We start from the raw sequence: 57145 nt of genomic DNA, 5'->3' as shown, positions 1-57145 counted from the left end.
TCAGTCGGCATGGCAATCGAGAAAGCAAAGCTCATCGATTTTTGCAGCTGAGCATCTGGCGTATACACAACAGTATTGTTGATGCCGGAAGCACGCCCCGGGCGCCACAACAGATCATCTTTACCTAGCTTGCCCGTTGCTTTAAACAGCGTTAGCGCAATCACATCACTCTGTTCACCTGGCAAAACTTGGAACTCTTTCAGGCCGCGACCATTAATCACCACCGCTTTACCTGCTTGCTCAATCGCAATCGCACCATCTGTGGTTTCAATATCAACCGGACACTCACGGAAGCGCGCTTGCCAGCCTTCAACACTCGGGGCAATTGGACGCGTCATCACAGCGAATGGCTGAGTGGCCACTGATTCCTGGCTTTGTACATCGGAGTTAATCAGTACACGAACGCGGTGGTCACACGCCTGATTTACAGTGTCAATGGCCACTTTTAGCTGCTCGTCGTTGGCATCTAGTGTCAGTGTAATTTCAAAACTGGCTTGAATCAGCTCATTGCCTTCTTGACGCGACTCTAAATCTGAAGGCACTGGCATTGTTGCCAGCAGCGTCATTGTCTGCTCAGTCTCACCTACTTGGCTAGATAACCAAGTAAACTCATTGAGGAAACGTGGCGCGTCCCCTTCTAAAGGTGAGAAATCGTAAGAGTCACCATCATCTGCTTGCTCTTCAAAGCGCAATAGTTGCTCGATCATGCGACCTGTCACCTTGTTGGCTAAGCTAAGTTCACCATCTTTCAGCGAGACAGTTAACGCTGAGTTTTCAATCATTTGAACGTCACTGTTCTGTGTAAGCATGGCTGAGTCTGACTCAACCACTTGGAAAACTTGGTAACCCATAGCAGCTAGGTTGGACACCTTCACGTTCAGCTCAAATCGGTAGTAAGGCGGCACAGCGACTTCTTTCTCACCATCTTTGGTCACTTCAATGACCTTGCCACCATCTAAGGTTTCGCGCGCTAGAATTTCGGTCGCAAGCAGAATTTTACCATCAGACAGAGCAATAGACGGATGCTTAGAGAAAGCGATGATTTTAGCAACACCGTTAAATGGTGTGATTTGGCCGTTAAAGATCATCACTTCATTGTCGTCACATGCGCTGCTGCCGATCTCTTTCACGACGAGGTTATATAAGCCGTGACAGATTTCTTCAGCTTGCTTTAGACGGTGCATAATGTCTGCGTTAGTGGCATCGCTATTGCACCCGCCCATGCTGTCATGCGCGTGACATTCAAGGATCTTCTTCCAAGCCATGTCCACCAGCTCAGTGTGAACTGTGATGCCTTGCGCCTTGGCAATCGCAATCACGACTTCAAGTTTCTTGAGTAAGAACTGCTCAATCTCGAAGTTGAGTTTTTTAATGTCGTAGCGAACAGAGCCAATGGTCTTATGGATACGGGTGTATCGCGGCGCTTTGAATTCACCTTGGTAAGTCTCAAATTCATTGCTGTTGCGGCGAAGAAAATCAACAAAGTGTTCCATCGATGAGATGGTGTAGACGTCTCCTGCAGGCGAACGTTCGCTGGCTGCTTGCAAAGTTTCCGGTAGGTTCGGGTCAATGTTGACCTGATCGCCACCTGATGGGATCAGCACTTCATCGAGACCTGACAGCGACTTAATCTTGTCAATCATCGGGAAGATTTTTTTGTCTAGGTGCTCTGCATCTGGAACGATGTTTTTCGCCGCGCCGTAACCATGAACTAGATTGTAAGCGTAGATTGAATCTCCACCTTGCGACTTCCAGAAGAAGTGCGATTTTTCTACGTGTTGGTCGTAATCAATACCACGCCAAAATACGATGTTATCGATCCCCATTCCCTTGAACAGTGTTGGCATTTGCGCGTTGTGGCCAAAAGTATCCGGCAGGTAACCGACCTTCATACTATGGCCTAGCTCTTCCGCGATATGCATTCCGTATTTCAAGTTGCGGATAATCGATTCGCCTGCCACATTGTAGGTATCAGTCTGAGTGTACCAAGGGCCGATAAACAGTTTTTTATCGCTCACCAATTTAGCCATACGCTCACGCATGTACGGCAGCACTTTCAGGTAATCTTCAACAATCGCAGATTGACCATCTAGGTGGTAGCAGCTGTAGCTTGGTTGATTCTCCAAAGTCTCAATCACTTTGGTGAAGTTATAAGTTGCCAGAACGTCACTGTCTTGCTGAGTAAAATACCACTCACGATCCCAGTGAGTGTGAGGAATGACATGTACTTTTGCCATGGGGAAACTCTCGATAAATTCTTGATAGTTTGGGGAGGCGAACCTCCCCGCTAGACGTGTTTAGGCTTTTGCGTGGTCTGGTTTAGTGCACAGCAGTAGAGCGATTGCAATAAACATAGAACCCGCGATAACAGAAATGGTGTAGCTGATTGGGTCAGAAGATAGGAACCATCCCCAAACGGCTGGTAGTGGTAGGCTTTGCCATACGTTGAGAACGACAGCCAGTTGCGTACCGATAATTGAACCCAGAATCATGATTGGAATCATCTTCGGATTTTTCAGAATGAATGGAATCGCACCTTCTGAGATTCCGATTAGGCCCAGCATCAGAGAAGTTTTACCGACCGTGCGCTCTTCACTTGAGAAAACTGGTTTGCGGAACTTGCCATCCAGCAGCGCCGCGATACCCACGCCAATTGGTGGAATAACAATACCCAACTCACGAGCAATCAAGTCAAAACCTTCTCCCATGCCATTTAAGCCAAGTGCGACCGAACCTGCGGCTTTGTTGATTGGTCCGCCCAAATCAAAGGCTGTACCAGCTGCTATGACCATTGAGTAGACACCTCGACCTGCATCTCCAGCTTGAGTAAACAGGTCGATCATCGCCAAATTCAACGCTCCGAAGAATGGGTTAATCGCATATTCCATGGTCAGCACCATGACGACTCCCGTCACTGCAGGAACAAGCAGCATGGTCTTAAGCGTGGTCAGTTCGGTTTTGACCTTAATCACATCATTAAGGTAGCGAACCAGATAACCAACGAGGAAACCAATCGCAATTGCGCCGAAGAAGCCTGATGGCGCCCAGCCTTCTAAATCAAAGAAACGCTTGTAAGGCTCATCAGTCATTAACCCACCGATAAAGGCAGGGATCAGCGCAGGTTTACCAGCAATCGAATACGCTAGGTAACCCGCAAAGATTGGATACATAAACTTGATGGTCATGAAACCAAGTTTATCTAGAGTTTGGATAGGTGTACCTGAGATATCGATGAACTCACCAGTGATTTTCGCCACCGCCATCAGCAGGCCACCAAGAACCACGACTGGCAGCATGTAGCTGATACCCGTCATAATATGGCCGATAGCGACTTGGTAAGCAGAGCGCTTTTCATCATGCACTTCTACATCTGCATCTGATTTCTCTTTGCCGCGCAAAAATACTGTTGGCAGCAAATCATCTACGCGCTTGATCAGCTCTTGAGTACGAACCTGAAGTGGATTGGTGTTGTCGAAACGTTCCATATCCATGATTGGTACATCAACCGCCAGCACAACGCCGTCTGCGGTTGCAATATCATGAGCAGTGAGTTTATTTTTGACACCATCACTTCCCTGCGTTTCGACTTTTACTTCATAACCCTGCTTTTCAGCCCAGGCTTTGATTTTTTTAGCCGCCATAAAGGTGTGTGCAATGCCAGTAGGGCAAGCGGTCACTGCAACGAGTTTTTTCTTACTCATGGTTGTTCACCGTTATACTTATCAACTGCGGCAAGTATATTTATCGATGATGTACCAAGGTACAGTTTCCTCGTACTACCCATGTATGACGATACTTTTGTGATAACTATCAAGGTAATTTCCCGTATTTTAACGCCTAATAATAACCATTCTGTCATTACGTCTTTGTTAGGTAAGTGTAAGCGATGAATACCTTTAAAGGGATCGAACGAGTCATATATGAGTACCTGATCAGTCACGCCAAAGAGCTAGATTCAGTTTCGGCCAAGACGATAGCCAATAAGGCCTTGACTACAACAACATCGGTAAATCGGGTGTGCAAAAAGATGGGCTATGCGAGCTACACCGAGCTCAGATATAAGCTCGCCGACGACCTGAATAAAGATGTCTCCCCAACAACTCAGGGAGATGACCAAGCTCAGCGAATCGATAAAGTTGCCAAATCACTAACTAACTCACCCGTGGTGTATTTATATTCTCGCGGCGCTTCCATCGTTAGTGTTTCATACCTGTCACGCTTTCTTTCCCTCGCAAACATTCCTCACCTAGTGATTACCGATATTCATCAACTGGCTCGGGCAGAGTCAGGAACAGTCATCCTAATAAGTAAATCAGGAGAGACTCAAGCTGTGGTCGATATGGCCCACAATGCAAAGCGCAAAGGACTAAAGGTTTTTGCGATCAGTCATTTGGGCTCAACATTGGCGGGCATAGCGGGTATCAACCTTGATTTGGAAGAACAGGTTGATGGCATTTCTCCGTATCATCGCGAATCTCAAATCCATATCTTAGAGCTAGTCGATTTGATCGGACGAGAGCTGTTAGCGGGCTAATTCTTTGCTCCTGCAGTGAAGATAAGGGCAATCCCACCCAAAACTAGCAATGATGAGATAGCAGCGATCAGCGTTATCGGCTCACCTAATCCTATACTTCCCGCGGCAAAGGCTATAACGGGCACCGCTAACTGAGAGACAGACGCCTGGAGGACTGAGATATGCTTGACAACTTGGTACCATAAGATGTAGCCAAACCCAGAAGCAAAGACACCCGACAGTAACGCCCATACAACACCATCAGCTGTGATAGTCTCTATTGAGACCAGTAGTGGGCTGACAGCAAAAGCAAGCACACTTGCGAGCATAAAACCTTGAGTAATAGACACTGAAGCAACGCTATTTTGGCGCCCTAACAGGGTAAAAATGCCCCAACAGATGCCAGAAACAAGCATTAAAGCAGCGGCACTCAAACTCGGAGTCTCAGCCGACGGTAGCATCAAAACAGTAAATCCAGATAGAGCCACCCCGATACCCAGCATCTCTTTCGCACTTAAGCGATTTCCAGAAAGAACGTGAAACGCCACTAAAGTCAGCTGCACCATACCAAACAGAATCAAAGCGCCGGTCCCCGTACTGAGCTGGGTGTAAGCATACGAAAAGCAAACTGCATAACCAAAAAGAGAGATGCCTGACCACCAGCTGTGTTTATCAGTAAAGAAGCAATAGCTCATTTGACCACGCCAACTTTGAATAAGCAGCAGTGTTACCGCTCCGGAGACCAATCGTAGCCAAGTGAAAGAACCCGGATCAATAGCGTGATTCGCCAACGCTAGGCGACAAAAGAATGAGTTGGCGGCGAAGGCGATTAGCGCGACGACGAGTAGTGAAATAGTATGCATGAGTATCCCTTTTAGCTAGAAGAGTGTAGTGGGTAATCAAGCGCTTGTAATAGCTTTTATCATTCTGGTTAAGACGGATTGGCTATAAAGAATCAGACATAAAAAAGCCAGCCAGGGATTGTGACTTATCTCGCGGCGAAAAAAGACGAATCAGATATGCTGAGTTAATCAAAGCAAAAGGGAATCGCCATGAAGCGCCTAACACTACTTTTTACGTTAATGGCTGCGCTAAGCCTTCCAGCTTTCGCCTCTGAGCGAGCAGAGATAGGCTGGCAATGGATAGAACAAGGTGCAGTGATTGTTGATGTAAGAACGCCACAAGAGTTCGCAGGCGGACATTTGCCACAAGCCGTAAACTATCCGCTCTCAGCGTTAAACATTCACTTTGCCGATATCGCTAAAGAGACTCAGATAGTACTGTATTGTCGTAGTGGCAATCGTTCAGGGAAGGCCTATCAGTACCTAAAAGCGAAAGGCTTTACCAAGTTACATAACGCTGGCGGCTTGATAGAGATGCAACGCGCTAAGTAGTAAAGGGATTTGACGCTATTTCACAAAACTAAAACCTTCAGGGTAAGAGTGGAGCCCATCAAAATCTCCCTTACTTAAAGGGACATCATGCGTTTTTGCTATCGCATAAACCATGCTCATATGAAATAAAATGTTGGGCACAATATAAACGTGGATAAACTCCGACTCAGGAAGCTCAACCTCAGAAAATCCCGCCTTGTCCCTTAAAATCTTAGTGTCATCATAGCTTGCTCTACCCTCAACACCACTAAGATAGCTTAACGTCGCATCTATTTGCTCTATGACTGGCAGCTTGCCACTCTCTTCACGAAACAAAGAAACCGTTTCAACACCAAGCAAAGGGCAGCAACCGCGCAAAGTAAAGTTAGCCGCTATTTTGGCGTGCATTTCCAATGAAAACATACCCTCTGCCAATGAAGTATCAAATACTTCAGACGGTACTTTTACAACCATCTGCCTTAACTGAGTCAGATAGCGCTGAAAAAGTATATAAGTGTTGATCATGTGACCTCTTTGGTTGAAACTACCTCTGCTGAGCAAATTAATTGGCTAAAGGTATCGCCATAACGTGATGATGTGGTTTGCATTCAATGTCTACAACAAACCAACCTATCGAAATGTAAAGAGGCGATACGTTGGTGTTTGCATATAGATACGCTTGCTCTTTCGCTGAGACTTGCTCGACAGCACGATTGATAAGTTGGCGGGCTATCCCTTTACCGCGCCACTTAGGAGCTATAAACACGGCATTTATCCAGATAACTTGTTCTGTGCCATTCGGCTCTTGATATCGAGAGAAAGCCAAACCACCAATAAGTTCCTCATCCTCCATCGCGACAATTACTGGAGGAAGATTAACGTCATCACGATAATGTTCATCGAGCACCAAGTCTGGCCACATAGATTGGAACAGCCTTTCAACTTCCCTCCACTCGGGAACACATTTTCTGATGTTTTTGAGACCAACTTGCAACGTATTATCCATTGTAGCTTCAACCTCTATAATTGATCGTTACCAACTGAAGAACATGTATTAGTGCCATCATATAGTCTCGTGGCCAAATGGCGTGACGCATTTAAACCTATTTAATTTGATACTGTTGAACAAGGCTAAGTTTTTTCCGATAAGTATCGATGAGCTCTAGTTTAGATTTACCTTCATTCTGGTAAAAAATGGCCCCCCGCTCAACCAACTCTGAATAGGCTTCATTGAGCATAGAAAGCACTGTCATTACCCGCTTAATAGTAGTCGGTGTACAACTTTGACCATCAAGATCATCCTCAATATCGAGTACATGCGAGCGAAACATTTCTACTTGGAACAAAGAGTCGAGCTCCTGGTCATTCTCCAATGCTTGCTGGTAGCGTTTAGCGAGATTCTCTTTCTCCGTGAGAACACCTAGATCTGCACTGTTGTTTCTCAGCCAACTTATCTGTTTTATCAGAGTATTGAGCGCTTCGTACTTAACATTTCTAAAAATCTCAATAGACTCGTTGTAAGAGAAATCATTCTCTAACAACCAACCCGACAAGAAGCGAGTCTCGAATCGCTCACAGAAATTAAACATTGGGGCTTCTAGTCCATTGCTGTTGAGTTCTTTAAGTGGATTGAACGAGTACATGTAGCCAAAATCGAACAGCCATAATTTATGCTGCTCATCAACAAGCAAATTGCCTGCGCATAAATCCCATTCAAACAGACCGATCTTTTCGCACGCTGATAAAGTGGAAAACAACTGCGAGAGCATTGAACTCGTTACCTGTTTAACGGGCTCCCCTTCAATCCAGTCAGACAGAATAATGCCTAAGCGATAATCAGCATAAATCGTAGACACTATGCACTCGAAATCCTGTGAAGTTTTTGTATTATCTTTTTGCTGCTGAATATCAAAACGGCGCTGGACTTCGTTAAGGAAGGAATACTGGCCGTCGAGGTTTTTCACTTTCGCCTCTGGCCTCTTTTTCTTAAGGGTGTAATCCTTGCCATCAAATCGAACTCGAAAGACTTCTGCGGTGAGTCCACTTTGGAAGGTGCCAACAACGTAATCAGAGTCAGCAGTGGTAGCTGCCAGTAACTCGGGACCGATAGGGCATTGCTTAGCGCAACCGACAATTAGGTTGCGTTCACTTAGGTCAAACTCTTGCTGTTGTAACTGACGTTGATTCACTGGAGACTCCTTGTCTAGTATGTGTATTTGGTGATTTTATCAACAGCAACATGATGTAAATCCTCCCAAATTTATAAATTTAGGGTTGAGAGACGAGGCGTAAGCCAAAAGTATAAGCCTATGATTGCTATCACGAAGCTATCTTGAACACTGATAGTTTTCTGTACATTGGTGACAATGCCGCTAGAATACTCATCACTGAATAACCAAAAGTGGCAACACTTTTACAACTAACTTAAGGAGGAATTTATGTCTTTGTGGTGTTCAATCAACCCACGCTTTTATGGCATGAAGGCTCGCTCAAGAGTTTTAGATATCGCGCTGCGATAATCTCGACTTGAGCGAAATATCAACTATAGACGAGTAACGTCCCCGAGTACTTTCCCTCAAGCTCGAAGAATTATTGTCAGCACAGACAACGGCCTTTTGCGCCCTAAATTCTTGAGAAAATTATGAGTACTTATTTAACTGCACAATCACTGACTCTTTCTTACACCTTAAACCCTCTGTTTAAAGCACTTTCCTTCACCCTTAATCGTGGTGATAAAATTGGCCTCATCGGTCATAACGGCTGTGGCAAAAGCTCGCTATTAAAGCTACTCAATGGTCAATACGAACCAACTGAAGGTCACATAGCCAAAGCAACTCATTGCCTTATGAGCTATGTAGAGCAACATATTCCAGAGCACCTTTATAGTCAAAGCATCCGTGAAGCCTTAGCGGAAATGTTAAGCATGGATGACGACTGGCGCGCAGAGTTGGTGCTAGCCGAGCTTGGTTTTTCTGACTCTGAGCAAGATATGCCTGTCGCCAATTGCAGTGGCGGTCAGCAGATGCGATTACTCATCGCGAGAGCCATTATCAATCAGCCAGACCTACTACTGCTCGATGAGCCAAGTAACCACTTGGACTTACCTTCGTTGCTGTGGCTAGAGCAATTTCTTTCCAATTGGAAAGGCTCTTTTGTGTTGGTTTCACACGACCAAACTTTGCTGGATCGAGTGACAAATACGACTTGGGTCATGCGAGATCAATCTCTTCATCATTTTGCCCTACCTTGCTCTCTAGCAAGAGCCGCACTGTTTGAGAAAGATCAGCAAGACCAAGCCCGACATGCCAACGAGCAAAAAGAAATAGACCGCATTGAAAAAAGTGCTAAACGACTCGCAACCTGGGGCAAGGTTTATGACAACGAAGATCTCGCCCGTAAAGCAAAAACCATGTTCGCGAGAAAAGAACGCTTAGAGGAAGCTCAAACGGAGTTGACAGAAGGCACACCTTGGCAGCTGATATTGCAAGGTGAAGCTCTGCCTGCCAATCGACTGCTTGAAACCAGCGAGTTTGGCGTTACACCACCTGATAGCCATTTTCATCTATTTGAAATGGTAGAAATGCGCGTAAAAAGTGGTGACAGGATAGCGATTTTAGGAAGTAATGGCTGTGGTAAATCGACCCTGCTTAACCAACTTTACCAATGCTATCTTGCTGAGATAAACCCATTGAGTTCACAGGCTGTCACTTTCCATGACAGGTGTCGCTTAGGTTACTACGACCAGTCTCTTAAGCAACTGAAAGACTCTAATACCCTAAGCGACGCCTTACAGTCCTTTTCATCAGTGAGTAGTGAAATAGCTAAGCGTTCGCTGATTGGTGCAGGCTTCGAGTATGCGCGGCATAGCCAAGATGTGGCGTCACTCAGTGGCGGTGAACGAGCACGCTTATTGTTTATTGGATTAACCTTAGCGAAGTACCATCTGTTGTTTCTTGATGAGCCAACCAACCACTTGGATATGGAAGGAAAAGAAGAACTGATTGCGACTTTGAATGAGTTTAATGGTGCGGCTCTCGTTGTCAGCCACGACCGTAGCCTCATTGAGCAAAGCTGCAATCGTTTCTGGCTAATTAATAATGGAACATTAATTGAGTACCTGAGCGCTGAAGAGGTCTATCAACAGATAGCCGAACATCCTCACACCGCGTTGGCTGTTCAAGCATCAGATAATCAACAGGAATTGAACCCCTTAGATAGAAAGCCAATTGGCGAAGAGCAATTATTGGAGCGTTTGATAGAGCTAGAGACTTTACTTGCAGAAGATCTAGTGCGTAAACCCAAGCATCAAAAGCCCAACCTGCAGCAAGATTGGCGTGAGGAAATAGATAAGATTAGTAGCCAACTTTAACTTAACGAATATGGCACCGTAGGTTACGGTGCCATATTGACTAGCCATACTTCTCAATCTATGTGTGATGAGCAGTTAAATTAAACTCTAATGCAGGTTTGATGAGCTTTGGTGGCGCCAGTTGATGATCTCGTCCTTCCCTTTTCTCTACGAATTGATCACACGAGGTATTCTCGTCAACTAGGATGTTGTCATGCTTTTCTTCGCCTATCGTGGTTCTAAAATGTAGGTTCTCTTCTTGATCAGGGTAATCATGACAAAGGTACACTTCTGTACTGTCCTTTAACTCATAAAGCTTACGTATAGACTCAAACATCTTCTCTGCGCTGCCACCAGGAAAGTCTGCTCGCCCCGTACCATTAAAAAATAAAGAATCCCCAACAAACAATGCATCGCCAATCTTAAACGTTAAGTCAGATTGAGTGTGACCTGGCGTAGCAATCACCTCTAAATGCGAGTTGCCAAAATCCATCTCTTCATTTTCCAATAAGAAATGTTCAAAGTGATAAAGCTCACTGAGGCAAAGCTCGTCCTTCCACTGCGCGTAGACCTCTTTAACCCCTTCTGAGACGTAAATAGGTGCTTGGAGTTCTTTGCTCAAATAAAAAGAACCCGACAAATGATCAGCATGAATGTGCGTCTCTAAGATCGCGACAATATGAAGTTGATTATTCTGGATATGAGCCATAATCTCTTGCGCCGACTCATAACTAATTTCATCACTTTTCACATCATAGTCAGCAACAGGATCAATGATAATCGCTTCTTTTGTTTCATGATCAGCCACGACATAGCTTATGGTTCCAGAATCAGGGTGGAAGAAATGTTGAATATTTTGAGATGCCATTTTGCCTCCTGTACAGGGTCAGATCCGCTGTATAAATCGAGAGGCGGATAGTACTCAGTGTAGACTCATATCAGTCATATTGAGGAACTAAGAAATAAAAAAGGCCCTTCTGCCTTAAAACAGAAGAGCCTAAATATTTGCTTAGTTAGCTTAAGCGTTTTCTAGGTCGGCAACCATTGCCTTAGACAAGGCTTCAGCCACCTTGATACCGTCAATACCTGCAGAAAGGATACCACCCGCATAACCAGCCCCTTCACCCGCTGGGTAAAATCCTTTTAGGTTGATGCTCTGGAAGTCTTTACCACGCTTGATACAAACCGGAGAAGAAGTACGTGTCTCAACACCAGTCAATAGGCCGTCATCAGACGCAAAGCCTTTGATCTTCTTATCAAACGCTGGAATCGCTTCTCGAATCGCTTCAATGGCAAAATCTGGTAGTGCTTTAGAGATATCTGTTAAGTGGATACCTGGTGTAAATGATGGCTGAACGTCACCTATCTCACTTGGATCGCGACCTTTAAGGAAATCACCAATCTTCTGTGCAGGCGCATCATAGTTTTCACCACCTAGTACGTACGCACCAGATTCAAGCTCACGTTGGAAGCGGATACCAGCCAGTGGGTCTCCTGGGTAATCACGCTCTGGGTCGATACCCACCACAATTGCACTGTTTGCATTACGCTCTGAACGAGAGTATTGGCTCATACCATTGGTAACAACACGACCTTCTTCTGACGTAGCCGCTACGACAGTACCACCCGGACACATACAGAAGCTGTACACAGTGCGGCCATTCTTACAGTGGTGAACCAGTTTGTAGTCAGCCGCACCAAGAATTGGATTGCCCGCATTTTTACCAAAACGTGCTTCGTCGATCATCGACTGCTTATGCTCGATTCGGAAACCAACAGAGAAAGGCTTCGCTTCCATGTAAACGCCGCGTTCGTGCAGCATTTCGAACGTATCACGCGCACTGTGACCCACTGCTAGAACGACATAACGAGATTTGATCTCGTCACCGTTAGACAGGGTTAGACCTGTTATTTGCTCACCATCCATGTGGATGTCATCGACGCGAGTGCTAAAACGGATTTCACCACCCAGTTCGATGATTTTCGCACGCATTTTCTCGATCATAGTAACCAACTTAAAGGTACCGATATGCGGCTTACTGACATACATGATCTCTTCAGGGGCACCAGCGGCAACAAACTCAGTAGTGACCTTACGACCGTAGAAGTTTGGATCTTTTACCTGGCTGTATAGCTTACCGTCAGAGAACGTACCTGCACCACCTTCACCAAACTGTACGTTTGATTCCGTGTTTAGAGTGCGCTTACGCCAAAAACCGAAGGTATCTTTTGTACGCTCACGAACCTCTTTACCACGCTCAACAACGATTGGTTTAAAACCCGCTTGGGCAAGAATCAGAGCAGCGAACAGACCACATGGGCCAAAGCCGATAACCACAGGACGTTCCGTCACATTCTCAGGCGCTTTCGCAACGAACTTGTACTCCATGTCTGGAGTTTCTTTTACGTGTGGATCGCTAACGAACTGCTCTAGAAGCGCAGCTTCGTTTTCAGCTACCACATCTAGCGTGTAGATAAGTAGGATGTTGGCTTTTTTACGAGCATCATAGCCACGTCTAAATACATTGTAAGAGATAACTTGGTCTTCAGAGATGCCAAGCTTCTTGGTAATGGCAGCAGTCAGCGCCTCTTCCTCATGATCTAGAGGAAGTTTAATTTCATTTAAACGTATCATGTTGATGTCTCGTATAGATAGGTGTCTTAGCCAAAACCGTTTGACGAACGGTCAGCTCACAATGGCGCGCATTTTACGAGAAATTGAATTGTCTGTCATACTAAATCAAACATATTGAATTTTGCCTTGGGATGAGTATTATCCCCTTTCTCCAAATTCATTAGGTCTGTAGACCCTAAACTCAAGAGCATTCATCATGGCGTTTGTCGTAACTGATAACTGTATCCAATGTAAATACACTGACTGTGTCGCTGTATGTCCGGCAGATGCGTTTCATGAAGGCCCAAACTTTATGGTCATCAATCCAATCGAATGTATTGATTGTGGTCTGTGCGTTGATGAATGCGATGCGCACGCGATCTTCCAAGAAGATGAAGTGCCTGGAGATCAAAAGATCTATGTTGAGCTAAATGCTGAGCTTGCTGAACTTTGGCCAGTGCAAACCGAAGTAAAGCCAGCCATGGATGAAGCCGAAAAATGGAATGGCGTACCAGATAAACTAGGCATGTTAGAAAAGTAGCGAGAAGCGAAGATTTTGAAGGGTTGGCATTTTATGCCAACCCTTTGTTTTCGGGGGCATCCTCAAGAATGAGGAGCGAGTAAGTTGGGTTTCTCTAACTTGTTTTTGGACATAAAATCAGTTTCGGCAAACCAAATACTAGAAATTCCTGAATAACTAAAAGTATCGAAAATCACTAAATCTGATGTCCAGTATTGATAGGGCTGGTCTTTGTGACAATTAACGTGAAAAATACTGCTAGATAAGTATTTACAACTCTTGTTCTGGTTCATGCTCGCTTGCAATTCATTCCGTCTATCACCACCTCTTATATCACCATGCAAATTCTTTATTATTCAGTATATTAGTTTATCAGTATTCTCTAGTGTTTATTTAAAATACTAGGGAAAACAAAAATGAAAAACTGGTTAGTTGGCACTTTATCAGTGATATTAGTTTTAGGTTGCAAAGAATCCAATGAGTCAACTGAAAGTAATGTAGAGCAACCAATTGTTATATCAAACATCGAGAAAACCCCAGAGTTGATCGCAGAGTTAAAGACGCAAGAGACCATTGATGGTCAGCTAAGGCTGCTATACGACAGATTTGAACCCCTGCTCGACCGCAGCGAATCTCTTACTGGTACTGATGTAAATAACGATGGTATCCGCGATGACATTGAGGCATTTATCGATGCGTTAGAAGTCACTGAACCAGTTCGCAAGGCTTTAAAACAAAATGCCCGTCACGCACAAGAGAACCTCTATTACGACTTTTCTGAAAAGACCGATAGTAACATAGATAAAGCTATAGAAATTGGTGGTAAGTATATGAAAATTATCGCTTGTAAGAAGTTTATTGGTATAGATGTTGATGACCGAATAAATACGGGAAGAACCATTAGAGCACTCACCTACAATACCAAAGCTCGTACTATGGCTTACCTTGCTTACAACCATTTACAAGATGGTGCGGTAAGTACTCTTCTAAATGCGGAGGCCAAATACTGTGAATAAGCTAGCCCTCTCATTGATGATAAGTGTTTTATTGCCTCTAAATGCCTATGCAAATAATGCCACTGTAAACTCATGTAAAATCGAAGGCTATACCATAGGGTTCTTTAATGGCGTCGCAACCTCGCGAACTGATGCTGAAGAAAATATAGATAAAATTCAATCCACTCTAGGTATCAGCCAATACAACGGGGAGCCTGTTGAATACCAGCTTTTCTACAACGATTCTTACATTGACGGAAGCGGCCTTAACGTATTGGCCGATTTCGCTGAAACCTTTGACCAAAGAACTTATGAGCTAGAGCAGAAACAATTTGACCGATGGGAAGCGTTTTGGGACATCATTAATGGCAGAGTGAACAGCTCTATCATCCAAAAAATCAGTGCTGCCTTTTCTTGGTTCGGGGGATATGTTAAGGACTCAATCAGCCAAACTCTAAACGTAAAAATTCGAGAATTTCTCGAGGCACTGACATCATTAGTTGATGCCCCCGAAACAAGCCAAACGAGGATGCAGCATCATCTTATAAACGACTCTCAGACGTGGAAAGGAAAAAAACTCATATACATCGCCCATTCGCAAGGAAACTTATGGGTGAATGAATCATACAAGCATGTGACATCTCAGCGCGGCTACGGTGCCGATAACATTCGCGTTGTTCATATCGCTCCCGCTTCACCCACTCTCAGCCCGAACAGTGATTATATTTTGTCAACCTCAGACCTTGTTATTAATGGGCTTCAATTTACAGGGATAGGAAGCGTGCCATTACCCAACACAGTGATAGCACCGAGTGATTTAGACATCGCAGGACACGGACTCATTCCGATTTACCTCACTCACCCGAAATCCATTGAAAAAATCAAAACCTCTGTCGATAAAGCTTTCTCATCTATCACTAAACCCGAGATGCAGCATTTTCTGTTTAAAATTGAGTTCAATTCTAGTGCGAGCTACGAATCACTTCATGAAAACCCCGTTTATGACATTGTTGACACTGCTGCAATTGATGATATTTATCGCTTACGTTCTCCCTCCTCTTACTTAAGCCTAAAGAGTGAATCTTCTTGGCCCAAGAAGAAAGTGAATTCTCATATACAAGATGAAGAAAAATTGTCATTTAGAGTGGAAGAAAATACTGCGGTTTTATTTGATACCTGTAAAAGCCCAAATGAGGTAGTGAGTGACACTCCATCGATCCCCCCGAAAGAGACTTTCTTGTTCATACAATGGCGAAATTTGAAAAGCTTCGAGCCAAGTACAGTCAAAGGCATTTGGAAGTCAAGAAAGATGACCGATAGGTATGGGTTGGAAGAAGAAGACACTGTTGAGTATCCAGACATGAACGATGGGCATTTCATATGCGCAGGTGACGGTGACGGAATTAAGTTAGAGGCAACACAACACTTTTATAGTGAGAAGCAACGTGAATATTTAACCACTCATCATTTATCAGGACGTTATAATGTGGCGGCAAGTTATGAGGCACCTTATCCAAGTTATCTACCTACCAACCTTTGCCAGGGGCATTAATCATTAGCTTTCCCCGTGAGTAAATGTTTATCAACTAATCGGTAAATGACGAATAGAATGTAGTCATGATGACTATTTGCTAACTTCAGGTAACTATTAATAAGGAAAAACAGTATTAGCAAGATGCTGATGAGTATCAACTCTAAATGATAATGGGGCATAAATAAGTTAGCTCAACCTCCCTCGGTAATCACATCAACCAATCTAATTAACTCAAACGTTGAGTTAAAAACTGACAGAGAAGTACTTTCTATCACATACGAAAACGCCCAAAGATATTAACTTTAGGCGCTACTTCTAACAAACAATGCTTCTTAATAAACTTAGTTATACCCTCGTCGATCAAACTCATTATGTATAAGCACAATGCATTGAGACGCAAATAACATTTGAGGCCCAAGGCTGACCTTGCGCGTACCTAAACGCTTTAGGCTATTCCAACTCTTCTTCGGCATCGGTATATGGTCAGTTAATATAAAACACGCGTCACCATCAAACGGCTCGTCATGAATATCAGCCCCTTTTTTATCCAGCAAATAGAGCGTATAGTCTTCTGCTAGGCGCTGAACCAGCTTTTCAAAACTGATGGTTTCGACGCTTAATCCGTCACTCACATTCCGCCTTTCTTCTTTTTTCATACCAACTGAGTGTTCTAGCGCTTTTGCAATTAAAGCGATCAATGCCGATTCATGAAAACCACCAATATTGCGAAGCTGTGAGGATTCAAAGCATAGAGTGCGCGAAAAGTCTGAGGTACTTTCAATGACTAGGTAGACCGTAACATCATCACGATGAGACTGAGCAGTGAAAATTGCATTCATCAATACATGAGCAAGAATTTCGGAATGAGCGTCAGCACCGACTCCAGCAACGAAAGTTTTAGGGTCAGTAGAAGCGGCGCGTGCACGGATTACAAAAGCTTTATTCATAGATAACCATTAGAGCGAAAATTGCCCTCTATATTAACGATGTACAACGCCCTGTCTATCTGCAGTTTTGATTATCTGGCTCGCGTGTTGGGTTTGTTACGAAATACGCTCATAAAGCAACCAACTATTTGAAATAGTATATCGATTAGCTCATGAACTGATACTTATCGGGATTTACTGCTGTTACCCGTGCTGACGACGCAAGTTATCCAAAATAATACCAGTTGCCATCGCCACGTTAAGTGACTCTGCACCACCAAAGGCAGGAATCGTAATCTTGTCGGTCACACATTTAGCCGCTTGCTCGCGAATACCATGCGATTCGCTGCCCATCAGTAAAATACCCTGTGCGGCAAATTGCGTTTTGTGCACGCTTTCACCTTCAAGGAATGCGCCATAAACAGGTAAATTTGATTGCTCTAGGTAGCTTGGAAGATCCAGCAGGCTTACAGTTACACGGCCAAAACTGCCCATTGTGGCACTGATGGTTTTTGGATTGTATGGATCAGCGCAGTCAGTACTTGCGACAATGTGTTTAATGCCGTACCAGTCAGCGACACGGATAATCGTTCCGAGGTTGCCCGGATCAGACACACCATCTAACGCGATCATTAATCCTTGTGCTTTTGGTGTTTCAATACTTGGAATTTCAACCACCGCAATCGCGGCATTGTTGCTGACTAGCGTGCTCGCCTTAGTTAGCTCATCTAATGACGCCTCAATGCACTCAAAGCTACCAAGTTCACGGCGATGCTCAGCAATAAACTCAGCCGTTGCAAAGACTTGCTTTACCGTTAGCGCGCTATTAGCCAACTCAAGTACATTCTTCTCTCCTTGCACCAAAAATAGGCCGTGCGCTTTGCGCTGCTTCTTCTGGCCAAGAGCTCGAAGTAGTTTAAGTTGGTTCTTTGAAATCATAATCTTTCCACAATGAAGGGCTAACCCAAATAAAAGCGCGGCAATTATAGAGTAAAGCGATACAGAGCTAAAGAGGCTAGTCTATATCTCTGTTCCGCTTCATATATAAAACCGCTAACGCTCGCTTCTCCGCACTCACTCAAATCCAATGCGAGACAGATGAAAAGAAAGCTCGTCCCACATATAAATAAACGTTCCCACTAATGGCCGAAAGTGACAGTCACTATGTTAAGCTCTAGCAAATCAACCTCTATAGTAGGAACTCGTGTGGAAACTGTTGAAAAGTACACTCAAGCAATGTTTGAGTTTATTGAAAAGGAAATGGTTCAAGATCCCGCGCACGACATCAATCATGTAACTCGTGTCGTCAAAACAGCGAACAACCTATGTGAGCAAGAAAACGCAAAACTAGAAGTGGTTCTGCCAGCCGCTTATCTGCATGATTGTTTCACCTTCGCTAAGAACCATCCCGAGCGCAGTAAAAGCTCTGTGGTCGCAGCCGACAAAGCAATCGAATTCCTTACCTCCATCCGCTACCCAGCTCAATACTTAGATGCAATCCATCATGCGATTGTTGCGCACAGTTACAGCGCAAATATCACGCCGCAAACGTTGGAAGCGCAAATTGTGCAGGATGCAGACCGCCTTGATGCCTTAGGGGCGGTAGGGATTGCTCGCTGCCTACAAGTAAGTACTAACTTTGGTGCAAGCTTATACAATTCAGACGATCCATTTTGTGAAACTCGAGAGTTTGATGATAAAAACTACACTGTCGATCACTTCTACAACAAGCTGTTTAAACTCGAGCAGATGATGAACACTGACGCCGCTAAAAAAGAGGCAAGAATCAGAACTCAGTACATGCGCGCGTATTTAGCCCAACTCGCGAGTGAAATTTAGCCTTTGTAGAAAACCGCTAGCCAGACCGTTATCTCGTCTTGAGCGGTCTGTTTCACTTTATGTTTGCAGTGTGCGGGGATATTGGCATGATCGCCCTGCTCAAGCTTAACGATACGACCATCTTCAAACTCAATCACACCAAACCCAGACAAAACCATCACCCACTCGCTCTCATCTTGATCATACCAACCAGACTCCGGTGAGCTTTGACCATGAGAGAGGATTCGTTCGATCCGTACATCCTTACCCTTAACGATATCTTCAAATTGCTCTTCATTAAGAGAGTCAGGCAAGTTCGCAAGCAAATTAGTCATCGTCGCTCCTTGTAAAGTTTTATCGTTTCTAATTTAAATCTATTGGCCGTAGAGGTTTTTAATCGTATCTCGCAGCCACTTTATCTTTGGATTGCGATTATTGCGTTTATGCCAAATCATAGTGAATGGGATCTTAAGTTTCTGTTGCTGCTCCTCATCTAATGGAATCGGCATGGCAACCAGATCTGGGTGGAGTTGCTGGCAATATTTCTGACAGTATTTTGGGGCGGTGGTGATCATCTCATGGCCTGCTTTTTCAGCAACAAACAGTGCCTGCTCAAACCCCGACATGGTCAAGTTGACGTTGCGGCTCAACCCTAACTCTATCAATATTTCATCCAGTGCCCAGCTCTCACTTTTCTCCCACGTCACATTAATGTGTGGGTAGCTGAGAAACGTCTCCAAGTTCCACTCCTGCTCAAGCGCGGGGTGATCTTTACGTAGATAAACCAAGGGCAAGTCAGTAAAGAGTACTTCAAAATTGATGTAGTAAGGCAGCAGTTCAAGAGACTCTTTTGAACGAGGGTGGCTCTCTCTACCCGTAAAACCAATATCGACATCACCACGGGCAATAGCCTCTAGAGAGTCATAGTCCCAACTGGTAAATTTTATCTTAGAGTCTGGGTATGTTTGGTGAATTCGCTTGGTCAATTCATCAACCATGATCAAAGATAAGGGAGACTCTACCCCAAGATTAAACCGCACACCTATTGGTGCTTCATCACCACGTCTTGAGACGATTTGGCTGCCAATAAGTAGCCAGTCAGAGAGGCTCTCTTCCATGCTACTCGCGAGTGGCGTGGGTCTTAAACCCTGCGGAGTATTGACGAACAATGGATCATCAAACCAATCACGCAACTTGCCCAATGCCTTGCTTACCGTTGAAGGCGTGACATTGAGCTTCTTTGCCGTTTTGGTCACACTCTGCTCTTGTAGCAACAATTGCAGAGTGAGCAAGAGATTCAGATCAAGGCGTGCAAGTGATTTCTTCATGAAGATCGCTACGTGGTTGATTTGCCCCTAATAATATTAAAGCGATGCCGATAACGCCACCAGCAACCAATGCAATTAGCAACATATTTACCGCAGACACACCAATCCATGCCATAAACCATATATATAAGGCGGAACAACACACTTGCGAAATACCCAGTACCGAACTGGCTAAACCGGCTTTGTTGGAAAAAGGGCTAAGTGCTTGACTCATCGCGACACCAAATCCCATAGAGAACCCCATACTAACCAATCCAAAACCTAGCATGTAAAGCGTCGAGCTATCGCCATTCAAGTGAGCCGCGAGGATGACGATAGCCGACGTCAAAGTAATGATTTGTGAGCCTAGTAACAAGGTTCCTTGCTTAAAGTAAGACAGGGCAATGGGTGCTGAGAATGAAGTTGACATCCCCACCATAGCCAAGAGCGCCATTGCTGTTGAGTATTCACCGCGGCTGAAGTTCAGTGTTTCCATGACAATCATTGGAGACGTATTTACATAGGTAAGAATTGCCGTCACACCAAGCGAGGTAAACAAAACTCTTGAGAGGAAATAACGATCCCATAGCGTCTCGTTAGAACCAGACTCTTCGCTGTTAGGCTGATCATTTGGCTGTTTTGACAAGGTTTCTTTCAACACAAACGTCGCAATCAAACAAACTAAAACACCCATTGCCGCCATCGCACTAAACAGGACAGGCCAAGGAAACTTCAGCATGATTAAGTGCCCAATGACTGGTGCTAAAACAGGAATCATACAGGTGATGCCATTCAACATAGAAAGCACTTTAGCGCGCTTTTGATCGTCTAGCGTGTCGCGCAAAATAGCGAAGGCCACCACGTAACAACACCCTGCCCCTACGCCTTGGAAAAAACGCATCATCAGGAAAGCATCACTGGTTTGAGATGCGCCACCGAGCCAGGAAGAAATAGCAAAAACAATGGCACCAGCAATAGCAACAGGCTTACGTCCGAAATGGTCAGCAAGTCGACCAACAAACAGCATCATCATCGCCATGCCTGACAAGTAGATAGAAAACGCCATATGAAGCTGCGACTGCGTTGCGGTTAGATCGGCGGCTATTTGAGGTAACCCAACAAGATAGAGGTCAATGGCCGTAGGATAAAGAAGCACAAAGGAAAATGCGCATAAAAGGAATCGGGACATAGCTACCTCACTTATATAGTAATCGTTTGCGAGGATAATATTCGATAGTCCACCGTTTGGCGCGTTGCCATTGTGACAACAAGCATTTCCAATTACGACATCGATAAAAACGGCTGTCTTCTCTCTCATCGGGTATTGATTAACCTAAGCCACTGCACTGAAATAAAGAGTTAATTTTCATAAGATATACAGTTATTTAAACAGCATTAGACAATCAATATGGAAAACTTAATTTCAAAGGAATGGAAGCCTATCGCCAGTGTTGAGTCGCCATGGATATTGGCCAAAATAGGAAACCACTAAGCAGTATCATCGTAGAGCAGATAGTCGCTAGTTATGGCTCAACCAGAGGTTATGGATTTGCTGAGTTTGCTCGCCAATTGATCGTTCAAAAAAAGACGTAGTAGGGAAACCAACTACGTCTTCGCTATGAATCTTTTACTCTTCCCCTTGAGAGATAGGCAGTCGCTTATCTTTTAAGTTGGTGTATATGTGGGCTTGATTTCGTTCGATCATGACCATGGCAAGAAGAGGATTTAGCGCACGCACTTCCCCTTTCATATAGTGAACTGGGACGTCCCACGGGTTGTTCTGGTATAAACCATTTTCGTCAAATTGGACAAGAAACTCCATGCTTACCTCCTAACACATCGAGCATCCCTTAAGTTTAGCCCTAAGTCATGATTTTATCATTAAATGAGACAGGGTTTTACTCCCCCCTCTTTCGTAGTTCAACATTTACCATTTTTAGGCTCATGTTGACCAAGACAAACATTCACCACACCAATAAGATTCTGCTCTACAAGTCGCTGTAAGGAGCCAGAATATGTATCAGTTTGAAAAGCAACGCGTCGCTGTAATAGGTGCAGCTGGTCAAGTTGGTAAGCCATTGACCCAAGGGTTATTGTCATTGGGGCACGATGTGGTTTTACTTTGTCGAACTAAGCCATCAGGACTTAATCCTCAGTTGCTAGAGTTTCAAAAGCAAGGTGCTGAACTGATCGTCCTAGAAACACTGAACGATAAATCCACGTTACGCAGGGCGTTGGCAGAGTGTGACACCTTAATCTGTGCCGTCCCTGGATCGAAGTCCATCATCACTCATGACGAACCATTGTGGTTAGAAGCCGCGGTAGAAGCAGGTGTTGACCGCTTTGTTCCCACCGAGTTTGGGGCACATACCCAAGCAATCGAATACGGTGAGGGAGAAATTTTTGATCATAAAAAAGCGCTTCACCAAAAGATATTCGATAGCGGAATTGGTTGGACTTTCTTCTACAACGGGGGAATTTTCGACTACTTTTTGCCGAACCTGCGCTTTTTCGACAGCATTACGACTTTTGGTGATATGAGCTTCCCAATCTACACCCATCATATCAATGATATTGGCTATTGCGCCGCGCTCGCTCTGACAGATAAACGTACACTTAACCACTGCGTTCAAATGGATTTCTCCAGCTTGAGTCAAACAAAGATGCTTCAACTGCTTGAGTCTAATTTCCCGAACCATCCATTTGAGTATCATAACTACAGCACAGCGTACATTACTCATGCTAACTTAACTTCAGGTAATGAGGTATCGGCAAAGAAGGGGGCCGAAACTGATAAAGAACGCTGGGGGATCAACAACGTAATTTACGTACTCAACAAACTGGCGGCTTTCGACGAAGGTACACTTCGAACCAGTGATTTGTTTCCAGATTTCGAGCTAAGTTATACCGTCGAACAAGCGCTTTCAGATCCTCAATTCGTCTTTGAAGACCATGACTAACTGGCTTCCCTTACTGCCTCCTTTGGTGGCAGTTACGCTTGCGATTGCCACTCGACAGGTCTTTCTAGCTATCGCCACAGGATTGTTAACAGCTAGCATTATTCTTCAGCACAATCTATTCTCAGGCGTCACGGCTAGTTTCGATGCTATTGCGATGGTTTTCTCCTCTCGCTATGCGGTGAAAAGCCTGCTGTTTATTGCCATGATAGGCGCACTGAGCAATGTGATGAATCAATCTGGCGGGCTTAACAACTTACTCCAATTCTTAAGTGAGAAACGGGGAATTGTGCGCTCTCCTGCTTCGGCTCAATTATTCACTTTCTTTATGGGATTATTGATGTGTCTTGAAGGAATAGGCTCTATGATGATGGTCGGCATGGTAGGTAAACCGCTTTTCGCCCGTCACGGTCTTTCAAAAACTAGGTTGGCTTACTTTGCCAACAGCACTGGCTCGCCAATAGCTTGGCTGAACCCAGCCAGTGGCGCTGGTGTTATGTTAGCAGGCCTAATAGCAGCCCAGTCGGGAGGCCACTTACAAGCAGTAAAGCCTATTAGCACACTAGTGGCGGCTGTGCCTTATCAATTCTATTCTCTACTTGTATTGCTTTCAGTCCCTGTGCTCGCTTTGACAAAACAAAAGACTCAAGACAATACGCAGCTAAAACACCAAGACAGGCAACCTCAATCACCTGAATCAATCAACCACTGGAAGCTAATTGGTGGTGCACTCCCTATCACGCTGCTGCTCGCTTCTGTCATTGCTATTTGCTGGACAACTGGCAGCGGTAGCGTCATGAAAGGTGATGTCAGTGATGCAGTCTACTGGGGCGGCTATATTGCCCTAATTGGCAGCGGGATCTACTACTCACTAATTGGGATAAAGGTGGCACAATACATTGAATGGTGCATTGATGGCATAAAAGGCATGGTTCCGGCGCTAGTCATACTGATCCTGGCAATGGCTTTAAGTCAGGTCATTGGCAAACTGGGGACTGGAGCACTCCTATCTAAGCTGCTTTCTGATACTCTGCCATTGTGGCTTATCCCTGCTGTCGTGTTCTCTGTAGGTATATTTATCTCCTTTTCCACGGGTAGCTCGGGAGCTACTGTGAGTATTCTCGCTCCTCTCGCAATCGGCCTTGCTCTTCATTTACATTTACCTGTCGCCATAGTATTGGGTGCCGTTCTTTCTGGCGCAGTGTTCGGTGATCAAAACTCACCTATTTCTGATTCAGTCATTGTCGCTGCAAGCGCCGCGGGATGCGAACCACAGCAGCACTTTATGACTCAATTACCCATAACCTGTTCATTAGCGGGTTTTGCCATGGGAGGCTACCTATTACTAGGAGTGACTCTGTAGTCGCTATTTGAGTCACATTCTGACAACTCTTATATAGATGACGTCTATTAAGATCGTCGTGCTAGCTATACTTAAAGCAGATGGTTAATCTGATGAGGTAGCTGACATGGACTTTACAGAAAAACTTCGGTTGCGCGGCAAAGCGGAAGAAGATCTCTACTTCGCCAAGCTAGATCGACAACTAATTGAAGCGATGCATGAAAAGCAGAAACACGAATATGACCATTTAAGCTCCGAAGAACTCGATACTCCGAGAGTAGACAGTATACTGGACAGCAAGTAGCCCTCATACTGAAATACTTATGGAAAATATCGAATATATCAGAGCTTTAATACCCCTGCTAATGCTTGCATTTTTTGCGGTTTTGAAAAGCCATAAGGAGAGCACACGTGAGCGCTTTCCTGATATGAAAGGAGTACAAATTTCCTTTCTGGGCTTGGTCATTTCTTGGTTCACAATACTCATCGCCCTATTTCTATTCACACAACTCGTTATTGACCCACCCGCGTCGTTCTACATGGCTTTGTTTATGTTTGTATTGGTTTTCGCTATGGTCGTGATAGCCCTACAGCAACTGAGTTATCAACTACTGTTCGATGATCAAAGGCTGATTATTAGTCGCGTTTTAGGAAAAACAAAACAATGTCGCTTTGCGTCAGTTATCGAAGCGAAAGAGAAGTGGTATGCGAGCGAAGGAGGAAGCAACCGAGTTGTGTTTCTCAAACTCGCCACAGGAAAGGTGAGAATACCTATTTCCATGCTAGGCGGTTTACATCATCACGAGTTAGAAAATCTATTGACAGAACTGCTAGATAACTCAAAAATTGACGCGTAGCAAAATACCTTCGAGATCATGTAAAAAGGGCTCGAAAGCCCTTCAATTCCTATCCAAAATATCTTGCGCTAAGACAGAGTGTTCCCTTAGATGTCCATACAGTTCGCGTAGTAGGTTACTGTTGATGGCCAATCACTGAATACACCCAGAACGCCAACATCTTTCGCCAATACATCCAACACTTTCATCATGTCCCCATCTTGGTTGATTTGCTCAGTCACACTTTGGTAATACCAACCGCCGCCTTGTGCCAGTGGCCCCGAGCGCTCAAGTGTCCATGCAATAATATCTAGATCTGCTTGTTTGGCTAGCTTCGCGTATTCTGATGCAACAATCGCATTCTTATTGTCCAACTGAATAAGCGCGTATAGAGGAGGAGCAATGATCTGTACACCGTCTTTAGATAGCGCTTTCATGTTCTCTAGTGTCGCGGTAAAGCCTTCTAGGTTGTATACGCGATCGTCGAGGTAAACGGCTTGCTGACCAAACTCAGGTTCGTTTTTAATCCAGTATTTCACGTCATCTAGGTTGAATGACTGAACATAAGCGTCTTTTGCTGTAAACCCTGCCGCTTTCAGCTCATCAATTAACTTCTGCGCATAATTCTCTTGGCTGAAGCCTTGGTAAGGCATCTCAACTTTTGCCGACTTTAGCTCTGGTGTCACCTTCACACCATACTTTTTGAACAGTGCTGCACTTTCAGCGTGGGTCATCAAAGTACCGGTTTGTGAGTATAAATCGGTGCGCCAACCAGGCGTCCCATTCATGTACTCTTCAATTGTTGTCGCTTTAGGGTTGGCGCCATCCATTTTGCCTTTCAAAGTTTTGAACTCAGCCAATGTAAAGTCTGAAGTGCGGCACTCTACTTGGGCATCCTCGCCAGTCTCAGGATTCGCTGGTTTAAACGGCACTGAACATTTCTTAGCAAGTTCAGGATGAGCGAGAACGTCGGTTGTGGTGTGGAGATCGCTTTGCGAATGACGACATACCAGTTGTTTATCTTTGGTAAAAGTCACATCACATTCCAGTATCCCAGCTCCCATCGCAATCGCAGCAAGGTACGACTCTTTGGTGTGCTCGGGAAATTGCATGGCTGCACCGCGGTGACCAATCGAAAAATCACTACGATAAAATGGGCCGTCACTGCAGCTTTCTAGCTTGGTTTTAAGTGGGCTCTCTTCCATATCACTAACGAGATAAAGAGGGCGAGGGCCGACTTGTGCGGGTTCACTGCCTGCCATAACAACTGAACTCACACCTAATAATAAAGTAATACCACTGGTTAATATTTGCTTCATCGGTTTCTCCTTGCAGCAAATTATTTTATTGATTTTTAATCTACTCTGCCAACAACGGTTTACGTCCGTTTTACAGATTTGTGTCCAATAGACTAAATCAGACCAGTTGATCTATTGCACTCGCTATACCAAACTTTTTAGTTTTAAAATTCAATAACATAAAAACCATCACACTATTGGCTCTTTGTATTGAGTTATTTATACCTATCACCTTAAAAAGACTGTTTGTCGCAGCAGATGTCCCCCATAAAGAAGAGAATTAAGACTCACATCGTTTGGGTATTTTCAGTTAGAATTCAGAGTTTTGATACCTCGAGAGGAAACATAGTACGTGGCAATATTAGAAGTTCTTACTGCACCAAACCCACGCCTTAAGATTCAAGCCGAGAAAGTTCAAGACATTACATCGGTTCAAACTCTTATCGATGATATGCTCGAAACTCTCTACGCTACAGACAATGGTATTGGCTTGGCTGCTACTCAAGTTGGCCGCAAAGAAGCAGTAGTGATCATTGATCTTTCGGATAATAGAGATGACCCGCTAATCTTAGTTAACCCCGAAGTCATCAGTGGTGAAAACAAAGCTCTCGGCCAAGAAGGTTGCCTGTCGGTGCCTGACTACTACGCGGAAGTTGAACGTTTTACTTCTGTGGTTGTTTCTGCACTGGATCGAGAAGGAAATCCGATCACAATTGAAAGTAATGAGTTCCTAGCCATTGTGATGCAACACGAAATAGACCACCTCTCTGGTAATCTATTTATCGACTATCTGTCCCCCTTGAAGCGTCAAATGGCGATGAAGAAAGTCAAGAAATACGTTAAAGCCCAAACCAAAGCATCTTAATGCTATTCGATAAAGCAGTGATGTAAACTCAGCTTAAGTGCATGCTTTATAGCTAACAATACCCAGTAAAACAACTTTTGCTGGGTATTACCGCTTTCGCAAAACTACTGAGATAAAACAGCATCAAAGATTTGTCCGTTGTCATTCCCTTCAATACTTTGTTGATAGAATTTAGCCACTTCACATACGGGAATTCCTGTGCTGCTGTCAACACCCCACTGCTCCAGTGTCTCTTTAACAACAGCTGGACTGACCGCATTGATACGTTTGCCCCCTTCAAGCTCTAAAGCAGCAACGCCGACAAACGCGTTGATACCAGCCACACCGATAGAAATAGCTGCTGTTCCCGCCATTGGGTAGTTGGCAGCCTGACCAGAAGTCAAGGTAATGGAGCCGCCATCTTTCAAATATTCCAGACCTATACGAACTAGGTTAACCTGCCCCATCAACTTACCCTTTAGGACTTGCGCATAACCTGAGCTTGGCATGTCTGCGATGCTGCCCATTTCACCGTTACCCGCCATTGAAACAATCGCATCAACCTGACCAACTTGCTCAAACAAAGCTCTGATAGAGGCTTGGTCTTCAATGTCGACTGTAACCTCTCCACGGCTATGCCCAACCGCTATCACTTGATGATTCTGACTTAGTTGGTTGACGACTGCTTGTCCAATGACACCATTTGCTCCGATTGCTAATACTTTCATGCTATTACCTTCTCTTGTTTATATTGTGTTTGCTCTAACCAATCGACCATTTTTTTTGCTAGCTCGACAGATTGATCTTCTTGTAAAAAGTGGGATGCGTTGTTTATCGTGATATGTGGTTGACCTGAAGCTCCAGAGAAATTGTTCTGGAATTTCTCGTCGTAACCTTGTCCGGCAAGGAATGGGTCTTGATCGCTAAATAGCGTCAACACAGGCTTGCGCCACTGCTTAAGTTTTATCCAATCCTTATTCACTTCATCAAGTTCAGCCGCAACGATTTCAGGCATTTTGCGTGGTGCTGCATAGAACTCAGGTGACGGGAACGGTGCATCGTAGGCTCGCATTTCTTCACTACTCAGCTCTTTAGTCGTCAGTATTTGGATGACCTTGCCAATCTCGAGTTGTTCGCTATGTCTAAAGTAGCCAGCCCAATTGCCGTAGTTGATCTTGTTTGCCAATTTATCTAGCGTCGCTTTACCTGCCGCAGCAGCCATTACCTTCAACACTTTTGGCACCATAAACTTTTCTAAGCCGTTCATTTCAGCGAGAGCAGTATTGGCAACCACAAGCCGATCTAACCATTGAGGTTCGTTCGCTAAAGCGCGTAAGCCAATCATCCCACCCCAATCCTGCATGAATGCCGCACCATGGCGAACACCAGTTTGACGAATAAAACTTGTCATCCAACGAACATGGTTTGCGTAGGTGTGCACGTCACTTGTCGCTGGCTTATCAGACTTACCAAAGCCTATTAGGTCAGGGGCAATGACGCGATATCCTGCCTTTACTAGCACGGGCACCATATGACGATAGAGATAGCTCCACGAAGGCTGACCATGAAGCAAAAAAATAACTTGTGCGTCCTTCTCTCCCTCGTCAATAAAGTGCATTTTCATTCCCTCAACCTCGACATAGTTAGGGGCAAATGGGTAGTCAGGTAGGTCGACAAATGCGCTATCTGGGGTCGTTAAAATCTGGAAAGTCATAGTCTCACTCCTTAATGTTCAAAATAATTGGCCATCTTCTACCTGTGCAAACAAACCGCTTGGTTGAACCGAGTGTTTGCTGGCGATGGAGTTACTTTAGAAGAGAAACATGAACGAAAAAAGCATAGCTTTTAGACCAAAATGGTCATATTATTAGACCATGATTGCTTTAGAACATTTGCACGTTGTTAACGTGATTCATCAGGAAGGGAGTTTTCGCCAAGCAAGTGAGAAACTCTTCAAGGCACGTTCTGCGGTGTCTTATTCTGTTAAGCAGGTTGAAGAACACTATCAAATAGAGATTTTTGATCGTGACACTTACCGCCCGACTCTTACCCGAGAAGGTAAAGTGCTGCTGCAAAAAATACAGCGGCTATTAGATGCGGCTAATGAGTTCGATTTATTTGCCCGTCAGATGAACAGTGAAACTGAGACTGAACTAAGAATCAGTATCAGCGCTATTTTCCCAACAGACAAAGTTACCGCTCTGCTAAAACAACTAAAGCAATCCTACCCCGATACTGTTATCCACCTAGACGTTGAAACTGCATCTGGCGAGCGGATGTTACTAGATGATAAAGTCGACATTGGCATCTATGCCGCGATGGAGTTGAATCAAGAGATCGTTGAGTATCGCCGTGTTGATACTCTGATACTGCCAGTCTACGTGTCCGATCAGTTCCCGTTATCGAACCAAGCAAGGCTCAACCCAAACCACCTCTATGACTATCCACAAGTGATCGTAAAATCATCATATAAAACCAGCCCTGACTCAGGAATAGTGAAACAGGCTCTACAATGGTATGTATCTGATCATCATACGAAAAAATCACTGATAAAGAGTGGCCTAGGATGGGGAAGACTGACCACTCATGAAGCCGAGCACGAACCAACTTTGACCTTAGTTCCTAGCTTCGAGCCACTCAATGTGCCTATTTATGTCGCGCGCAAGAAGACTACCGCGCTAGGGCCCGTCGGTTTGTTGGTCTGGGAGTACTTTAAAACCATCGACAAGTAGGGTAACTCATCATCTAGAACTACAATTGCTAGCTTCGCCATCTAAACCTTTGAAATTAATTTGCATCAATTTATTGTCTAATTCCAATAGGTCATTCCGTATCTATCGCCTAAATTTAATGAAGTAAACAACAGATTTCCGGCCAAGGAGCTGGCGTATGTTTAGATCTTTATTTTCTGGCTTAAATCGACTTTCTTCGATGCAGTGGTCATTGCTGCTAAGCTTACTAATTTTTCCAGTTGCGATTGAGCTATTCATTGAACAATCTTGGTTATGGCTCATATTATTGCTGCTTTATCACTTAGTGGTTGTATCTGTCGTTACTTCTATGACCGGATTGCTGGAGCGGCTTAAACAAATCGCGATCCACCTTTCAGAAGGTGATCTTACGGTAAGAATTGACACCAGTGATACCCTCAATGCTCCATTACTGAGTACCTTCAATCGAATTGGAGAGGATATCTCTCGGACCGTACATGCACTTCGTAAGTCGACCGCACGCTTAGTCGAAGTCGCGGAAACTGTACAAGAAGACTCTGGCATTTCGAGAACAGGTGCTATGGGACAAAAGCAAGACGTCGACAACGCCAAAGAGATCATCACCCAGTTGTCAGAAATCACGCAAAATGTTTCTAGTTACTGTGAATCAACCGCGACACTTTCTAATCAAGCTAAAGCTAAAGCAGATCAAGGCACCCGAGACATGATCGCCTTAGAAGAGGCTTTGGAAAACGCTAATCATCATATCGACAATTCTAATGAACACTTTCAGTCACTGATGGAAGAGACTGCACAAATTAGCCAAGTAATGGAGACAATTAGCGGAATAGCCGAACAAACTAACTTGCTTGCACTTAATGCTGCCATCGAGAGTGCTCGCGCCGGAGAACAAGGCCGAGGCTTTGCTGTCGTCGCGGATGAAGTTCGTTCGCTGTCACTAAGAACTCAAGAGGCCACCGAAGAGATTCGTGGAAAAATTACCAACCTTCAAGCCAAGACCGATGACGTTTTGGAAACCATGAAAGAAAATAAATCCAGCATGGAACGGTCTTTGGAGATTGCATCAACAGCCGAGCACACATTTAAAGAACTTAACCAACAAATCGACGAGGTCCGTACTTACGGCCAACATATTGCTCAATCATCCGAGCAGCAGCTCGTGCAAACACAAAGCTTACAAGACAGCTTAGCGCTAATCGCAACTGAATCCGACAATAACGTTCGCGCTACTAAAGAAACCTTAATTGCCAGTATTACGGTACGTAACTTGTCAGGCGAAATCGATTCTCTACTCCATCGCTTCGCTACAGATTCGAAACAGGTCGAAGCCGATGAAGCTAAGCGGGGAAAACTGATGGAATGGAGTAATCAACTCGATATCGGGTTAGACGAAATCAATCGTCAGCACCAAACGCTGCTCCATTTAATTAATGAGCTCTATTACCTGCTTAAACACAATTATGGTCTCTCTTCTATCAAGCGGGTTGTACAGGGCTTGATTGATTACACGGCCAACCACTTTGCCTATGAAGAGATTTTGTTTGAACAGATCGATTATGCTCAAACCAAAGACCATATCGAAAAACACCAACATTTAGTTAAGCAAGTCTTGGAGTTTCAAAGTCGCGTAGAAAGAGGTGAAGAGATAGGAGACGAATTGATGGAGTTTTTGAAGAACTGGCTACGTCAACACATTATGGGAGAAGATAAAGCTTATGTTGAAGCATTTAAAAACAATAACTTAAACTAAAAGCATAGCCAAGTTGCAAGAGTACCCTATGAGTAATTTGTCTTATTGTGACGACAACGAAGGTGGCGATTTCGCTACCTTCTTTCAACTGTATTATGCGTTTTGTAGTGCTTACCTTTTCATCCACACGTACAGTCTTTGTTCATACTGGAGCAAGAATCAAAAAAGGCGCTAACCAACCATAAGCGCCTTCTTTAATTTTAAACCGTCAGAAAAGTCTAGTCGACAGAGCGGCTCAATCTTAAGCTTGCCAGCAAGCCCAAAACGCCTAACGAAAAGTAAACCACCAGATTAACTGTTCCTACATTTGCAAACGCGGCTAGTGGGTTGCTCTCAGCCAGTAAGTCAAATGGCAAGATAGTTACTGCCTGCAAGAAATGACTCACAGCAGAAGTACCTAACAGGTTTGTCGAAAGTAGTTTAATCACGTAAAAACCAATCACCATGACTAACAATGGAGAGTTAACTTTCTGAGAAATTGCCATGGCTAATGTTGCAAGCGGCAGTAATGCCAAGCCCACTAACCACATGCGACCAATAAACTCAAACCAATGCGTAAAGACATATAAGATTGACTCACCAGTGAAGAACAGTGGAAATTTCTCCGACATGACAAGATTAATCACCCACATTAGGAAGTCAGCGGACACAACCAACATCGAGCAAATGATAGGTGTCACCAGCAAACCAAAACCAAGCTTCACTAAATGCGTCGTCATGTCAGAGACAGGCATGCTGCGCCAAAACATCACACTGCCCTCTTGGCGCTCTTTACGTAATGTCTTCGGGAAATAAAGGCTGGTCAATAGAATCGACAAAAAGCCAGTAAAGCCAAAAGCCAAGCCACTTAACTGCTTACCTAATTCATAACCAGATTCAAAGCCATTCACATCATAAGTTAGCTCGTAAGTGACATTGCTTTGAATGGTCGAATTCATCAAGATCGAAAGTAGAAGTACTACACCACACACTAGCAACACCAAAGGAATACGCGTGATCACTTTATGTTCTAGCCACTCTTTCTCGAACATATAGAAATATGGATTCATTACGCAGCCTCCTTCTGTAGAGCTAAGAACAGATCTGCCAGTTTTACATTGTAAATTTTGTCTACGTCGTCGAGCTGTTGCGCTTGTTCAGAACGAATCAGCCAACGCGTACTGCCGAGCGCTCGCTCACTAGAAAGCGGCTTCAGTGCTTCCATTTGTGCGCGTGGTTCATCGGTGGTTTCGACAATCACATAGTCTTCGGCAATGTTCTCCATCGATGATTGCAGCACAGCTTGACCATGCTTAAGGATAAGCACATCGGTTAACAAATGTTCAATCTCAGATACCTCATGGCTAGCAATAATCAGAGCACGCTCTCCATCATGAAACCATTCAAGGAGATGTCGATAAAAGGTATCTCTGTAAACAAGATCCAAGCCAAGGGTCGGCTCGTCGAGAATCAATACTTTGGTATCGGTCGAAATCACAATCGCAAGGTGTAGCTGTACCTTCATGCCTTTTGAAAGCGATTTGATTTTGCTATTAAGCTTGATGTCGGTTTTTTCGAGTACAGCACGCGCTTTGTTCACATCGAAACTTGGGTGAACACCCGCGGTGTAACGAAGAATTTGTCTTACCGTCATCCAGTCAGGCAGCACGTTCACATCTGAAATATAAGACAGGTGTTCCATCACTTTGGCGCGCTGTGAGATAGGCTCAAGTCCCAGAACTTGAATATCACCCTGATAGTCGTGAGCACCTAGCAGGCTTTTAATCAAGGTCGATTTACCTGCACCATTGTGACCAAGCAAACCGAGGACTTGTCCCGCTTTGAGTTCAAAGCTAATGTTTTTAATCGCTTCGCCTTGCTCCTTGGCTCGACCTGAGTAGTGCTTGGTTACCTGCCGAGCTTCAATTAATACGCTCATTGTTTGCCCTCAACGTGCAGTGTTAACTGCTCAATAAATTCTTGAAGTGGAATGTCTAGCTGCTGCAGTTTCACCGCAATTGACGGGATCTGCTGCTGAATAAAATCCTGTTTTTGCGACGCTTTCAACTGACTCAGTGCGCCTTGTGCCACGAACATTCCCTGACCGCGTTTTTTTTCTACGAGACCTTCATCCACCAGTAGCTGATAACCTTTCATCACAGTGATGTGGTTGATTTTCAAATCTCCTGCGACGGCTCGAACCGAAGGTAATGCCTCTCCTTCGTTCCAAATACCTTGCAGGATTTGCTCTGTAATTCGATCCGCTAGTTGACGAAAGATAGGCTGCGTTTCGTTCCAATCTGTCATGAAGCTTGCCTTATCAATTGCGATTTAGTGTTATACATAGGTATAACACTAAAGCAATTCGCAGTGATTGCAACCATTAATTGAAATCTCGCCTTAGAAGACAAATTAATTGATGCAGATTAACAAAGCCTTAATCAGCGCTAGATCACACTTTTTATCCCCGTAAAATACCGCTCCTATTTTATTGAGTAAGAGATAAGTAGTGACACGCGATCAATTTGAGTTATTAGCACCGGGCGGGGATTTAGATTCGATTAAGGCAGCCATTGCCGCCGGGGCGGATGCTATCTATTGTGGTTTAGACCGTTTCAATGCACGTAACCGAGCCACCAACCTCACCTTAGATAACTTGAATGGCGTATTGCAGCTTGCGCATCAGCACAACTGTAAGATCTTCCTGACTCTCAACGTGTTGATTCTAGAGAGTGAAGTTCCAGCCATTGTGCGCTTGCTTAGTCAATTGAACACCACGTCTATTGATGGCGTGATCGTGCAAGACCTTGGTTTGGCCTACATTCTCAACAACTATTTCCCTGATTTAGATATACACGCATCAACTCAGCTCAACACCCATAACGAGGGGCAGGTTCTGTTTCTTAATCGGTTGACGGCAAGTCGCGTCAATCTATCGCGCGAGTTGAACATCAGTGAGATTAAGCATCTGGCTCAGTTTGGTCGCGAGCATGATGTGATGATGGAAGTGTTTGTCCACGGCTCTTACTGCATTGGTTTCTCTGGGATTTGCTACATCAGCTCTGCGCGTAATGGCGCGTCAGGCAACCGCGGGCGATGCAGCCAACCTTGTCGAGAAGAGTATGAAACCACCAAAACTGGCAATCGCTATCCACTCAATATGAAAGACAACTCAGCCTTTGGCGATCTAGCAACGCTTGCCGATGCTGGCGTGTATTCGTTGAAAGTGGAAGGCCGCATCAAGAAGTCCCACTACGTTTACACCGTGGTCGACAACTGGCGTAAACAGATTGACCGCTTGTGCGATGGCGTAGAACTGTCGAACGACACCACAGAACTGTACACCGTCTTCAACCGCGATTTCTCCAATGCATTCTTGCAAGGCGACTTCGGTAAAGCGATGTACATCGACAACCCCCGCGACCATGCGGTGAAACACTTTTCAAAAATCTACAAATGTGAATCGGCAGACGATGTGCAGATAGTGAAGAAAAAGCTCTACGACGACAAAACAGCGATCATTGAGAAAGTGACGAAGAAGACCCAAGACTTTGACGTCACTGCAACGCGAGCTTCTTCTAGCAGCCTAAAAGGGGCGATTGATGTACCCACTTTGCCGCCACTGCCTCAACCAGAAGTGCATCAAGGAGCGCCAAAGTTATCGGTATTGATCTCGTCACCACAAGACGCTGTACTGGGCGAATACACTGACGTAGACGTCTATTTTCAGCTGCCGATGGGACTGGCTGCTGAACTGAATGCAATGCTCAAGTTGTTCCAAGCAAACCCACAGTTAAAACCTTGGTTTCCTGCGATTTTGATTGGTGACGATTACCAAGCTGCACGCACACTGTTAGAGGCAGTAAAGCCAGCGCTCTCGATCACTAACAACTCCGGTGTGGGCATTTTAGCTCAAGAACTTGGACTGGGTTGGATCGCAGGCCCACAGATGAACACGGTCAACTCCTACTCATTCAAATGCTTACAACAAGAGTTTACCGCAAGCGGTGCATTCATCTCCAACGAGTTGAACATGAAGCAGATGCGCCATATTAAGCGTCCACAAAACATGCGCAGCTACTATAGCATCTACCACCCAAGTACACTGCTGACCAGTCGCCAATGTTTATTCCAACAGACCGACGGCTGTCGCAAGATCAAAGTCAATAAAGGCTGTTTGAAACGTTGTGACAAGCGTACATCTATCATAAATCTCAAAGACAATCCGTACGTGGTGCAAAAACAAAAGGGCAGCCACAACTCAATCTACAGTGAACACAACGTATTAAACCTACAAGTGCTGCAAGACTTACCGAACCTGTTTACTGATGTGTTGATCGATCTGCGGGATATTCAAACCGAAACGCAAGTGGCAGCCAGTAAACCTGAACTGATTGATGCGTTCTTATTGCTCCTAGCACAACACAGTGACGACAACGTAAGTACCATCAATAGCATGATTCAGCCAACGGCCAATGCCCAGTATTTGAAGGGGTTGTAGGTTCAAACTTAAATCGTTTGTGATAACTGTCATTAGATGTCTTGAACCCATAGCAATCTGTGACTTACAATGGCGCACTTTTTTTACGGACTTCAAGGTCGAAAAACATGACAGATACTGCTAAACCAGCTCTACCAGATCGCCTATCAGGTAACCCACGTAGCCCTTTCTTTGTAAAAGAGTGCTTCGATCACCAGATCGGTATTCGTTTTAAAGGTCAAGAGCGCACAGACGTTGAAGAATATTGTGTTAGCGAAGGTTGGGTAAAAATCGCATCACCAAAAGCGAAAGATCGCTTTGGTAACCCAATGCTTATCCAACTAAAAGGCGAAGTTGAAGCGTACTACGTGTAAGCTTGCTCATAAAACGAATGCGACTAATCACCATGCTCTCAAGCGACATGGGTTATTCGTTTTGATAGAAACAGAAATCAAACCATTGATTTCTGTTTCTTTGACTCGGTATTTAGTCTTCATTTAATCACTAACGACTAAAAACTCGCCTCTCCCCCCGAGGTATTCGTACCTACCAATAATACATTCTCTATGGATCGACTTAACATGGAGAATCATCATGAACACAATAAAACTCGTCTGGTCAGTTGGGAAGTCAGCAAGCAACGTAAGGCAAGACGTGCTTAGCATTCAAAACGCACTTAACCTTGTTAGCAAACATATTGGCCTTAAAGCCCCATTGAGAGAGGATGGAGAGGTCAGCAGTGACGTCAATCACTCCCCCACTTGTCTAGCTATTGGACTACTGCAAAGAAACATTTTGCATTTTAAGCACCCCGACTATCGCATAGATGTCGGCGGCAAAAGCCATCTAGCTCTACAACGCTTATGTCAAAAAGAAAAAGAGGTCGTTGCGCCTAATTTCCACTGGCCAAACGTTACACCTCAAATAGGGCTTTGTGATCAGGATTTCGAAAATGCCGCCATGTCACTCGGTTGCGACATTGCTGCAATCAAAGCCGTGTCAGACGTAGAGTCTAACGGCAGTGGCTTTTTGAAATGCGGCAAACCGCGAATCTTATTTGAAGCACACAAGTTTTCCAAATACACCCAACACAAGTTTGACGACTCCCACCCCAAGATTTCATCGAAAAAATGGCAACGCGGATTGTATTTAGGCGGAGAAAAAGAGTACGGGCGTTTGCAAGAAGCAATTGAGCTTGATAGCCATGCGGCGCTTCTATCCACCTCATTTGGTCGCTACCAAATTATGGGCTTCAATTATCAAGCTGCGGGTTACAACAGTGTCGAAGATTTCGTCAGTGATATGTTTCTGTCTGAATCGAAGCACTTACAATCGTTCGTTAGTTTTATTCAATCTAACTCTCAGCTTCACCGTGCGCTCAAAGCCAAGAATTGGCCATATTTCGCGAGTCTGTATAACGGCCCTGATTATGCGCAAAATAGCTACGACAAAAAGCTTGAGCGGGCTTACTTAAATTACGCTTAATCTCCAATCACACTGCTAACTTGCCACGGTAACAAGCTAGCAGTCCTTTCGAGCCAGAAATACCCCACTAGAGCGTCTCAACGAAAAAAGGAGTGACGCGCGGCATTCCCTTCGAGACTGCGTTGCAAATGTTTGACCCGCTCGATACCGAATGTTAGGTCACTCGCGAGTATCTGCTTTGCGCCTTTACTGCTGGCCTTAAGTGCTGCATAACGCACCACGTTGATAATCTCAGCCCCAGTTAACTCATGGTCACGCGCTAATTGAGAAAGTTGTATCTCTGGCTCTAAGCGCTCATCTCCAGGCAGAGCGTTTTTCCACAGCGCCAGACGCACTTTCTCCTCTGGTTTCGGGAAATAGACCGCAGCTTCAAAACGGCGAAAAAAGGCTTCGTCGAGATTATCCTGCAAGTTGGTCGCTAAAATAATAATGCCGGTGAAAGCTTCAATACGTTGCAGCAAATAGGCTACATTCTGGTTAGCAAATTGGTCGTTAGCACCGCTAGTTTGCACCCGCTGACCAAACAACGCATCCGCTTCATCGAAAAACAGTAGCCAGTTGTGCTTTTCCGCCATGGCGAAAACCTGCTCCAGATTTTTTTCAGTCTCACCGATGTACTTAGACGTAACCGCACCAATATCTACCCGATACACAGGTCGCTCAGTGCGTTTTCCCAATAACGTCGCGGTAAGTGTTTTTCCTGTGCCTGGAGGACCATAAAATAAGGCGCGAAATCCCGGTCTCAACTTTCCCTTTAGCTGCCATTCCCTTTCCAACGTGCTGCCATGTTGCAACCAAAGCTCGATTTCATCCAGCTCATCGAAGACTGAATCAGCCAATACCAAGGCATGCCAATCTAAAGAGGTGGTCAGCAAACTGGCAAGATTATTCACCATTGCAGGTGGCTTGGCATTCTCCCCCAGTAGATATCGGTTTAGCACCTCCGGTTTTAACTTCAGTGGTTGCCACATTAAAGGCGATGAATCTGAAGCCAAATCCAGATCTAACAGCTCATGTGCCTTGGATTCATTCACACCCGACAGCCATTGAAATACTTCCTGCCGGTGTTCAACGAAACTTTCACCGAGCAAAAATGCCAAGGTTTGCCCTGTCGCCCAAACCACCCCTTCATTTTCCAACAGCCCAAACTCAACATTTAACCGATGCGCATGTTCACTCGGCTGCATCAATATTTCAAAGGTTTCAGGTTGAAGATGAGGAATAAGCGCTAAACCAATCGCAATCTGTTCAATATCTAAATGATCACCAGATAAAGAATGGGTTTGGCGAAGTTCCGGCAACTCGTCAATAGCGAGATTATTGTGAGGTTCGCGTTCAAATTGGAACCGTTGTTCCAATCGAAGGCGAATTAAAGAACGGCACTGAGTGAGTGCCGTGGAGGTTTTCATATTTTTCTCCAGAGATAACCGTTGGGCTAGAATCGCCTTGAGCATTTTAAAACTCATCATGCACCTAGCATAGAAAGTATATCTATTTCTCTTTATCTACAATTGCATCAATCATCATCACCACCTCACTTTTAAATCTATTAAAAATACTTAGTGTAATTTCTGCATTCTTAGAGCCTCCCCCTGCTACCTTTTCAATCTCCTTAGTCATGCCACCCCAAACCTCCTTTATAGCCCTCTCGGTATCATGCTTGGGGTTAAATATTTTGTCACCCTTGTTGTAATAAGATATTAATACATTCTGATTCTTTGCTTTAAATTTATGTGCTCTCTCAAGTGCATTTTCTTTTTTGCTTTTTGGTAGTATAAGTCCAAGTGCAGTACCCAAACCAGGAGGAAGAAAAAAACCACCTATAGTCAAGCTAGCCTCTTTTGCAAACTGTAATAGCGTTTGATTCCAATAACTTTTGGTACGATCATTCAACACCAAAAGAGTGCTATCGTATATATCCCTAATTGCATCACAATAAATAGAAAATTCATTGTAACCATCAACTGAAATGTTATCATTCTCCCCCTCTAACGCCTTAGCTTTCATCCATCCTTCTTCTCCACTGCTCACTATTTTAACCTTATAGTACCCACCATCGCGATTGTTGATTATCTCTACATGTGTTCCAATACCATATTGATACTCTTTGTATATTTTACTTGTCAAGCTACCATCAATCTTGTCATAAATATTAGGCTTGCTTTTGTGAAGATTTGCTGGACACACAATAATAGTTTCTGTACCAGAAGGAATTTTCCTTAATTGAATAACCCCTCCAAGTCTATTACATCTCTGTACTCCATACTTCACACTAAAAAGATCACAATACATCCTTTTATTTTTAACCGAGCTATTCTTTTTCATATTAATTCTTTTTTGTGCAAACATACATTTAGTCCTTATTAATTATATCGAGGCGTTAGTTATACATATTCATCATATTTTCATATAGTTAAAATAAACTTATCAGGTTTTCCCAAAAAAATTGCATCTAACCATAACAACACTCGCTCTGACTATTATTTTCCATAAATTGCCAAAATACCTAACTCAGTGGCATGCTTTTCCAACCAAAGTTCATCATTAACTTTTACACCATTAATATTCACTGTCGGTTTCACCATTCCCTTAGCTTGTTGGATTATATGCCCCAACTCATGGGGTAAGTGCTGCTCCTGCCCCGGCGATATATAGATATTTCGTCCTTGAGCATATGCGTGGGCCTGAACTTGGCCGGGCTTATGAGAGTTATAAAACACCCTTACGTTACTTAGATTAATTCCCGTTAGCTTTTCCATTCCCCGCCGTAATTTAGGCGGTAGTGGTTTAATCCTCGCTTTAGGGTGCTTTCCTATTTCCATTATAAATTCTCCATTAGTTTGAACTTATATTTTCACTATAAGTTGAAAGCGTACAAATACTCAGGTTAAACAATGAATAAACTGGGGTAATTTATTGCGGGAGGCATGACTTTATTTGATTAATTTAATCACCTTATTAATTCATCAGTTAAACAGGCTAATTTATTGCAATAGTCTTTATTCTTCTCTGATGACAGTAACCAGAGAAATAAGGAAGGACTTATGTCATCTTCACCACAAGACTCAACCAACAATTCAGACCAAGCCAACGTCAATCACAGAGAACCTGTAGCTGATCAAGCGATTGTTCAGCGCGAAACCCAGCCCAATGAAACCGCTGCTATCATCGAGAAGGCTTTTGTCTCATCAACACCGATTTATGTTGCAGGCAAACTGCGCGTTGAATTTGCCAATAAAGGGCTTGAAAAGGAGTGCGAAGCCGCCGCGCAAGAGCTATCGGCGGTGACCAATCAATCGGTCTCACCACACGACTACGGCACCATTTTTGGTTATGAAGCGGGAAAAGAAAGTAGCCATAGTGCCTACCTAAGCCGTAAAACTCGCCCTTACCGTTATTTAGCTGAAAATGCTAAGTGGGTACTCTCGGTTGATGAGCAAGACACCTACGTAATTGAGCCTCACAGCGTAGTCGAACTGAATGAGTTCATCCATTTCTTGAAACAGAGTGAGCAAGCAGGCAGCAACAGTCATACCCTGTGCGTGATCGTTGGTGAACAATTGGGGTACACCGAGAGCGGAAACGAAGAAGCCTCCGTGCTACCAAAGGTACGCTGCAAGCATATGTTTGCTTTTAATGCTGACGCTCAAGCCATAGAAAGCAAACTGAGTGAGGCGGGAATCAACACCACAACCAAAGCCATCAGCGATTTACTGCGTTTACTCAATGTAAAGCAAAACAGCGGCAACTCAGACTTAGAAAGAGCAAAAAACTTTTTGGCGTTCCGTTACCCTGACATTTATGCCGTTCGTGCCAGCGAAGCGGTCATACATCTTGATACCAAGCTTAATACCTATAAAGAAGATAAAGAGCAGGAATTTTTACGCAGTATCGATACGCGCATTGCTCAAAGCGCTCCGGGCCACACCTTAGTCGATGTTATTTTTCATTACCAACGCAGCGTGAGTGGCCGTCAGTTTAGCTATTATGCAACCGTAGATGTCAGCCAACTTTTCCCTTACTTACATTCACCTTTGAATGACTATATTCCTCACAACTAATAGGAGTGCCAACATGATCTCCCTACTTCACTCATCTCAGCAATCTGGTGTGATTCAAAGGCATATCGCGGCACCTTCATTTGGCTTACAAGACTTAGCGGGTGACGTTTATGTCCTTGGGTGTATTAGCGCTGACTGGCCAGACAAAAGTGTCGAAAACGAGTTTCGCAACAACATCAAGTGGATTACCGAACACGGCGTCGATATCAGTCAGCCAGACTATTGTCGTAAAGTAGAACCTTGCTCTGCGGCGCTTCCCTTGACTAACCTCCAGCCAAGGAATAAAGACAAAGATCTAGATTGCATTCGTCAGGTGTTGAAAACAAGACGATGCCGCTACCTGGCCAGAGAGCTCGACTGGTATTTGGAAGATATTCACGGGAATCGGCTCTACCGACTCATCCCAAGTGAATATAATATGCAGCAGCTTATCAATGCGTTAGTTGATTCTGACTCTACTAATCCAACAGCGATCAACGCACTTGTCGTGGGCAGAGCCAGTGGACAACTGGGGGAACTAGATTCCGTAACCGTAACCAAATTTCGTTCAATGACTTCGCATGATATTGCTAAAGGCCTTCCGAAACTGCATAACGCGCAGTCATGCCGTGATCTCACCCATGTGATTGAGCTGTATCTTTCACTGGCAAACAATAACGGCGTTACCGATGAAGAGCGCGCCCTTAACTATCTTCTGACTTATGGTTATGACTTTTATGAACGCATGTATCGCCAGCGAAGCGATGGCAGCCATCAATCAATTCATTTGGTCAGTGTCGATGCACGCTCTCATTACGCTGGGGAACGAACGTTGGTCTATGTCGTGTTTAACTTCCAAGATAGCAAAACTAGCGCAGTGGAATCCTGGTACTCCACTGTCGACGTCACGGATCGTTTTCCATTCCTTGTCAGCAAGTTTGAGCCTTACATCAATGTCCTCTAACTACGTTCCGCAACCATAATGATATCAACAACGCCACCTTTGTCAGGTGGCGTACACCTAAGAACCACAACAGGTTAAGCCGCGAGCCTTAAGCCCAATACGAACTTACCCCTCCAATGGATACCCCCTCTCAACATTCCTATCTTTGCCACAAAACTCCATGACTTAGCCCAATCGCTGTAAGAGAGAGCAATCGACAATAGAGGGGCATGTAATACTAGGAGGACACCATGCAAGGTAAAAAGCAAGTCACGCTTCAAGCGTTGGTCGAGGCTATTCTTGGCTCTGCTTCCGAAGCTCAAAAACAAATCGACAGTGCTCAAGTCGCCTCATTTCAACAGTGGTTCAATCAAGACGGAACCCCCAAACAACTTGAAGTGAGAATTCCAGACTTAGATAACCCATCAGACAAAGAGGAGGTCAAATATAAGACCGTATCTATTCCTACCATCACCTTATTCCAACCTTCACCACTCAAAATCAAACATATGAACACCAAGTTTGAAATTGGTTTGGATGATCTGGTCGAAGTAACACCTGTGGAAAATCACTCCAAGACTCACAGCATGGTGATAGAAGCAGAGAAACACATTCTAGCCAGTCTATACAACGACCATAGTTCGCGTATGGCTAGCGTTGAAGTTGAGTTCGAAAATGGGGAGCCTTCGGAAGGTTATCTACGTTTGATGAACGAATTGTATAAACTCATTTAAGGAAAAATCTTATGGCAGATTCAAAGTTACTCAATATCGCCGATCAATTCCGTGGACTACCGATGGAGGACCTTATTGGCGCTCCACTAACCGCGGCCTGCAATGCTCAAGAGATGCTCGCGAGTACAACGATTAACTTTATTGAACGTGTGTGTTTTAGAGACGCAAACCTCGATAACGGAAATGTAAAAGGAGAAGGTCATACCCCTAAATATGAGATACGTACGATCCCTTTCTCTTTCAAACAGCTGGAAGGTGAAGATGAAAAGTACTATACGGTGGAAGTTCCAATAATGTCTATCATTAATATTCCGTCACTTCAGGTTACCGATGTAGATATCAACTTTACCATGGAAGTCAAGTCTTCAGCTGTCGATACATCTTCAGATAGCCAACATGCGGAGATGGAATCAGAAACAAAAATAGGCATCCCTGGATTGTCACAATCGATCAAAATGAGCGGTTCTATCTCGTCGAGTAAAGAAAGCTCACGTAAAAGCGATAACTCTGCAAAGTATGACGTCAATGTTGTTGCCAAACAGTTACCTCCTCCCGAAGGTCTGTCGCGAGTGTTAGATATGCTCGATCAGTGCATCATGCCTGTTCCAGCAGAAGCTGCATAACTTACCAATCCCCCTAACCTTAATGGCACAACACGGTTGTGCCTTTATTTTGGAGATAACCATGTTAAAACCATCAAATCCTCCGTCATCTTATGACATCACAGATATCGGCCACGTTGAGCGGTTAGTTATCGGTTCCACCGAGCCAGACCGCATACCGACAGAGCAAGAAACACAAAACAAGATGAAAACGCTCAACCAATACTTGCAGACTTCCCCACGCGGCAGAGTGATAGGGACAGAGCGCAGCTTTTCATTAGTGAGAATTGGAGAGCACCAAGTTGTTTTAGAAGCCGTTGCTTACCATATTGGGTTTAAAAGAAAGCCATCTTGGTTAGCCTCAAACAACAAAGAGAAAACAGCTAAGCCAGAAGTAGACTTGTGCGCAGTAGAAAAGATTATTGCAAATAATCAATAAACGAAAGGAGCCATCGCTTGGCTCCATTTCCCATAATATAGAACATAAAAAAGCCTGGTAGACTTGAATAAGAACTACCAGGAAGGTTGGCTGAACGAGAACTGATGATTGGGGCCGTATAGCCTAGTCTTTTGACGACTGAGAATGGTTGGCTGAATTAAACTGTGCCATATTGTCATTAAGGGCCTGAGCTAACTCGGCATGCATTTTCTCTAATTGATGTGCCAATTGACTGAAATTCTGGTTAAGTTGAGATTGCCAGCGTTCGAAATCAAACTGATGATTATCGACCAATTCTGTTGGCCGAGGTGTATAACGTCCTAATTCTTCAGAATGTTTACTTGTTGAACGGCTCTCAATAGGTTTGTCACTCATAGTATCTTCCTTATAAACCCGCCACATTGAACCAAGCAACACCGGCAACGGCGATCAATAAACACATCACGCTAAGTATTGCCCACCAGATTTTGTTGAAACACAGAGTCCTATGAGGGGATTGTCTCGATTCTGTTTCTTCCTTCAGAGGTGGACTATCATCAACTTGTTGCTCGATAGCTCTGTAGCGCTTTGGAAGATCAGTGATTGCCTCTGATTTGGCTTGAGCTTGCAATATGCGCGCGCAAGCATTAGTTACCGAACTTGAAGAAGCCATTTGCGCATTTTGCTGCGATATAATAGCGTTCTGCATACCACGCGATAATGTATCTGCAAATATGGTATCGACCATATCAAGTGAATAGTTGCCATCTTGCACTCGATCTACCGCTGAGTGAGCGCTGGTTTTGTCATCCATAGTCTTACTCTCAAGTCAGTTTTCTTTGCGTGCCTGATTCACATTTGAATAAAGCTCGATGAAGTTATCTTTAGACGCTTTGGCTTGCTCGTTAATTTTATCTAGAGCTTGAAGATAAGAAGCATCTCCAGATTCAATGAAATTTGCTAACGCCACACCACTCGCAGTGGTCAGTAACGTATTCATATCTCTGAATGAGTTTGCGGCATCTTGGACTGCGAGAGCACCCGACTGCGCTAATGATTTATCAGTAATATGAAAGGTCTGTTTTGTTTCGCTGTTTGACATAGTTAGCTCTCCGAAGGAAAACAATGGTAGGGGGCGTCCCCCCTACGAATTGGGTTAACGTCGAGTGTCACCACGATCAATAATTTGACCAGACACTGTACCCGTGACGGCATTACCAGTGTTCATTAATGCATTGATACCTTGCACAGTAGCGGCCTGCCACATAACGTTTGCTTGCTGCTGACCCGTCGTTAGGTTTTGAGCCGCAACGCTAAGCGCTTGGCTTGTCGTCAGCATTAAGTTGCCCATCGCTGTTGCAGGGACATCTCCAAGCACTTTTGTGTTCACTTGAGTCACTGAATCTGTGATTGCTTCATTTACGTAATTTGGCATTGTTATTTCCTTTTAGTCTTTGAAGTGAAATGTTTTTCTGATGATTTAGCCACGATCAATGATGTTGCCAGTAACCGTGCCAGTCACTGCATTGCCCGTATTCATCAAAGCGTTAAGTCCCTGAACCGTTGCAGCTTGATGCATCACATTTGCTTGCTGTTGACCTGTTGCTGCGTTTTGACCAGCAATGCTCAAACTTTGGCTAGTGGTTAACATCAAATTACCCATTGATGATGCCGGCGTATCACCGAGGACTTTGGTGTTTACTTGCGTCACTGAATCAGTGATGGAACTGTCGACTGAATTTGGCATAGTTGTCTCCTTTGTTGAGGTAGTGGACGGTGTGCCTCACCGTGGTGAAAAGCTATAAAATGTGACCAACGACTGCACTTTGAACAGCGTTACCTGTACTCATAACCCCTGCATTCGCTTGAACAGTAGAAGTTTGTCGAGTCATATTTCCCGCTTGCTGATTTCCAACAGCATTCATAAATGAAAGGCAAAGTGCTGTATTCGCAGCATTGATTAGGTTGGCGCCAGCATTGGCTGAAGACATACCGACGGTCAGCAGTGTTGCCTCAGCGACTGATTGTGAAACGGGATCTGGCATAGTGATTTCCTTCTCGGTTTGGCGCTGTTTATAAAGTGAATCGTTGCGCTCTGTCTTGATGGAATCAGTATGCTTGACTGACCTAAGAGAAACTCAGGCAAAACCGCTAACTAATCAGAGAGATATAGGAATGTGTCGCGACTGGGTGGTATTTTCTAACCAAAATAAAAACGACCCTTAGAAAGGGCCGTCGGTGAGATAGTTAAGCAATTAACCGAGTGTGTAGCTGCCGCTGTGATTGGCGATACTGTCTTGGCGTGCAACCAACAAACCTTTTGAACATTTTTTCGAAATGACTAAGGTCACCAAATCCTGACTGCAAGCAAACATCAGTTATTTTGCTTAGAGGTTGCGAGTTGATCATATCTTTGGCGAAACGCACTCTGAGCTCTACCAAGATACTTTTGAACGAACGATTTAAATGCTCACGGAAAAGAAATGAAAGATGGGAAGCACTAGTGTAGGCAGCATTCGACACATCTTTTAAGGTCATCTCGTCTAAAAAGTGTTGGCTGATGTAATTTAGCGATTTATACAGTGCAGGGTGGATATGTTCAAAAGTGGTAAGGCGTTGTTGCAAAAGTAATTCAATCAGATCGGAGTTAGACTCTTCGGATTGATTTACCCCTAAAGCCATCACTTCTTGCGCCCCAACATGACTTGGATGTGAGGAGATCAAAACCATCATGATTTTTTGTAACTGTGATACGTTCTGCGGCCATGAATACTCACAAAGCAACGTTATAGCTTCTGTGCTCAACTGGGGGGAATTATCACCGCTGAATTGCTTTAAAAAATGATCGATATAAAGAGGAATGTCATCTCTCCTTTCTCGTAGCGAAGGCATAATCACTTCTAGGTGCGGCATGTAACTGCCGAGAATTTTGGAAAGAAACTGCTGATTACTAGTCAAAGAGGTAGTACAAGAAACGATCAATTGGATATTATTTTCAACGAGTTGTTGATAGAACTCCTGATTGGAAAACAATAACGTTAAATAGTCTTTATGCTTATCACTAAGCTTATCAACCTCAGATAGAAATAGCGTACCTCCCTGTGCATTTCCGATACTCTGATTCAAGTAATGCTTAAACTCTCCAACACACCTGATTTGCGAAGGAACGTAAATAAATCGTCCATGGGTAAAACTTCGGCAACGATGAATATGGTAAGCCACCGTGCGTTTTTCAGTACCAATTTCGCCGCTAATAAAGACTGGAATGCTCACTTGAGAAGCGTATTGTATTTGCCGTTTTATCTTGGCAATGCCTTTGCCAAGACCTAATAGAGGAAAAGCCGTGTGCGACAATTGTTCTTGGTTTATCGCGCACTGCTCGCGGTTAGATGTCCTTTCCAAGGCTGAATTGGAAGTCATTTGATTCATAGAATTATCCTTATTTCTAGCTATTTATGACGTTGCGTCTTTATGCTATTCGGGACAATTTCATATGAATCGGAGTGAATGATTTTTTTTTCGGTTTAAATCCCTAGAATTCATGCAGTTAGGGGGTTGAACATCTAGAATGAGAAGCAAGTCACTAACAAAGGACCCAGGACAACAGATTCGATTAATATAAACTTTTCATATCAATCGGGATCGATAGGTGATCAGGTTATTGCGCTTATTAATTTGTTGAAAGATTGGATCTTATTGTCCAAAGCTCTTGTACAATATAACACTGGCGGATGAAACTAAGTGATTCAAAGTAGATGAATCGGCCAAAACTAAAGAACATAAAGGTGAGGAAATGGAAGGCCAACTTGTCACACTAAAACGAGCCGACAAAAGTTTCGTCGATGGTAAAGAAACCCACCGCGTATTGGAAGGCGTCGATTTCACTTTAAGGGCAGGTGCAAGTGTGGCGTTGACGGGTGCGAGTGGTAGCGGCAAAAGTACCCTACTTAATGTCATTGCTGGCTTTGAGCCTTTATCTGGTGGTGAATTGTGGTTAGATGGCGATAACACGGCAGCTTGGAAAGACCCGCAATGGAGCCAGTTCCGCCATCAAAAGCTCGGTGTTATCTTTCAACAATTCAACCTGTTAACACCGCTCAACGTAAAACAAAACATCGCCTTTCCTCTGCATCTAAACCAACAAAAATGGAACGATTGGTGCGATTACCTCATCGAAACATTGGGCATCAGTCAGCTTCTCGATAGACACGTTTCTGCCCTGTCTGGCGGCCAGCAGCAAAGAGTCGCCATAGCACGCGCTTTGGCTCATAGGCCTAAGCTTCTGCTTGCCGATGAACCTACAGGTAATCTCGACCAAAAAGCGGGATTGGAGGTGATGAAGCTACTGAATGAAATCACCACACAAGGCAACACTGCGGTGCTCTTAGTGACCCACAGCCCAGACTGCGCTGAGTTTATGCAGACTCGTTTGCGGCTAGAAAACGGTCAATTACGCAGTGGTGATTTGCAGCAACCCCTCCCTACTTTGCAAGAGCAAAACAACCGAGGGTAAGACCATGACTCAGGTTAGATTCTCGCGTATCAGACTCACACATATTCGACTCGCATTAAATCTGTTCGCGGCGCATTATCGCCAAGCTCCCCTTCAGGCAGCCGCAATTCTGATTGGTATCGTGCTGGCGGTAACCTTGTTTGTAGCCGTGCAATCAATCAACCTCAATGCTAAGCGCAGCTATGCGGAATCCACCGAGCAACTGAGTGCTCAAGCGCAAAATCTGATTATTCCACCAGCGGGGCAAAACTATTTGCCTGAATCGCTCTACTTCAGCCTCAGACAAAACGGACTCAGTGCAGCCTTACCCGTAATTGAAGGGCGAGTTCGGGACAAGCAAGGTCGTCGCTGGTCAGTACAAGGTAGCGAATTAATTGCTGCCATCTCGTCACGCTCTCGCTATTCAACCCACAACGAGCAATCATCTGGCAGCGAGCAAAACATTTCTCTATTCGACAGTGCTTTACCACTCCCTGAACTTTTAGCAGGCGAACCCATAGTGATGATGAGCCTGTCGCAACACCGAAACTTAGGCGAAGTAGAAACGCTGACTCTGGATGAAGTTCCGACCCGTGTCGTCGTATTACCCGATGAGTGGCAATTGGGCAGCCGAATGTTGATGGATATTGGCTTTGCCCAGCAGTTGCTCAACAAACAAGGACAGCTCAGTTACATTGCCATTTTCGACACTGGCTTCAATACAGGTAATAACGCACAAGCAAAATGGCAACACCTCATCGGCGAGCAAGGCCAATGGATCGCCAACAATCAAAGCACGGACCTTGGTTCACTCACTGATAGCTTCCACCTCAACCTTACCGCGATGAGCCTGTTAGCATTTCTGGTTGGTCTGTTTATCGTTTACAACGGCGTGAAGTACAGCTTACTCAAACGCAATCGGCTGTTAGTCCAAATCCAACAAGCGGGGGTTGGGCAAAACATGGTGTTCACCGCACTGCTGATTGAACTGACCATTCTGGTTACCCTCGGCGCTTCACTCGGTTTTGTATTGGGCATGCAGCTCAGCCATTGGCTGCACCCAACCATTGCGCTCACGCTTGAACAACTTTACGGAGCAACACTGCTTCCTGGCACTTGGCAGTGGCAATGGTGGGCGCAAGCGCTGCTGCTAACCCTAGCTGCAACACTATTGGCGTGTTGGCAGCACTCTAAACAACGCGTGAACCAGCCGCTCTCTTCTCATGGCGGTTTTTATCAAGCCCCAGAAACGTCTAGCGAAAACCAATTGTTCATGGTTGGCATAATGTTGACTGCTGCGGCGCTCGCTGGATTATGGCTGAGTGAGCATCACCGTTTTACTATGGCGTGGCTCGGCGTACTTGTCGTGTCGATTCCTCTGTATCTGCCTAAAACACTCAGCGTACTAGCCAACGAATGTGAAAGGCGTACCCGTTCAGGCTTGATGCACTACCTGTTCGCTGAACTGCGCGAGCTCATTTCTCCGCTTTCTCTCGCCATGATGGCACTGCTGCTTGCGGTAACAGCCAATATAGGAATGAACACCTTGGTTGGCAGCTTTGAATCGACGTTAAAACAATGGCTCGAACAGAGGCTTCATGCTGACATTTACGTTAGCCCCGCACAGGGTGAGATTGCCAATGTAGAAAGCGCATTAGAGCAATTTGACGGGGTTGAGACGGTCTACAAACAATACTATGTCGACGATAACGTACAAGGCTTGCCCACTTTACTCGGCACCAAAGACAAGGATACCTTAGAGCAAACCATGGTGTTCCAATCGCACCTTGATAACTTCTGGCAACGCTTTTACCAAGGTGAATTGGTCGCCATCAGTGAGCCGACTGCGGTCAAACTCAGCTTATCGCTCGATAGCGAACTTCAGCTCGATGCAGTTCCAAACAAAACTCTGCGTATCGGGGCGATATTCCATGATTACGGTTCACCCAATGGTGAAGTATTATTGGCTCCAAAGTTGTGGCGTGAAAGCGGCTTTACCAACTTGCCCACCAGCCTTGGTGTCAAAGTCTCTGGCGACCCAGACGTCGTCTACGACCAACTGCGTAAGCAATTGAATCTGCACCCAAGTCAGCTTTACGATCAGGCGCAAATCAAATCCATCGCGCTCGATATTTTCTCGCAGACCTTCGCCATTACGCGCGCTCTCAATGGTGTAACCCTGATGGTCGCAGTGATTGGCTTATTTAGTGCTTGTTTTATGTTGCTCGACGCACGCAAAGCCGCCATTGCGAGACTGTACGCGCTTGGCGTCAGTCGCCGCAAACTAATGACCATGGTCATCGGGCAAATCGTCGCTTTGGTCAGCTTTACTTTGGTTATCGCTCTACCACTCGGCGCTATGGTCGGTTATGTACTAACGGACATCGTTACCCTGCGCGCCTTTGGTTGGAGCCTAAGTTACCTGTGGAGTTGGAGTGATGCCCTCAGCATTGTGGCAATCACTATCTTTGTCGCGGTAGTTGCGACCCTGATTCCGCTGTGGCGATTGGTCAGTAAACCTGTCGTGTCTAGTTTGCAAAGCGAGGTGCTGTAATGAATCAATTTGCACGCAATCTCACTTGGCTAATGAGCTGCTCGTTGCTGCTTGGTTGTGAAAAGCCTCAGGAGCAAAATATGGCAATGCTATTAGGCAGTGGAGAGACTCAAAGCGAGAGCAATCCATTCACTCCTGTAGTTAAGGGCGTTGAACTCAACTTCCCTGCCGATCATCAAGCACACCCAAGTTTTCGTCATGAATGGTGGTATTTAACGGCGAATTTAATCGATGAAAGTGGCAATCCACTCGGTGTTCAGTGGACACAGTTTCGCTTTGCTGCCGCGCCAGAAGATGGGAAAAACAAAGCGCAAAAAACCGTATGGCAGAGCCAACAAATTTATATGGCGCATAGCGCAGTAACCACGCCAGACAAGCATTTTGCCGATGAGAAATGGTCACGCGACCAAGCTTCGCTAGCAGGCGTTGATGTGTCGCCATTTCGGGTTTATCTCGACGATTGGCAGTGGCAATCTTCAACCGACGACCTTTTCCCCGCCACACTCAATGCCAGTTCAGAGCAGTTTGGCTTCTCTCTGACACTCACTAGCGGTGCACCTTATCAGAAACAGGGCGAGCAAGGTTACAGCACCAAAAGTGCCGATGGTCAGGTGGCTTCGTATTACTATAGCCAACCGTTTATTGAGGTTTCTGGCAAAGTCATTATTGATGGCCACACTCATCAGGTAACGGGTAAAGGTTGGATAGACAGAGAGTGGAGCTCGCAGTTCTTGCTCGACTCACAACAAGGTTGGGACTGGTTTGCCTTAAGACTAAGTGACGAAACCAGCTTGGTAGTGTTCCAGTTGCGAGATTCCAATACCGGAAAAGCCAGTTACTCTAGCGCCAGACTGATGCGACAAGACGGCTCGGGTATTGCCATTTCATCCAATGAGATTCAATTGAACGCAACCAAACAAACTGAAATCCAAGGGCGTAATTATCCAACCGAGTGGCAAGTGGCTATTCCGAGTCAGCAAATCGAGCTTGTGGTTTCAGCGCTCAACCCCAACGCTAACATGCCCCTTTCAGTCCCCTATTGGGAAGGCCCAGTGCGTATCGAGGGGACTCATTCGGGTACGGGGTATATGGAGTTAACGGGTTATTAAGCCGAAAAAATCGCCGCACTTAAGCGGCGACTTTGTACCAATTGCTAGCCTGCAGCGACTTGAGTTTTACTCCGCTCCGCAAGATTGTTTAGCCAATCATCTTTTTGTAGCTGACGGATAAACAGATATGACTTAAAGATCTCTTCGAGCGAAATGCCAATAAAAGCGCCTATGAGCCCTAGATCAAAACCAACCCCCAGTAGAAGACTGGCAGGAGCCCCCATAAAAGCAAAACTTTTCAAAGTGATATTCATCACCGATTTAGTATCACCGCCCGCGCGAAGTATTCCCGGAATAACCGAATTTACCGCAGTAAAAAATAGCGATCCCGCGAGAATCCACAGACACCAATAAGCTTGTTGATAAGTTTCCGCTTGGATCTGATACAAACCCAGCAACGGATGAGCGAGTAAGACCAATAATGTCACCGGTATCGACATCAAAATAACGCCTGCCCAAATAGCTGCTCTGGCTGTGATCTTGGCTTGCTCAAGTTCCCCTGCACCCAGTAACTTACCGATATAAATACCCGTCGCCTGCTGCAAGCCTCCTACGGGCAACATGAATAGGCCTTTAAAGGTTCTGACAATCGCATATCCTGCGTACGCTATCGCGCCAATACTATTCATCAGCACGGTATAAAATACGCGCGCGCCTTGCCAATAAAAACCATCAATACTGTTGGGGTAGCCAAGCTGGATGATCTGTTTTAGCTCTGACCACTGACCCCACTTGAAACCGCCAAGACGGCGATAGATCATAACGAAGAGAACCAACGCTTGTCCGAGACTGGCGATTAAAGTGGCAAATGCCGCCCCCAAAAGCCCTAGAGGGGTAAACATGGGCCCCGTACTTCCAGGAAGGTCCAAGCCAAATATCAGTACATAGTTACCAATAAAGTTGACGATGTTAAAGGCCACCGAAACCTTAACCGGGGTTTTGGTATCTCCCGTCGCATTAAATACCGCCGCAATCACCTGTGACAACAGCATAGCGGGAACAGCAAAAGCAACAATGTGTAGATAACCCGATGCAACCTCGGGTACTTGTGACCATTGCTCTACTGGCAAAAACAGATCTGTAGTGAGAAGCGCCACCAACGGTTTAGCTAACACATAGAAAATGCCACCAAGGAGCAAACCACAGCCCCCACCAGCGACAATCATAGTATGGGCTATCTGTTCAACTTTTCGCTCCTGCTGCGCCCCACTAAACTGGGAGATTAAAATACTTCCCCCTGTTGTCAGCGCTGCAAAGAGAAGAAAGCTAAACGAGAGTAGTTGACCGACGTTACCTTGCGCTGAAATAGCTAGCTCACCCAGCTGTCCTATCATCAAGGAGTCAACAAAGCCCATCAATGAAAATAAAACGCCTTGCAGCATGATGGGTAGTGCCAGCCCGACAATAGGGCCAACCAGTGCATATCGACTACGCCACATCACTCAGTACCTTTTCTATCGCCAGCATATTCAGTCGCACATTACGTTCCACTTGAGACAACTCCCATTCGAACCATTTCACATGCTCTAGACACTCTTGCTCGCTATTGGTGAAGTCGAAGAAGTGAAAGATATACAAGGGGACCGCTTGAGCAAAGAGAGGCACTAACGCTAGCTCGCTGTCATTTAAGCTTGATACTTGACGATATTGGCGAATAATTATTTGCCAAACTTGAACCAGAAGATTCAACAAGAGATCTTCAGGAATTACGTGATCCCAAGCTTCCAACTGCTCGATGCTGTAATGACGACGCACCAACTTAAAGCCAAGTATTCGGCTAGTCCAAAAGATGTCTGCCAGACGATAATCTAGGCGGCTAAAGTCAAAATCGATTAGCTTGGTGTACCCCCCGTCTTGGTCATAGAAGAGGTTATAACAGTGTAAGTCGCCATGAATAAAGCACTGCTTGGCTTTGTCTAACTCCGATTGATTAATTTCACTCTCAAGTTGGTTAAGCAGTGATTTCAGCTTTGGCAAATACTCACTCATTTGCTTAAATGATTCACGTCCCTCTACCACACACGCTTCAATTTGTGCCAGTTTATCTCTATGCGTAGCCATACCTAAAAAGGTGGTACGCGAATTAGGATACGGCGGCGTAAATTGCTCCGTTGCGTGGTGAAAGTTCGCCATTGCACGAATGGTTTCTTGATGCGCTTTGTCAGGGATTTCACTTGACCAGTTGTACGTCATATCAGAGCAATATTTGGTCATGACATAGATTTCGCCATCAAAATCCACATACAAGTTGCCCTCTTTATCTGGGACAATTTCTGGTGTCGAACATCCATTGCTGTTGAGCTGTTCTATCAACGCAACTTCGTTACTAATCAACTCTTTGGTGTTACTTTTAAAGCACTTCTTTAGTACATAACGACCATGTTCCGTCGGCACAATATAGACTTCATTAGCCATACCGAAATAACACAGTGTGAGGTTGTCATTAGGGAAAATTTGGTATTGATCGAATACGAACTGTATTCGTCGCTGCACAGGTTCTGCTGCCATGCGTATTGCTACTCCATAAGTAACCGCTCACGCGGTGAAATTAAAATATAAAGATGAGTAGAGGATGTGGGGAGCGCAAAAGACTACCAATACAACACACATACACACAGTGCGCCGAGTCACATATGAACAAGTTAAATAGATAAAACAACAGATGATTCACTGAACTTATAAGGCATCGCCATAAGCACAAACAGTGTTAGAGCTATTCAATCTCAGCGCCCAAGTGATAAACTGCTGCGCAAAGTCATCAATAGATTGAAAAGGAAATATGATGAACCCGATTATTGCACTGCTGAAAGAGAACAACATCAGCGACGAACAGATCAATGAAATCTTCCAAACTCTTACTCAGAACCCTCTTGCAGCGATGGCAACAATCAGCCAACTAGGTCTGCCACAAGACAAGCTACAAATGCTGATGGCACAAGTGATGCAAAACCCTGCGCTAATCAAAGAAGCCGTCGATGAGCTAGGCTTAGATTTTTCAAAAGTTGAAGAAGCAAAAGAGAAGCTTCAAAGCCAAAACCAAGGCAACTAAGACCTAGAGTCTATTAATATAAAAAAGGCCGCTAACCCGATCATGGGCATAGCGGCCTTTTTGTTTGCTGTTTAAACGCACCGTTTGTTCAATTAACGATTGAAAGAGGCGAATTGCTCTGCGGTCATACCGTAGTAAAGTTTGTCTTCCAAGCCTTGCTCTAGCTTGTAATAGTCTTTCTGACGTCCTTCTTGGCTAAAACCGCATTTCTCTAACGTTTTGTATGAACCCACATTCGATGAGTAGCAATCTGCACTGACTTTATGCGCCTTAAGCTCGGTAAACCCAATCTCCGTCATCATTTGGCACGCACGAGTCGCAATGCCTTTGCCCCATGCGTAGGTCGGTAGCTGATAACCTACCTCGTAGTTGCCTGTTAGGAACATTACCGACGTCACAGCACACATCCCCATGTATTTGCCTTGCTGATCACGAATGACAAACGTCGGGCTCTCTGGCCAAACGTCATCTTTGATCGCTTGAGCCGTGTTCTCAATGATTGGGCCAAAGAAACCTTCATATAGGCTATCGTCAGCCGGGGCGAAGAACAGATACTTGTTGACCTTATCGCTATTTAACATCTCGATAATATCTTTTAGATCAGACGCTTGAACCAGTTGAATGAACAAGGACTCATTGAATGGGATGGCTTGGCCTTGTTTTAGTTTTTGATATGACATGTGTTACCTCGTTATCTGGCAACTATCTTAGTGGAATCAACCAGAGAATAATTGGACTTTTGCGACAACTTGCTTGTCTTGGTCACCGCAAGTTCCTATTCGAAGTCACCGTAGATATCTATCGTCAGGTCGCGCTTTTGCAAATACTTGTTCGGCGTTTTTCTAAGCTGCTGCTTGAGCGAGCGTATCAAGTGTGACTGATCACTAAAGCCAAATTGCTGAGAAAAACTCACCCAATCAATCGCCTCTTGTTGTTCGTAGAGTGCTAAAATCATCTGCTCAAGACGGGCCATTTGTTGATACTGCTTAACGCTCAGGCCAACCACCTGCTTGAAACTGCGCTCTAACGTTCTTCGAGAACACGCGCACTGCGCCGCAATCTGTTCGATATCTATCGCGAGCTCTGGTGAACTTAACGCTTGTGCGTCCATCACCGCGATTGCCTTCTGCGATACCAAAAACGGCTTGGCTCGACAGGATTCAATCCTTAAAGTGTCTAAGTGACGTTTTATCGAATCTAACAAGGCTTCTGGTGAGCCTTGTTGCCATAGCGCTTGTTGAAAATCTTCATCAAATAACGGGCTCAGCCAATCAAACCACTGACACTTGTTAACCGCATTGACTTGGGCACCATCGTAACGAGCAGATTGGAGAGCATAGAGTCCTTCAGGTCGAAAGGTAATACCGATGCGTTTAATCGGAGCCTCATCCTCTAATAGAAGAAGGTTTTCATTCGCAGTCAGTAAGTGACTGCCTTTGCCACGAAGTAAGGTTTCACCGTTGTCATAGCTGTAGGCTTGATGCTTGGGAGTGAACAGCAAATGAGCGCGTGGATTGGGAATAAGATGAGGTTTGGGATCAATCGCTTCACCA

Annotated in this window: 60 protein-coding genes (2 of these 60 only partly in view); 26 read left to right on the top strand and 34 right to left on the bottom strand. The window is 44.7% G+C overall.

Going from position 1 to position 57145, the window contains the following annotated elements:
- Positions 1 to 2237 carry the 5' portion of a glycoside hydrolase family 38 N-terminal domain-containing protein gene (locus APB76_RS14915; RefSeq protein WP_054961761.1) on the bottom strand. It extends 385 nt beyond the left edge of the window, so 2237 of the gene's 2622 nt are visible here — the first part of the coding sequence; its start codon is at positions 2235 to 2237; the stop codon falls past the left edge of the window.
- Positions 2238 to 2297: 60 nt separating this feature from the next.
- Positions 2298 to 3701 (bottom strand): PTS fructose transporter subunit IIC, encoded by a 1404-nt coding sequence (locus tag APB76_RS14910; RefSeq protein WP_049845769.1) that lies wholly within the window; start codon positions 3699 to 3701, stop codon positions 2298 to 2300.
- A gap of 185 nt (positions 3702 to 3886) precedes the next feature.
- Here APB76_RS14910 and APB76_RS14905 point away from each other — a divergent pair, with 185 nt between their 5' ends.
- Entirely contained in the window at positions 3887 to 4534 is a 648-nt protein-coding gene (locus APB76_RS14905) for a MurR/RpiR family transcriptional regulator (RefSeq protein ID WP_049845770.1), read from the top strand.
- On the opposite strand, the gene APB76_RS14900 is transcribed toward APB76_RS14905, so the two are convergent.
- Entirely contained in the window at positions 4531 to 5376 is an 846-nt protein-coding gene (locus tag APB76_RS14900) for a DMT family transporter (protein WP_054961760.1), read from the bottom strand. The genes APB76_RS14905 and APB76_RS14900 overlap by 4 nt on opposite strands.
- A 189-nt stretch (positions 5377 to 5565) precedes the next feature.
- Between APB76_RS14900 and APB76_RS14895 the strand changes: the two genes are divergently transcribed.
- Positions 5566 to 5907 (top strand): rhodanese-like domain-containing protein, encoded by a 342-nt coding sequence (locus tag APB76_RS14895; protein WP_049845772.1) that lies wholly within the window; start codon positions 5566 to 5568, stop codon positions 5905 to 5907.
- Positions 5908 to 5922: 15 nt separating this feature from the next.
- Here APB76_RS14895 and APB76_RS14890 read toward each other — a convergent pair whose 3' ends face one another.
- From APB76_RS14890 to APB76_RS14880, 3 genes are all read right to left on the bottom strand, one after another.
- Positions 5923 to 6411 carry a DUF1993 family protein gene (locus APB76_RS14890; RefSeq protein ID WP_054961759.1) on the bottom strand — a complete coding sequence of 163 codons (489 nt, stop codon included), beginning with the start codon at positions 6409 to 6411 and terminating at the stop codon, positions 5923 to 5925.
- Between the two features lie 37 nt (positions 6412 to 6448).
- Entirely contained in the window at positions 6449 to 6892 is a 444-nt protein-coding gene (locus APB76_RS14885) for a GNAT family N-acetyltransferase (RefSeq protein ID WP_082880303.1), read from the bottom strand.
- A gap of 97 nt (positions 6893 to 6989) precedes the next feature.
- A complete protein-coding gene (locus APB76_RS14880) occupies positions 6990 to 8075 on the bottom strand; it encodes an AarF/UbiB family protein (protein ID WP_054961758.1) in 1086 nt (361 codons plus the stop codon).
- Between the two features lie 452 nt (positions 8076 to 8527).
- Here APB76_RS14880 and APB76_RS14875 point away from each other — a divergent pair, with 452 nt between their 5' ends.
- On the top strand, positions 8528 to 10255 hold the full coding sequence (locus APB76_RS14875) for an ABC-F family ATP-binding cassette domain-containing protein (protein WP_054961757.1): 1728 nt from the start codon (positions 8528 to 8530) through the stop codon (positions 10253 to 10255).
- 58 nt (positions 10256 to 10313) lie between these two features.
- On the opposite strand, the gene APB76_RS14870 is transcribed toward APB76_RS14875, so the two are convergent.
- A complete protein-coding gene (locus tag APB76_RS14870) occupies positions 10314 to 11102 on the bottom strand; it encodes an MBL fold metallo-hydrolase (protein ID WP_054961756.1) in 789 nt (262 codons plus the stop codon).
- A gap of 150 nt (positions 11103 to 11252) precedes the next feature.
- Positions 11253 to 12869, bottom strand: coding sequence for an NAD(P)/FAD-dependent oxidoreductase (locus tag APB76_RS14865; protein WP_054961755.1), 1617 nt, complete (start codon positions 12867 to 12869; stop codon positions 11253 to 11255).
- Positions 12870 to 13065: 196 nt separating this feature from the next.
- Here APB76_RS14865 and fdxA point away from each other — a divergent pair, with 196 nt between their 5' ends.
- From fdxA to APB76_RS14850, 3 genes are all read left to right on the top strand, one after another.
- Positions 13066 to 13389: a ferredoxin FdxA gene (gene fdxA / locus APB76_RS14860; RefSeq protein WP_049845779.1), complete on the top strand. Its 324-nt coding sequence runs from the start codon at positions 13066 to 13068 to the stop codon at positions 13387 to 13389.
- Between the two features lie 395 nt (positions 13390 to 13784).
- Entirely contained in the window at positions 13785 to 14384 is a 600-nt protein-coding gene (locus tag APB76_RS14855) for a putative periplasmic lipoprotein (protein WP_054961754.1), read from the top strand.
- A 16-nt stretch (positions 14385 to 14400) separates the two neighbouring features.
- On the top strand, positions 14401 to 15915 hold the full coding sequence (locus tag APB76_RS14850) for a hypothetical protein (protein WP_408058710.1): 1515 nt from the start codon (positions 14401 to 14403) through the stop codon (positions 15913 to 15915).
- A 323-nt stretch (positions 15916 to 16238) separates the two neighbouring features.
- Here the strand turns inward: APB76_RS14850 and trmY are convergent, their stop codons facing one another.
- Together trmY and APB76_RS14840 are read right to left on the bottom strand one after the other, a co-directional pair.
- Positions 16239 to 16844: a tRNA (pseudouridine(54)-N(1))-methyltransferase TrmY gene (gene trmY / locus APB76_RS14845; protein WP_054961752.1), complete on the bottom strand. Its 606-nt coding sequence runs from the start codon at positions 16842 to 16844 to the stop codon at positions 16239 to 16241.
- A gap of 183 nt (positions 16845 to 17027) precedes the next feature.
- Entirely contained in the window at positions 17028 to 17762 is a 735-nt protein-coding gene (locus APB76_RS14840) for an RNA methyltransferase (protein WP_049845789.1), read from the bottom strand.
- A 297-nt stretch (positions 17763 to 18059) separates the two neighbouring features.
- Here APB76_RS14840 and APB76_RS14835 point away from each other — a divergent pair, with 297 nt between their 5' ends.
- The gene (locus APB76_RS14835; RefSeq protein WP_235431353.1) at positions 18060 to 18662 is read left to right on the top strand and encodes an HD domain-containing protein; all 603 of its coding nucleotides are present in this window, start codon (positions 18060 to 18062) and stop codon (positions 18660 to 18662) included.
- Here APB76_RS14835 and APB76_RS14830 read toward each other — a convergent pair.
- From APB76_RS14830 to APB76_RS14815, 4 genes are all read right to left on the bottom strand, one after another.
- A complete protein-coding gene (locus APB76_RS14830; protein WP_049845791.1) occupies positions 18659 to 18976 on the bottom strand; it encodes a cupin domain-containing protein in 318 nt (105 codons plus the stop codon). The genes APB76_RS14835 and APB76_RS14830 overlap by 4 nt on opposite strands.
- Before the next feature lie 39 nt (positions 18977 to 19015).
- On the bottom strand, positions 19016 to 19969 hold the full coding sequence (yidZ, locus tag APB76_RS14825) for an HTH-type transcriptional regulator YidZ (RefSeq protein WP_054961751.1): 954 nt from the start codon (positions 19967 to 19969) through the stop codon (positions 19016 to 19018).
- The gene (locus APB76_RS14820) at positions 19944 to 21266 is read right to left on the bottom strand and encodes an MFS transporter (protein WP_157633205.1); all 1323 of its coding nucleotides are present in this window, start codon (positions 21264 to 21266) and stop codon (positions 19944 to 19946) included. Before APB76_RS14820 ends, yidZ begins: the two co-directional genes overlap by 26 nt.
- Before the next feature lie 309 nt (positions 21267 to 21575).
- Positions 21576 to 21770 (bottom strand): hypothetical protein, encoded by a 195-nt coding sequence (locus APB76_RS14815; protein ID WP_049845793.1) that lies wholly within the window; start codon positions 21768 to 21770, stop codon positions 21576 to 21578.
- 193 nt (positions 21771 to 21963) lie between these two features.
- Between APB76_RS14815 and APB76_RS14810 the strand changes: the two genes are divergently transcribed.
- The 4 genes from APB76_RS14810 to APB76_RS14800 all read left to right on the top strand — a co-directional run bounded on the left by APB76_RS14810 (position 21964) and on the right by APB76_RS14800 (position 25104).
- Positions 21964 to 22908 carry an NmrA family NAD(P)-binding protein gene (locus APB76_RS14810; protein WP_054961750.1) on the top strand — a complete coding sequence of 315 codons (945 nt, stop codon included), beginning with the start codon at positions 21964 to 21966 and terminating at the stop codon, positions 22906 to 22908.
- Entirely contained in the window at positions 22901 to 24268 is a 1368-nt protein-coding gene (locus APB76_RS14805) for a Na+/H+ antiporter NhaC family protein (RefSeq protein ID WP_054961749.1), read from the top strand. The genes APB76_RS14810 and APB76_RS14805 overlap by 8 nt, the downstream gene beginning before the upstream one ends.
- A gap of 106 nt (positions 24269 to 24374) precedes the next feature.
- The gene (locus tag APB76_RS23115) at positions 24375 to 24551 is read left to right on the top strand and encodes a hypothetical protein (protein ID WP_167350320.1); all 177 of its coding nucleotides are present in this window, start codon (positions 24375 to 24377) and stop codon (positions 24549 to 24551) included.
- Between the two features lie 19 nt (positions 24552 to 24570).
- Positions 24571 to 25104, top strand: coding sequence for a hypothetical protein (locus APB76_RS14800; protein ID WP_054961748.1), 534 nt, complete (start codon positions 24571 to 24573; stop codon positions 25102 to 25104).
- An 86-nt stretch (positions 25105 to 25190) separates the two neighbouring features.
- Here APB76_RS14800 and APB76_RS14795 read toward each other — a convergent pair whose 3' ends face one another.
- Positions 25191 to 26402, bottom strand: coding sequence for a glycerophosphodiester phosphodiesterase family protein (locus APB76_RS14795; protein WP_054961747.1), 1212 nt, complete (start codon positions 26400 to 26402; stop codon positions 25191 to 25193).
- A gap of 331 nt (positions 26403 to 26733) precedes the next feature.
- Here APB76_RS14795 and def point away from each other — a divergent pair, with 331 nt between their 5' ends.
- Positions 26734 to 27246 carry a peptide deformylase gene (gene def / locus APB76_RS14790; RefSeq protein WP_049845798.1) on the top strand — a complete coding sequence of 171 codons (513 nt, stop codon included), beginning with the start codon at positions 26734 to 26736 and terminating at the stop codon, positions 27244 to 27246.
- Between the two features lie 104 nt (positions 27247 to 27350).
- Here the strand turns inward: def and APB76_RS14785 are convergent, their stop codons facing one another.
- Together APB76_RS14785 and APB76_RS14780 are read right to left on the bottom strand one after the other, a co-directional pair.
- Positions 27351 to 27953: a short chain dehydrogenase gene (locus tag APB76_RS14785; RefSeq protein ID WP_054961746.1), complete on the bottom strand. Its 603-nt coding sequence runs from the start codon at positions 27951 to 27953 to the stop codon at positions 27351 to 27353.
- The gene (locus tag APB76_RS14780) at positions 27950 to 28939 is read right to left on the bottom strand and encodes a haloalkane dehalogenase (RefSeq protein ID WP_054961745.1); all 990 of its coding nucleotides are present in this window, start codon (positions 28937 to 28939) and stop codon (positions 27950 to 27952) included. The genes APB76_RS14785 and APB76_RS14780 overlap by 4 nt, the downstream gene beginning before the upstream one ends.
- 160 nt (positions 28940 to 29099) lie before the next feature.
- On the opposite strand from APB76_RS14780, the gene APB76_RS14775 reads away from it, so the two are divergent.
- Positions 29100 to 29957 (top strand): LysR family transcriptional regulator, encoded by an 858-nt coding sequence (locus APB76_RS14775; protein ID WP_049845801.1) that lies wholly within the window; start codon positions 29100 to 29102, stop codon positions 29955 to 29957.
- Between the two features lie 157 nt (positions 29958 to 30114).
- A complete protein-coding gene (locus APB76_RS14770; RefSeq protein WP_054961744.1) occupies positions 30115 to 31707 on the top strand; it encodes a bacteriohemerythrin in 1593 nt (530 codons plus the stop codon).
- 218 nt (positions 31708 to 31925) lie between these two features.
- On the opposite strand, the gene APB76_RS14765 is transcribed toward APB76_RS14770, so the two are convergent.
- The 3 genes from APB76_RS14765 to APB76_RS14755 are packed head-to-tail and all read right to left on the bottom strand — an operon-like array spanning position 31926 to position 33993.
- The gene (locus APB76_RS14765; RefSeq protein ID WP_054961743.1) at positions 31926 to 32756 is read right to left on the bottom strand and encodes a hypothetical protein; all 831 of its coding nucleotides are present in this window, start codon (positions 32754 to 32756) and stop codon (positions 31926 to 31928) included.
- On the bottom strand, positions 32756 to 33625 hold the full coding sequence (locus tag APB76_RS14760; protein WP_054961742.1) for an ABC transporter ATP-binding protein: 870 nt from the start codon (positions 33623 to 33625) through the stop codon (positions 32756 to 32758). The genes APB76_RS14765 and APB76_RS14760 overlap by 1 nt, the downstream gene beginning before the upstream one ends.
- The gene (locus tag APB76_RS14755; protein WP_004746441.1) at positions 33622 to 33993 is read right to left on the bottom strand and encodes a GntR family transcriptional regulator; all 372 of its coding nucleotides are present in this window, start codon (positions 33991 to 33993) and stop codon (positions 33622 to 33624) included. The genes APB76_RS14760 and APB76_RS14755 overlap by 4 nt, the downstream gene beginning before the upstream one ends.
- A gap of 202 nt (positions 33994 to 34195) precedes the next feature.
- Between APB76_RS14755 and APB76_RS14750 the strand changes: the two genes are divergently transcribed.
- From APB76_RS14750 to APB76_RS14740, 3 genes are all read left to right on the top strand, one after another.
- On the top strand, positions 34196 to 36187 hold the full coding sequence (locus APB76_RS14750; protein ID WP_054961741.1) for a peptidase U32 family protein: 1992 nt from the start codon (positions 34196 to 34198) through the stop codon (positions 36185 to 36187).
- Between the two features lie 107 nt (positions 36188 to 36294).
- Positions 36295 to 36540: a DUF3297 family protein gene (locus tag APB76_RS14745; RefSeq protein WP_004746437.1), complete on the top strand. Its 246-nt coding sequence runs from the start codon at positions 36295 to 36297 to the stop codon at positions 36538 to 36540.
- Positions 36541 to 36760: 220 nt separating this feature from the next.
- On the top strand, positions 36761 to 37651 hold the full coding sequence (locus APB76_RS14740; RefSeq protein WP_054961740.1) for an N-acetylmuramidase family protein: 891 nt from the start codon (positions 36761 to 36763) through the stop codon (positions 37649 to 37651).
- 77 nt (positions 37652 to 37728) lie between these two features.
- Here the strand turns inward: APB76_RS14740 and APB76_RS14735 are convergent, their stop codons facing one another.
- The 3 genes from APB76_RS14735 to APB76_RS14725 all read right to left on the bottom strand — a co-directional run bounded on the left by APB76_RS14735 (position 37729) and on the right by APB76_RS14725 (position 40473).
- Positions 37729 to 39117 carry an ATP-binding protein gene (locus APB76_RS14735; RefSeq protein WP_167350319.1) on the bottom strand — a complete coding sequence of 463 codons (1389 nt, stop codon included), beginning with the start codon at positions 39115 to 39117 and terminating at the stop codon, positions 37729 to 37731.
- A 25-nt stretch (positions 39118 to 39142) separates the two neighbouring features.
- A complete protein-coding gene (locus tag APB76_RS14730; protein WP_054961738.1) occupies positions 39143 to 40000 on the bottom strand; it encodes a hypothetical protein in 858 nt (285 codons plus the stop codon).
- Between the two features lie 131 nt (positions 40001 to 40131).
- Positions 40132 to 40473, bottom strand: a complete 342-nt coding sequence (locus tag APB76_RS14725) for an eCIS core domain-containing protein (protein ID WP_082880302.1) — start codon at positions 40471 to 40473, stop codon at positions 40132 to 40134.
- Positions 40474 to 40695: 222 nt separating this feature from the next.
- Here APB76_RS14725 and APB76_RS14720 point away from each other — a divergent pair, with 222 nt between their 5' ends.
- From APB76_RS14720 to APB76_RS14700, 5 genes are all read left to right on the top strand, one after another.
- Positions 40696 to 41712, top strand: coding sequence for a cyanobactin maturation protease PatG family protein (locus APB76_RS14720; RefSeq protein WP_054961737.1), 1017 nt, complete (start codon positions 40696 to 40698; stop codon positions 41710 to 41712).
- A gap of 13 nt (positions 41713 to 41725) precedes the next feature.
- Positions 41726 to 42655, top strand: coding sequence for a cyanobactin maturation protease PatG family protein (locus APB76_RS14715; RefSeq protein ID WP_054961736.1), 930 nt, complete (start codon positions 41726 to 41728; stop codon positions 42653 to 42655).
- Between the two features lie 230 nt (positions 42656 to 42885).
- The gene (locus APB76_RS14710; RefSeq protein WP_054961735.1) at positions 42886 to 43368 is read left to right on the top strand and encodes a DUF2589 domain-containing protein; all 483 of its coding nucleotides are present in this window, start codon (positions 42886 to 42888) and stop codon (positions 43366 to 43368) included.
- Positions 43369 to 43379: 11 nt separating this feature from the next.
- The gene (locus APB76_RS14705) at positions 43380 to 43991 is read left to right on the top strand and encodes a DUF2589 domain-containing protein (RefSeq protein ID WP_054961734.1); all 612 of its coding nucleotides are present in this window, start codon (positions 43380 to 43382) and stop codon (positions 43989 to 43991) included.
- 61 nt (positions 43992 to 44052) lie between these two features.
- A complete protein-coding gene (locus APB76_RS14700; protein WP_064429709.1) occupies positions 44053 to 44409 on the top strand; it encodes a hypothetical protein in 357 nt (118 codons plus the stop codon).
- Between the two features lie 123 nt (positions 44410 to 44532).
- Here the strand turns inward: APB76_RS14700 and APB76_RS14695 are convergent, their stop codons facing one another.
- The 7 genes from APB76_RS14695 to APB76_RS14665 form a co-directional block, all read right to left on the bottom strand.
- A complete protein-coding gene (locus tag APB76_RS14695) occupies positions 44533 to 44784 on the bottom strand; it encodes a hypothetical protein (RefSeq protein ID WP_054961733.1) in 252 nt (83 codons plus the stop codon).
- Between the two features lie 10 nt (positions 44785 to 44794).
- Positions 44795 to 45202 (bottom strand): RebB family R body protein, encoded by a 408-nt coding sequence (locus tag APB76_RS14690; protein WP_054961732.1) that lies wholly within the window; start codon positions 45200 to 45202, stop codon positions 44795 to 44797.
- Positions 45203 to 45217: 15 nt separating this feature from the next.
- Positions 45218 to 45490, bottom strand: coding sequence for a hypothetical protein (locus tag APB76_RS14685; RefSeq protein ID WP_054961731.1), 273 nt, complete (start codon positions 45488 to 45490; stop codon positions 45218 to 45220).
- A 54-nt stretch (positions 45491 to 45544) separates the two neighbouring features.
- Positions 45545 to 45823, bottom strand: coding sequence for a RebB family R body protein (locus tag APB76_RS14680; protein WP_054961730.1), 279 nt, complete (start codon positions 45821 to 45823; stop codon positions 45545 to 45547).
- A gap of 45 nt (positions 45824 to 45868) precedes the next feature.
- Positions 45869 to 46135: a RebB family R body protein gene (locus APB76_RS14675; protein WP_054961729.1), complete on the bottom strand. Its 267-nt coding sequence runs from the start codon at positions 46133 to 46135 to the stop codon at positions 45869 to 45871.
- 52 nt (positions 46136 to 46187) lie between these two features.
- Entirely contained in the window at positions 46188 to 46433 is a 246-nt protein-coding gene (locus tag APB76_RS14670; RefSeq protein WP_054961728.1) for a RebB family R body protein, read from the bottom strand.
- 202 nt (positions 46434 to 46635) lie between these two features.
- Positions 46636 to 47817, bottom strand: coding sequence for an AraC family transcriptional regulator (locus tag APB76_RS14665; RefSeq protein WP_054961727.1), 1182 nt, complete (start codon positions 47815 to 47817; stop codon positions 46636 to 46638).
- 364 nt (positions 47818 to 48181) lie between these two features.
- Here APB76_RS14665 and APB76_RS14660 point away from each other — a divergent pair, with 364 nt between their 5' ends.
- The 3 genes from APB76_RS14660 to APB76_RS14650 are packed head-to-tail and all read left to right on the top strand — an operon-like array spanning position 48182 to position 52543.
- Positions 48182 to 48901 carry an ABC transporter ATP-binding protein gene (locus tag APB76_RS14660; RefSeq protein WP_054961726.1) on the top strand — a complete coding sequence of 240 codons (720 nt, stop codon included), beginning with the start codon at positions 48182 to 48184 and terminating at the stop codon, positions 48899 to 48901.
- 4 nt (positions 48902 to 48905) lie between these two features.
- The gene (locus tag APB76_RS14655) at positions 48906 to 51434 is read left to right on the top strand and encodes an ABC transporter permease (RefSeq protein WP_054961725.1); all 2529 of its coding nucleotides are present in this window, start codon (positions 48906 to 48908) and stop codon (positions 51432 to 51434) included.
- A complete protein-coding gene (locus APB76_RS14650; protein ID WP_054961724.1) occupies positions 51434 to 52543 on the top strand; it encodes a lipocalin-like domain-containing protein in 1110 nt (369 codons plus the stop codon). The genes APB76_RS14655 and APB76_RS14650 overlap by 1 nt, the downstream gene beginning before the upstream one ends.
- A 44-nt stretch (positions 52544 to 52587) precedes the next feature.
- Here APB76_RS14650 and APB76_RS14645 read toward each other — a convergent pair whose 3' ends face one another.
- Together APB76_RS14645 and APB76_RS14640 are read right to left on the bottom strand one after the other, a co-directional pair.
- The gene (locus tag APB76_RS14645; protein WP_054961723.1) at positions 52588 to 53982 is read right to left on the bottom strand and encodes an MATE family efflux transporter; all 1395 of its coding nucleotides are present in this window, start codon (positions 53980 to 53982) and stop codon (positions 52588 to 52590) included.
- Positions 53972 to 55051 (bottom strand): phosphotransferase enzyme family protein, encoded by a 1080-nt coding sequence (locus APB76_RS14640; RefSeq protein WP_049845811.1) that lies wholly within the window; start codon positions 55049 to 55051, stop codon positions 53972 to 53974. The genes APB76_RS14645 and APB76_RS14640 overlap by 11 nt, the downstream gene beginning before the upstream one ends.
- A gap of 274 nt (positions 55052 to 55325) precedes the next feature.
- Here APB76_RS14640 and APB76_RS14635 point away from each other — a divergent pair, with 274 nt between their 5' ends.
- Complete coding sequence (locus tag APB76_RS14635) at positions 55326 to 55592, top strand: DUF2999 family protein (protein ID WP_004746427.1); 267 nt, start codon at positions 55326 to 55328, stop codon at positions 55590 to 55592.
- 92 nt (positions 55593 to 55684) lie between these two features.
- Here APB76_RS14635 and APB76_RS14630 read toward each other — a convergent pair whose 3' ends face one another.
- Both APB76_RS14630 and APB76_RS14625 read right to left on the bottom strand, forming a co-directional pair.
- Positions 55685 to 56272: a GNAT family N-acetyltransferase gene (locus APB76_RS14630; RefSeq protein WP_054961722.1), complete on the bottom strand. Its 588-nt coding sequence runs from the start codon at positions 56270 to 56272 to the stop codon at positions 55685 to 55687.
- 95 nt (positions 56273 to 56367) lie between these two features.
- Positions 56368 to 57145, bottom strand: partial view of a helix-turn-helix domain-containing protein gene (locus tag APB76_RS14625; protein ID WP_054961721.1) — the 3' portion only. It continues 74 nt past the right edge of the window; only the last 778 of its 852 coding nucleotides appear in the window; its start codon lies off the right edge, out of view; its stop codon occupies positions 56368 to 56370.

The sequence above is a fragment of the Vibrio bivalvicida genome (assembly GCF_001399455.2).
In the GTDB taxonomy this organism is placed as follows: domain Bacteria; phylum Pseudomonadota; class Gammaproteobacteria; order Enterobacterales; family Vibrionaceae; genus Vibrio; species Vibrio bivalvicida.
The sequence above is the reverse complement of the archived record's forward strand: the minus strand, read 5'-3'. Positions and strand labels throughout refer to the sequence as shown.

Bases quoted from the DNA above. Each gene is read 5' to 3' on its own strand.
- APB76_RS14910 (WP_049845769.1), bottom strand. From the start codon at position 3,701: ATGAGTAAGAAAAAACTCGTTGCAGTGACCGCTTGCCCTACTGGCATT.
- APB76_RS14905 (WP_049845770.1), top strand. From the start codon at position 3,887: ATGAATACCTTTAAAGGGATCGAACGAGTCATATATGAGTACCTGATC.
- APB76_RS14900 (WP_054961760.1), bottom strand. From the start codon at position 5,376: ATGCATACTATTTCACTACTCGTCGTCGCGCTAATCGCCTTCGCCGCC.
- APB76_RS14895 (WP_049845772.1), top strand. From the start codon at position 5,566: ATGAAGCGCCTAACACTACTTTTTACGTTAATGGCTGCGCTAAGCCTT.
- APB76_RS14890 (WP_054961759.1), bottom strand. From the start codon at position 6,411: ATGATCAACACTTATATACTTTTTCAGCGCTATCTGACTCAGTTAAGG.
- APB76_RS14885 (WP_082880303.1), bottom strand. From the start codon at position 6,892: ATGGATAATACGTTGCAAGTTGGTCTCAAAAACATCAGAAAATGTGTT.
- APB76_RS14875 (WP_054961757.1), top strand. From the start codon at position 8,528: ATGAGTACTTATTTAACTGCACAATCACTGACTCTTTCTTACACCTTA.
- APB76_RS14870 (WP_054961756.1), bottom strand. From the start codon at position 11,102: ATGGCATCTCAAAATATTCAACATTTCTTCCACCCTGATTCTGGAACC.
- APB76_RS14865 (WP_054961755.1), bottom strand. From the start codon at position 12,869: ATGATACGTTTAAATGAAATTAAACTTCCTCTAGATCATGAGGAAGAG.
- fdxA (WP_049845779.1), top strand. From the start codon at position 13,066: ATGGCGTTTGTCGTAACTGATAACTGTATCCAATGTAAATACACTGAC.
- APB76_RS14855 (WP_054961754.1), top strand. From the start codon at position 13,785: ATGAAAAACTGGTTAGTTGGCACTTTATCAGTGATATTAGTTTTAGGT.
- APB76_RS14850 (WP_408058710.1), top strand. From the start codon at position 14,401: ATGATAAGTGTTTTATTGCCTCTAAATGCCTATGCAAATAATGCCACT.
- trmY (WP_054961752.1), bottom strand. From the start codon at position 16,844: ATGAATAAAGCTTTTGTAATCCGTGCACGCGCCGCTTCTACTGACCCT.
- APB76_RS14840 (WP_049845789.1), bottom strand. From the start codon at position 17,762: ATGATTTCAAAGAACCAACTTAAACTACTTCGAGCTCTTGGCCAGAAG.
- APB76_RS14835 (WP_235431353.1), top strand. From the start codon at position 18,060: ATGTTTGAGTTTATTGAAAAGGAAATGGTTCAAGATCCCGCGCACGAC.
- APB76_RS14830 (WP_049845791.1), bottom strand. From the start codon at position 18,976: ATGACTAATTTGCTTGCGAACTTGCCTGACTCTCTTAATGAAGAGCAA.
- yidZ (WP_054961751.1), bottom strand. From the start codon at position 19,969: ATGAAGAAATCACTTGCACGCCTTGATCTGAATCTCTTGCTCACTCTG.
- APB76_RS14820 (WP_157633205.1), bottom strand. From the start codon at position 21,266: ATGAGAGAGAAGACAGCCGTTTTTATCGATGTCGTAATTGGAAATGCT.
- APB76_RS14815 (WP_049845793.1), bottom strand. From the start codon at position 21,770: ATGGAGTTTCTTGTCCAATTTGACGAAAATGGTTTATACCAGAACAAC.
- APB76_RS14810 (WP_054961750.1), top strand. From the start codon at position 21,964: ATGTATCAGTTTGAAAAGCAACGCGTCGCTGTAATAGGTGCAGCTGGT.
- APB76_RS14805 (WP_054961749.1), top strand. From the start codon at position 22,901: ATGACTAACTGGCTTCCCTTACTGCCTCCTTTGGTGGCAGTTACGCTT.
- APB76_RS23115 (WP_167350320.1), top strand. From the start codon at position 24,375: ATGGACTTTACAGAAAAACTTCGGTTGCGCGGCAAAGCGGAAGAAGAT.
- APB76_RS14800 (WP_054961748.1), top strand. From the start codon at position 24,571: ATGGAAAATATCGAATATATCAGAGCTTTAATACCCCTGCTAATGCTT.
- APB76_RS14795 (WP_054961747.1), bottom strand. From the start codon at position 26,402: ATGAAGCAAATATTAACCAGTGGTATTACTTTATTATTAGGTGTGAGT.
- APB76_RS14785 (WP_054961746.1), bottom strand. From the start codon at position 27,953: ATGAAAGTATTAGCAATCGGAGCAAATGGTGTCATTGGACAAGCAGTC.
- APB76_RS14780 (WP_054961745.1), bottom strand. From the start codon at position 28,939: ATGACTTTCCAGATTTTAACGACCCCAGATAGCGCATTTGTCGACCTA.
- APB76_RS14775 (WP_049845801.1), top strand. From the start codon at position 29,100: ATGATTGCTTTAGAACATTTGCACGTTGTTAACGTGATTCATCAGGAA.
- APB76_RS14770 (WP_054961744.1), top strand. From the start codon at position 30,115: ATGTTTAGATCTTTATTTTCTGGCTTAAATCGACTTTCTTCGATGCAG.
- APB76_RS14765 (WP_054961743.1), bottom strand. From the start codon at position 32,756: ATGAATCCATATTTCTATATGTTCGAGAAAGAGTGGCTAGAACATAAA.
- APB76_RS14760 (WP_054961742.1), bottom strand. From the start codon at position 33,625: ATGAGCGTATTAATTGAAGCTCGGCAGGTAACCAAGCACTACTCAGGT.
- APB76_RS14755 (WP_004746441.1), bottom strand. From the start codon at position 33,993: ATGACAGATTGGAACGAAACGCAGCCTATCTTTCGTCAACTAGCGGAT.
- APB76_RS14745 (WP_004746437.1), top strand. From the start codon at position 36,295: ATGACAGATACTGCTAAACCAGCTCTACCAGATCGCCTATCAGGTAAC.
- APB76_RS14740 (WP_054961740.1), top strand. From the start codon at position 36,761: ATGAACACAATAAAACTCGTCTGGTCAGTTGGGAAGTCAGCAAGCAAC.
- APB76_RS14735 (WP_167350319.1), bottom strand. From the start codon at position 39,117: ATGAGTTTTAAAATGCTCAAGGCGATTCTAGCCCAACGGTTATCTCTG.
- APB76_RS14730 (WP_054961738.1), bottom strand. From the start codon at position 40,000: ATGTTTGCACAAAAAAGAATTAATATGAAAAAGAATAGCTCGGTTAAA.
- APB76_RS14725 (WP_082880302.1), bottom strand. From the start codon at position 40,473: ATGGAAATAGGAAAGCACCCTAAAGCGAGGATTAAACCACTACCGCCT.
- APB76_RS14720 (WP_054961737.1), top strand. From the start codon at position 40,696: ATGTCATCTTCACCACAAGACTCAACCAACAATTCAGACCAAGCCAAC.
- APB76_RS14715 (WP_054961736.1), top strand. From the start codon at position 41,726: ATGATCTCCCTACTTCACTCATCTCAGCAATCTGGTGTGATTCAAAGG.
- APB76_RS14710 (WP_054961735.1), top strand. From the start codon at position 42,886: ATGCAAGGTAAAAAGCAAGTCACGCTTCAAGCGTTGGTCGAGGCTATT.
- APB76_RS14705 (WP_054961734.1), top strand. From the start codon at position 43,380: ATGGCAGATTCAAAGTTACTCAATATCGCCGATCAATTCCGTGGACTA.
- APB76_RS14700 (WP_064429709.1), top strand. From the start codon at position 44,053: ATGTTAAAACCATCAAATCCTCCGTCATCTTATGACATCACAGATATC.
- APB76_RS14695 (WP_054961733.1), bottom strand. From the start codon at position 44,784: ATGAGTGACAAACCTATTGAGAGCCGTTCAACAAGTAAACATTCTGAA.
- APB76_RS14690 (WP_054961732.1), bottom strand. From the start codon at position 45,202: ATGGATGACAAAACCAGCGCTCACTCAGCGGTAGATCGAGTGCAAGAT.
- APB76_RS14685 (WP_054961731.1), bottom strand. From the start codon at position 45,490: ATGTCAAACAGCGAAACAAAACAGACCTTTCATATTACTGATAAATCA.
- APB76_RS14680 (WP_054961730.1), bottom strand. From the start codon at position 45,823: ATGCCAAATTACGTAAATGAAGCAATCACAGATTCAGTGACTCAAGTG.
- APB76_RS14675 (WP_054961729.1), bottom strand. From the start codon at position 46,135: ATGCCAAATTCAGTCGACAGTTCCATCACTGATTCAGTGACGCAAGTA.
- APB76_RS14670 (WP_054961728.1), bottom strand. From the start codon at position 46,433: ATGCCAGATCCCGTTTCACAATCAGTCGCTGAGGCAACACTGCTGACC.
- APB76_RS14665 (WP_054961727.1), bottom strand. From the start codon at position 47,817: ATGAATCAAATGACTTCCAATTCAGCCTTGGAAAGGACATCTAACCGC.
- APB76_RS14660 (WP_054961726.1), top strand. From the start codon at position 48,182: ATGGAAGGCCAACTTGTCACACTAAAACGAGCCGACAAAAGTTTCGTC.
- APB76_RS14655 (WP_054961725.1), top strand. From the start codon at position 48,906: ATGACTCAGGTTAGATTCTCGCGTATCAGACTCACACATATTCGACTC.
- APB76_RS14650 (WP_054961724.1), top strand. From the start codon at position 51,434: ATGAATCAATTTGCACGCAATCTCACTTGGCTAATGAGCTGCTCGTTG.
- APB76_RS14645 (WP_054961723.1), bottom strand. From the start codon at position 53,982: ATGTGGCGTAGTCGATATGCACTGGTTGGCCCTATTGTCGGGCTGGCA.
- APB76_RS14640 (WP_049845811.1), bottom strand. From the start codon at position 55,051: ATGGCAGCAGAACCTGTGCAGCGACGAATACAGTTCGTATTCGATCAA.
- APB76_RS14635 (WP_004746427.1), top strand. From the start codon at position 55,326: ATGAACCCGATTATTGCACTGCTGAAAGAGAACAACATCAGCGACGAA.
- APB76_RS14630 (WP_054961722.1), bottom strand. From the start codon at position 56,272: ATGTCATATCAAAAACTAAAACAAGGCCAAGCCATCCCATTCAATGAG.